General features: G+C 64.4%; 32 protein-coding genes and 2 pseudogenes (1 of these 34 running past the window's edge). 10 read left to right on the plus strand and 24 right to left on the minus strand.

Features of this window, described 5'->3' with window-relative positions; genetic code table 11:
• On the plus strand, positions 1 to 101 hold the 3' portion of the coding sequence (ku, locus tag ACWEBX_RS06230; RefSeq protein WP_451883734.1) for a non-homologous end joining protein Ku. Its footprint begins 1018 nt before the window's first position; 101 of the gene's 1119 nt are visible here — the last part of the coding sequence; its start codon lies beyond the left edge, outside the window; its stop codon occupies positions 99 to 101.
• A 42-nt stretch (positions 102 to 143) separates the two neighbouring features.
• Here ku and ACWEBX_RS06235 read toward each other — a convergent pair whose 3' ends face one another.
• Positions 144 to 608, minus strand: coding sequence for a hypothetical protein (locus ACWEBX_RS06235; RefSeq protein ID WP_451883735.1), 465 nt, complete (start codon positions 606 to 608; stop codon positions 144 to 146).
• 288 nt (positions 609 to 896) lie between these two features.
• Here ACWEBX_RS06235 and ACWEBX_RS06240 point away from each other — a divergent pair, with 288 nt between their 5' ends.
• The 5 genes and pseudogenes from ACWEBX_RS06240 to ACWEBX_RS06260 form a co-directional block, all read left to right on the plus strand.
• Positions 897 to 1268 (plus strand): hypothetical protein, encoded by a 372-nt coding sequence (locus ACWEBX_RS06240; RefSeq protein WP_451883736.1) that lies wholly within the window; start codon positions 897 to 899, stop codon positions 1266 to 1268.
• A 101-nt stretch (positions 1269 to 1369) separates the two neighbouring features.
• Positions 1370 to 2110, plus strand: a complete 741-nt coding sequence (locus tag ACWEBX_RS06245) for an ISAs1 family transposase (protein ID WP_451883737.1) — start codon at positions 1370 to 1372, stop codon at positions 2108 to 2110.
• Positions 2107 to 2514: a hypothetical protein gene (locus ACWEBX_RS06250; protein ID WP_451883738.1), complete on the plus strand. Its 408-nt coding sequence runs from the start codon at positions 2107 to 2109 to the stop codon at positions 2512 to 2514. The genes ACWEBX_RS06245 and ACWEBX_RS06250 overlap by 4 nt, the downstream gene beginning before the upstream one ends.
• A 161-nt stretch (positions 2515 to 2675) precedes the next feature.
• On the plus strand, positions 2676 to 3083 hold the full coding sequence (locus ACWEBX_RS06255) for a hypothetical protein (RefSeq protein ID WP_451883739.1): 408 nt from the start codon (positions 2676 to 2678) through the stop codon (positions 3081 to 3083).
• A 501-nt stretch (positions 3084 to 3584) separates the two neighbouring features.
• Positions 3585 to 3928 (plus strand): annotated as a pseudogene (locus ACWEBX_RS06260) (metalloregulator ArsR/SmtB family transcription factor); the annotation flags it as partial.
• A gap of 415 nt (positions 3929 to 4343) precedes the next feature.
• On the opposite strand, the gene ACWEBX_RS06265 reads toward ACWEBX_RS06260, so the two are convergent.
• The 6 genes from ACWEBX_RS06265 to ACWEBX_RS06290 all read right to left on the minus strand — a co-directional run bounded on the left by ACWEBX_RS06265 (position 4344) and on the right by ACWEBX_RS06290 (position 8580).
• Positions 4344 to 4913, minus strand: coding sequence for a hypothetical protein (locus ACWEBX_RS06265; protein WP_451883740.1), 570 nt, complete (start codon positions 4911 to 4913; stop codon positions 4344 to 4346).
• Between the two features lie 188 nt (positions 4914 to 5101).
• Positions 5102 to 5332: an e9imm peptide gene (locus ACWEBX_RS06270; RefSeq protein WP_451883741.1), complete on the minus strand. Its 231-nt coding sequence runs from the start codon at positions 5330 to 5332 to the stop codon at positions 5102 to 5104.
• Positions 5333 to 5944: 612 nt separating this feature from the next.
• Positions 5945 to 6661, minus strand: a complete 717-nt coding sequence (locus ACWEBX_RS06275) for a tetratricopeptide repeat protein (RefSeq protein ID WP_451883742.1) — start codon at positions 6659 to 6661, stop codon at positions 5945 to 5947.
• Between the two features lie 304 nt (positions 6662 to 6965).
• Complete coding sequence (locus ACWEBX_RS06280) at positions 6966 to 7148, minus strand: hypothetical protein (RefSeq protein WP_336113056.1); 183 nt, start codon at positions 7146 to 7148, stop codon at positions 6966 to 6968.
• Positions 7149 to 7639: 491 nt separating this feature from the next.
• Positions 7640 to 7777, minus strand: a complete 138-nt coding sequence (locus tag ACWEBX_RS06285) for a hypothetical protein (protein ID WP_451883743.1) — start codon at positions 7775 to 7777, stop codon at positions 7640 to 7642.
• A 104-nt stretch (positions 7778 to 7881) separates the two neighbouring features.
• On the minus strand, positions 7882 to 8580 hold the full coding sequence (locus tag ACWEBX_RS06290) for a transposase (protein ID WP_451883764.1): 699 nt from the start codon (positions 8578 to 8580) through the stop codon (positions 7882 to 7884).
• A gap of 447 nt (positions 8581 to 9027) precedes the next feature.
• Between ACWEBX_RS06290 and ACWEBX_RS06295 the strand changes: the two genes are divergently transcribed.
• Both ACWEBX_RS06295 and ACWEBX_RS06300 read left to right on the plus strand, forming a co-directional pair.
• Complete coding sequence (locus tag ACWEBX_RS06295) at positions 9028 to 10125, plus strand: NAD(P)/FAD-dependent oxidoreductase (RefSeq protein ID WP_355985442.1); 1098 nt, start codon at positions 9028 to 9030, stop codon at positions 10123 to 10125.
• Entirely contained in the window at positions 10122 to 11012 is an 891-nt protein-coding gene (locus tag ACWEBX_RS06300) for an RNA polymerase sigma-70 factor (RefSeq protein ID WP_451883744.1), read from the plus strand. The genes ACWEBX_RS06295 and ACWEBX_RS06300 overlap by 4 nt, the downstream gene beginning before the upstream one ends.
• 442 nt (positions 11013 to 11454) lie before the next feature.
• Here ACWEBX_RS06300 and ACWEBX_RS06305 read toward each other — a convergent pair whose 3' ends face one another.
• From ACWEBX_RS06305 to ACWEBX_RS06340, 8 genes are all read right to left on the minus strand, one after another.
• Positions 11455 to 16722: an FtsK/SpoIIIE domain-containing protein gene (locus tag ACWEBX_RS06305; RefSeq protein WP_451883745.1), complete on the minus strand. Its 5268-nt coding sequence runs from the start codon at positions 16720 to 16722 to the stop codon at positions 11455 to 11457.
• Positions 16703 to 18403, minus strand: coding sequence for a hypothetical protein (locus tag ACWEBX_RS06310; RefSeq protein WP_451883746.1), 1701 nt, complete (start codon positions 18401 to 18403; stop codon positions 16703 to 16705). Before ACWEBX_RS06310 ends, ACWEBX_RS06305 begins: the two co-directional genes overlap by 20 nt.
• Position 18404: 1 nt before the next feature.
• On the minus strand, positions 18405 to 20081 hold the full coding sequence (locus ACWEBX_RS06315; protein WP_451883747.1) for a hypothetical protein: 1677 nt from the start codon (positions 20079 to 20081) through the stop codon (positions 18405 to 18407).
• A gap of 91 nt (positions 20082 to 20172) precedes the next feature.
• A complete protein-coding gene (locus ACWEBX_RS06320; RefSeq protein WP_451883748.1) occupies positions 20173 to 21315 on the minus strand; it encodes a helix-turn-helix domain-containing protein in 1143 nt (380 codons plus the stop codon).
• Between the two features lie 432 nt (positions 21316 to 21747).
• On the minus strand, positions 21748 to 21909 hold the full coding sequence (locus ACWEBX_RS06325) for a hypothetical protein (RefSeq protein WP_451883766.1): 162 nt from the start codon (positions 21907 to 21909) through the stop codon (positions 21748 to 21750).
• A gap of 19 nt (positions 21910 to 21928) precedes the next feature.
• Positions 21929 to 23091, minus strand: a protein-coding gene (locus ACWEBX_RS06330; protein WP_451883749.1) for an IS3 family transposase whose coding sequence is annotated in 2 segments (ribosomal slippage) — positions 21929 to 22804 and positions 22807 to 23091 — 1161 coding nt in all. Because the reading frame shifts where the segments join, the coding sequence is not laid out codon by codon here.
• A 356-nt stretch (positions 23092 to 23447) separates the two neighbouring features.
• Positions 23448 to 24731 (minus strand): hypothetical protein, encoded by a 1284-nt coding sequence (locus ACWEBX_RS06335; protein ID WP_451883750.1) that lies wholly within the window; start codon positions 24729 to 24731, stop codon positions 23448 to 23450.
• Positions 24728 to 26998 (minus strand): sensor histidine kinase, encoded by a 2271-nt coding sequence (locus tag ACWEBX_RS06340; RefSeq protein WP_451883751.1) that lies wholly within the window; start codon positions 26996 to 26998, stop codon positions 24728 to 24730. Before ACWEBX_RS06340 ends, ACWEBX_RS06335 begins: the two co-directional genes overlap by 4 nt.
• 447 nt (positions 26999 to 27445) lie before the next feature.
• On the opposite strand from ACWEBX_RS06340, the gene dcm reads away from it, so the two are divergent.
• The gene (dcm, locus tag ACWEBX_RS06345) at positions 27446 to 29410 is read left to right on the plus strand and encodes a DNA (cytosine-5-)-methyltransferase (protein ID WP_451883752.1); all 1965 of its coding nucleotides are present in this window, start codon (positions 27446 to 27448) and stop codon (positions 29408 to 29410) included.
• Between the two features lie 64 nt (positions 29411 to 29474).
• Here dcm and ACWEBX_RS06350 read toward each other — a convergent pair whose 3' ends face one another.
• The 9 genes and pseudogenes from ACWEBX_RS06350 to ACWEBX_RS06390 form a co-directional block, all read right to left on the minus strand.
• Positions 29475 to 30107, minus strand: a complete 633-nt coding sequence (locus ACWEBX_RS06350) for a hypothetical protein (protein WP_451883753.1) — start codon at positions 30105 to 30107, stop codon at positions 29475 to 29477.
• 65 nt (positions 30108 to 30172) lie between these two features.
• Positions 30173 to 32182 (minus strand): AIPR family protein, encoded by a 2010-nt coding sequence (locus ACWEBX_RS06355; RefSeq protein ID WP_451883754.1) that lies wholly within the window; start codon positions 32180 to 32182, stop codon positions 30173 to 30175.
• Positions 32175 to 33185, minus strand: coding sequence for a PD-(D/E)XK motif protein (locus ACWEBX_RS06360; protein WP_451883755.1), 1011 nt, complete (start codon positions 33183 to 33185; stop codon positions 32175 to 32177). The genes ACWEBX_RS06355 and ACWEBX_RS06360 overlap by 8 nt, the downstream gene beginning before the upstream one ends.
• On the minus strand, positions 33182 to 35953 hold the full coding sequence (locus ACWEBX_RS06365) for a Z1 domain-containing protein (protein ID WP_451883756.1): 2772 nt from the start codon (positions 35951 to 35953) through the stop codon (positions 33182 to 33184). Before ACWEBX_RS06365 ends, ACWEBX_RS06360 begins: the two co-directional genes overlap by 4 nt.
• 68 nt (positions 35954 to 36021) lie before the next feature.
• Positions 36022 to 37500, minus strand: a complete 1479-nt coding sequence (locus ACWEBX_RS06370; RefSeq protein WP_451883757.1) for an ATP-binding protein — start codon at positions 37498 to 37500, stop codon at positions 36022 to 36024.
• Positions 37501 to 38233: 733 nt separating this feature from the next.
• Positions 38234 to 38599 (minus strand): transposase, encoded by a 366-nt coding sequence (locus ACWEBX_RS06375; protein ID WP_451883765.1) that lies wholly within the window; start codon positions 38597 to 38599, stop codon positions 38234 to 38236.
• On the minus strand, positions 38600 to 38929 hold the full coding sequence (locus tag ACWEBX_RS06380) for a hypothetical protein (protein ID WP_451883758.1): 330 nt from the start codon (positions 38927 to 38929) through the stop codon (positions 38600 to 38602).
• A 564-nt stretch (positions 38930 to 39493) separates the two neighbouring features.
• Positions 39494 to 40408: a DUF2971 domain-containing protein gene (locus ACWEBX_RS06385; protein WP_451883759.1), complete on the minus strand. Its 915-nt coding sequence runs from the start codon at positions 40406 to 40408 to the stop codon at positions 39494 to 39496.
• Positions 40409 to 40874: 466 nt separating this feature from the next.
• A pseudogene (locus ACWEBX_RS06390) lies at positions 40875 to 41695 on the minus strand (IS256 family transposase); the annotation flags it as partial.
• A gap of 80 nt (positions 41696 to 41775) precedes the next feature.
• On the opposite strand from ACWEBX_RS06390, the gene ACWEBX_RS06395 reads away from it, so the two are divergent.
• Positions 41776 to 43983, plus strand: coding sequence for a hypothetical protein (locus ACWEBX_RS06395; protein ID WP_451883760.1), 2208 nt, complete (start codon positions 41776 to 41778; stop codon positions 43981 to 43983).
• Positions 43984 to 44255 lie beyond the last annotated feature (272 nt).

Genomic DNA, 44255 nt, shown 5'->3' on the forward strand with positions numbered 1-44255 from the left:
ATTCGGCCTCCCGGACGACGGCCAAGAAGACAGCCACGAAGACAGCCACGAAGAAGACGCCGGCGAAGAAGGCGACACCGCGCAAGCGAACGTCGGCGTGAGAACGGCAGGCCCCGGGTCCCGAAGAGTGCCGGAGGCCGCCGCTACCACCCCGGCAGGTGCACGAGAACGCCGCATACCAGAAGAAGCGAGGCGATCTGAGCGATCCCCCACGAGAGGCGGTAGCTGAGCGTCCGGTGATTACGGACCTCCAGCAGCCGGGGGAAGATCTCCTGGGGGTGTTCCAGGTCGTACGTGTCGGTCCAGTGCACGGAGACGACCATCAGGCTCAGCGCCCCGGACAGACCACTCGCGACGAGGGCGGCGACCAGGAGCGCTGTGGAACCGGCACCTCCGGGAAGAATGGTCAGGACGACGGTGGCGGCGGACACGAGGAATCCGTCATAGCCCAGCAGCACCTGAGCCTTGGAGTCCAGCACGCTCAGGCACCCGTAGAGGTAGTCGTGGGCGTACATGTCCTGCGGTTCCGGCTGGAGCCTCTTGAGCGCCTCCAGATGGGTCCGGGACTGCGGCCCCTGGAAGATCCCTTGTCGCAACCAGGACCGCATCCCGCCTCAACTCCCCACCACTCGCCGCCACTTCCCCCGGACGAGCATGCCCACCGCACCGCGGGTTGCCCGCACACCGCAGCACGCGTGCGCCCTGACTACGGCCACGTCGGTAGATCGCACTCCTGCATGCGGAGGACCCGACGACGGCGGGGCGAAGGACCCGAGGACGGCGGGGCGGAGAACCCGACGACGGCCGGGCGAAGGGCGAGCGGCGCGTGCACGCCGCCACCCGCCCCATCGGCAGATAGCCACCCGAGACGGAAGGACCGGGGGCAGGATGACCTCATGACAAAGCAGCCCGTACGGCAGGCCGGTCGCCCCTCCCATGGTTCGGTGCTCTCGTTGTGGTCGAAGGACTCGGTCCTGTCGATCGGCTCGGTAGGTTCGGTCCTGTCCGTGGGCTCCGTGGGGTCGGCCCTGTCGGTGGGCTCGATCGGAAGCGCGCTGTCGATCGGCTCGATCGGCTCCTCCCTGTCCCTGATCTCGGCCGGCTCCTGGCTGAGCACAGGCTCGGTGCTCTCCGCCCAGTCGAGCTGGTCGGTCCTCTCCTGGCGCTCGTCCCGCGCCTTCCTGACCGCGGGAGCGCTGGGCGCCGCGACGGCGGGCGTGGTGCTCCTGCCGCGCCTGCTCCACAGAGCCCGCCCGACCACGGCGTAGCCGAACGCGCGCGGCCCGGTCCGAGACAGCGCGACACTCCAACGGCCGTACTGCCGATCTGAGTGCCCGATCCACGCGGCCTGCGGGGACGGCGCTATCCCATGCTCCCGCTGTTTTGTGCGTCCGCCGCCGCAGTCCTGACCGGCACCCGCTCCCTCGTCGCGATCGGCGAATGGATAACGGATGCCTCGCAGTCCGCCCTGAGGCTCCTCGACTTCCCGGCCGACCCGCTCACCGGCATCCGGCCGGTGCCGCACGCGGCCACAGTCCGCCGCCTGCTCCAGCGCGTCGACGGCGACGCCCTCGACGCGGCCATCGGCGCATACGTGAAGGCCCGAACGCCGTCGTCGCAACTGTCCGAGCCACCGCCGAAGCCGTCGTTGCGGGCGATCGCGGTCGACGGCAAGACCGTGCGCGGCTCCCGCACCACCACGGCCACCGCGATCCAACTGCTGGCCGCGAAGGACCACCACGGTGTGGTCCTGGCCCAGCGGCAGATCACCTCCAAGAGCAACGAAATCCCCGCCTTCCAGCCCTTGTCGGACACCACCGACCTGGAAAACACCGTGCTGACCACAGACGCCCTGCACACCCAGCACGCCCACGGCGCGTATCTCCGCACGCGCGGCGCCCACTACCTGGCCGTCGTCAAGAGAAATCATCCCGGTCTGTATGCACAGGTCAGGAAGCTGCCGTGGGCCGAGATCCCGCTGGAGCACCGCAGCCGCGACAAAGCCCACCACCGCGTGGAGATCCGCCGGCTCAGTTCGCAGCCTTCGGCCACCTCGACTATTCCGGCGCCCGCCTGGTCATCCAAGTCGTCTGATGGCGAAGGGAATTGAGCACCGGCAAGCTCACCATCGCGCGGGTCTACGTGATCACCGTCCTGGACATTTACGATGCCACCCCGGCCCAGCTCGCCGCCTGGATCAGAAGCCACTGGGGCATCGAGAAACTCCTGCACCACGTCCGTGACCGCACCTTCCGCGAGGACGACTCCAAGGTCCGCACCGGCCACCCGCCCCGCACCATGGCCGGCCTGCGCAACCTCGCGATCAGCCTGTCCCGCCAGAACGGCGAGACCAACATCGCCGTCGCCCTCCCCACGCCAGCCGCGTCTACCACCGCCCGCTGTCAGCCCTCGGCCTCACATGATCAACCCGGACAGATCGCGATCATGCGATGCCCCTGTATACGGCGGTCCCGAATCCAGACCGCTGTCCGCCATATGCACAGCGTGGGTTGACCGGGTGACGTGAAGTTGAATTCTTCGGCCATTCTTGCCCTTTGGAATCATGGAATCCGCCCCCACGGAGAGCCGAAAATCGCTCTTGTGGCATTTGCTTTCACTTCCGTAACGTGCGGTCCAGAAAAACTGGGCATTACCGGACCAATAGAGGAGAGCTCGTGAAGTCTCGTTTACGGCTGTCGGCCACTCTCGCCGCCCTGTCTCTGACCGCCGCAGGTGCGGTCGGGCTGGCCGCTACACCCGCAGCAGCGACGTCCGCCACCTGTCTCGGCGTCACGGGGAACCTCAACGAGTACGGCGCGCACCTGGTCGCCTGGCAATACGGGCCGTCCGAGTGTTTCGGCGTGGCACCTTCGGGGAGCATTTGGCATACCTGGTCGGGCGCGGGCAGTTGGAAGGAGATGCCCGGCAATGGCAAAGCCCTTGGCTTCGTCGCCTTCTTCGAGACCTCTGCCGGCAAGGCCGTCAAGGTTGTGACGGAGACCGGAAACTACTATTGCAATTATGACGACTACGCCACCAATACATGGGGCGGTTGGTACGGTACGTCCACTGACCACTGCTGAACTGCGGCCAGGCCCGAACTCGATTGATCCGACTTCCCACCCCGAACCTCCCCCGGGCGAGGCCCGCTGCCCGAGGACGTCCGGGCCGACGCCTGGCAACGCCTTCACTCCGATCGCCCGCTCCTACGAGCGTTACGGCAGGGCATGGCGCGTTCTTCGATCTCGCCGGCACCCCCTCATCATCCGTAGCCCCATCCAGCGCGCGTGCTCCACCCACTGGTGGCACGACCAACCCCGACACCGCCCATGAGGACCATCGAGTGGTGGGCTCGTCCGGGTTTGCAGGCTGTCCGCCGTCGGCGGCCTGTGCTGTACGGACGTGGACTCGGTGCAAGATGAGTGGCCCGGTGAGGTTCGACTGCCGGAACCTCTGCGCTCCAGACCTGCCCCGGCGCGTGCCTGGCTGAATGGGCGGATGAACGAACGGGCGTGACCATGACCGGTACCGAGCCCAACTTCGTTCCCACTCCTGAAGGTCCCGCTGCTGGGTGGCGGCTGCGAGTGGCGGTCCACGCGCCCGGGTGGCACCCGGTGGTGCAGTACCCCGTGGCCGAGCCGAGTCCCTCAGAGCTGGTATCACTGGAAACGGCCTCACTGCGGCTGGAGGCGCTCGCACATCCGGTACGGCTGCGACTGCTACGCACCCTGGCCCGTGGCCCGCACACCACCCGTGAGCTGGCCCACGCCTGGGAACTTTCGCCCCCGAGGTTTCCCGCCACCTCGCTGTCCTGCGCCGCGCGGGCCTGCTCACCACCCGGCGGCACCGTTGCTACGTGCGCTACACCCTCAACGTCCCCGAGCTGGCGGCGTCGGGCGCCGACCTGCTGGCGGCCGTGCTGCGCTGAGCGGCTTCGCGCTGCCAGAACCCGGGCGGCCGCCGCCTTCGCGGCATCGTCCGACCCTTCAGGCTACCGGGCAGATCGGGATGTCGGACCGGTGCGTGTGGCGACGCTGCTGCGGCTAAAAGCATTGGTCGGGGTGGGCGATGCCGTGACGCAGGCTCAGCCCGACGTCATGGGCGTCTGGGGCGAATGCGGTGCGCTGGGGGTTGTCGCGGTCGGTGCAGGTGCGCCGGCGTGGGCGGCGCTGCACCATGAGGTGTATGCCGCTCGGCGACGGGGGATCTCCCGCTGCCGGCTGTCACCTGCGCAGCCGGCCCGCCGAGTGATGCAAACATGGACGTGGTGCTACGCACCGCTCCACGCTCTCGCGAGGAGGGATCGTATGGCCAAACTGCGGTCCTGTTCTCTCTGCTGAGGGTTACAGAGGCGCCAACTCCACCCTGCCTGTGAACCGGCCACCCACTTGATCAGCGAGCCAATGGACGCGGGCGGTCTGGTCGCCGTTCCGGTTCCGGACGTGCACGTGGACGGTGTGGTCCTGCGACAGCTCGTCCTGGTAGAGGTCCCGGGAATTCACGGTGAGCGTGAGGTACGCGAACTTCTGCGAGATCGCTTCCAGTCCCGCTTCGGGAACCGAGGGCCATGCGTCCAGATCCCACCGAACAGCTGCGGGATCGGGCCCCAGAGCGGCGATGAAGGGCTCGGCGCGGTCCAGCGGACGACACCAGTCGAAAACTCGGATCGGCAGACGGTCCGCAGGGTTGTCGCCGGCCTTCGACGAACCGTGCTCTTCGCCTGCCACCGCCCACCATTTGAGGTCGGGCAGTACGCGACGTACTTGCGTCAGGACATCCGGCGACCTGATCACGGCTTCGAAGTCGACCTCTGCCTGACCGGTGTCTGCGATGTCCAGCAACGTACGCACCGCACGTATCGCATCAGGCAGGTGGGCGGTTGTGAGGACAGCAGCCGCAGCAGAGTTGCTCATCCCGGAACCGTAAGGCAGCACTCACAGACCCGTCGATCGGCTTCTGGCCTGCCTTGTGTTCGCCAGAACCGGAGCCATATTGCAAGCGACGCCGCGGTGACGATGCCGGGAAAGACGTAACCGCGTTTGTCGTACCGCGTGGCCACCGCTCGGGACTGCTCATCTGGCTTCGGAGCTGAGACCCGACTTCACAAATCAATCGGTTGATACGACAGAGCCTGATCGACTACCTCATCAGCCGAGAGGTCCCGCTCCGGCGGCCAGAAAATCAAGTCGCTGACATAACCGGACGGGCACGCCAGGGCTCTGTCGAGTCTGTCCAACCAGCCGCCCATCTCGTCGTCTGAGGCGTAGTCCGCTTGCACGATCTGCTGCACGAGCGCGACTGCCTTCGCGCGACTCATCTCCACAGCACTCACCAGGTCCCTTCGCTGAGTCACCCTAACGAGACGCGTGATCGCCCGAGCAGGTCATAATCGGGGTTACTCCTGTCGGGGGCCGATGACGGCCTGGCCGATCTGCTCCGCCAGCCAGGAGGCGTGTCGTTCCTCAGACTCCCTGTCGTGGGTCCTGCGGAGCACGTGGACGAGCTCGGTATGGTCATCGGCGCGCTCGTCGAGATAGGTAGTACGGCAGTTGAAAAGCGCTGAAACCCGGGCGTTGTTGGCTTCGCCGTAGACGTTGCTGTAGTGAGAGAAAACGAGAAAGAGCGGGAGCCAGTGAGACTGACTCCCGCTCTCTCGTCTAGGCATCCGCCCAGCTCAGTGGGTTCCTTGATCTCCGGAGGCGTCTGGTGCCCTCGTGTATCGCAGATAGTGCGAAGTCGGAAGTCGCCTCCGGCTCCTGCGCCTATTGAAGAATTCGGCTTCGCCGACGGGCTGTAACACCCGAGGGAGTGTTACAGCCGCCTGTGACCGGACAGCCCGGACACCGCAACCTTGAGCTGTCCGGGCTGTTTGTGTAGATGAGGGCCATAACCGGACAGTCGGACACCTGGGACACCCCTGTCCGGAGTCGCGGTGCGCGTCCGATCAAGCGCCGTCTATTCGGTCGAGCAGAGCCTGAGCCTCGACTGTGCGGCGATGGTCCGGGCCGAATGAGGCCAGATAGGCCTCGTGAGCAGCTGCGGCCTGAAGGCGAGCTTCGGTGCCGCGGCGTAGTCCCAGGAGGGCGGTGGCCACGATCAGCTCGATGGCGCCCGTCTCTGGGCGGATCTCTTCCGCGGGCAGGCTGCGGCACAGCTCACGGGCGCCCTCCGCCTCGACGAGGGCCTCCTCGTGGCGGGCTTGGCCGTTGAGGCTGCGTGCCAGGCCGAGCCGCAATGCCAGAGTCAGTCGGTCCGGTTCAGGATAGGCGGCCAGGATCTCGCGGGCGCGTGCCTCGGCCTCCGGGTGGCGCTCCTGCGCGCTGAGAGCGAAGACCAGCCCGTTGCTGGCGGCCCTTTCTACGTTTTGCTGTTCCCCTGTACCGCGGCTCGCGGTCTGGGCGACGGCCGCACACTCTGCCTCACACTCGGCGTACCGACCGAGCTTGGCCAGCGTCTGGGCGCGGTCGGAGCGCAGTTTCAGGGTCTGCCAGTGATCAGCTCCGAAAGTCTTTCCGACGGCCGGCAGCACTTCGTCGTATATGGCGAGAGCGTCGGCGTCGCGGCCCTGGGCGCCCGTCGCGTTTGCGACGATGCTCAGTGCCAGCGGGGCGTACGTGTCATCGTGTGGCAGTGACCGGGCCACGGCACGGGCCTCGGTCACCGCCTCTGCGTAGCGCCCGGCCCTGTACAGAGCCATGGCCCGCGACACAGGGGGTTCAGTCGTCCGCTTGGCGCGCGATCGGAAGAGTCTCATGGCCGGAGGATATGGATATTGCGCGTGGTGTTCGGCCAAGGGGCGGGAATGCTCGGCAGCACCGGATGGGCCAACTGACAGATCGCCACGGACCGGGCCTCACACGAGAACGCTGAGGGCCTGCCGGTCGGATATCCACCATCGGACTCCAGCGGGGTTCTGCGTCGAACCTGGCCTCACGGACTCGCTGCCCAGGGCTCCGACACCCGTGTCAGCACCCCAGCTCCGCCGCGCGCTCGCACATCACCTCCACAGCATCGGGCAGTCGAGGAAGCGGCCCGGGGTGGGCCTCCCGGATGAGCTTCACCGCGAGAAGCCGCCGACCCCCCCTGATCAGCTCGTCCACCTCTTCCCGAACCACCGGCAGCAACGCATCCCAGATCGAGTTCTCCATGCGCCGATCCAAGCAACTCACCCTCTCCCACCACCACCAAATTGAACGGTACGACCGCGCGAAGACCCGCTCAGTGAGCCCGGGATATCAGCGGGCGATAGCCCCACCGCGGGGCCCTCACATCGGCACCCAGGAAAGCCCATTCCTGCTCTGTATACGGACCGTCGCCAGCACATATCAGGGCAACTCGCTCAAGTCACGACTATGCCGAAGCCCTGCTCCGTGCCCAAGAGTTGGAGCAGGTGCTTAGAAGGCGCTTGGTGGGATGGCTGGCGAATCCGGGCTGACCTGCGCCTCTTTTCTTGCTCTGCGTTTCACGGACTGGCCTTCGACATGTATTCGAAAGACAGCTTCCGCCGGGTTGGTTGTCAGTCGGCGGAGCATCCTTCCCGGTCAGTACGTGTGAGAATCGAACCCAGCGGAGCCACGTCATTGGCTTCCCTGACGGTGCATGGGAGTAGAACCTCCTTCAGCCTGCCCTCATGCAGCATTCAGAGCCCGAAGCAGTCGTCGTCCTGGTCCCGAAGCAGGACTTGGACCGAGTTCGGGAAGGGCCAGAGCATCTGCTCCAAGTGAGGCAGAAGCCCTGTCCAGTTGAGTCGCCAGAAGTCGATGGCCCATGCGTCCATGCCGGGGATCGGTTCAAAGCACTGGTGCCACGCGCGATGTTCGTCGGGCTGGGTAAGGGGCTTCATCACCTCTCGGGCTCCGAAAGCGATAACAATGAGCGTTTTCAGCGTTGCCTCTCCAGGGTGAGGACGGCTTTGGCGATTGACGTCATGCGGTTGGGGCTGATCCGGGACCTTCGGAAGATTCGCCAGGACTTCAGCAGTGCCATGCCGCGTTCGACCGGTGCCCGGGATGCGGCCAGTGCCCGGTTGATCGTGCGCTGTGTCGGGGACAACTGGCCGCCGGGCGGTCGTCTGCGCCCGGTGGTGACCCAGGGGCCGGCGCCCTGGTAGGCGCGGTCGGCCAGGACCGGGACGCCTTGGCGTTCGCAGATCCGGATGATCCGGTGGGTGCGGGCCGCGGTCAGGTCGTGGCATCGGCCCGGCAAGGCGGGCGAGATCCACAGCACCTGCCCGGTCGGGTCCGTCACGACCTGCACGTTCACGCCGTGGCGACGGTGCTTGTGCGAGTAGTGGGCCCGGCCGTCGCCCACGCGGTCGCACTCGGCGAGTGTCCCGTCGAGCAGTACGTACTCCGGTTCGTGCTCGCGCAGGACCTTGAACAGGCCGGGCGCCCGAGCGGCCAGGAGGTCGATCTCCGCCGTGGTGTAGGCGTGGGCGGTGCCGACCGAGATGTCGAAGCCGGCGGCGAGCTGGGCCAGGGTGTCGTGCTTGCGCAGGTACACCAGAGCGACCAGCACGCGTTGATGCGGCGGGAGCCCGCTCGCCCGCTCGTAACCGCCCACGTACGTGAGCGCGGTCAGGAGCTCCCGAGCCTGCCGGGGATTGACGACCACCCGGCGGTCGACCTCCTGCACCGCCCGCTTGCCCCGCTTGCGTCGCACCCGGCTCAGCGGATTGGAGGTGAGGTGTTCCAACTCCACCGCGTATTCAAGGGCGTTGAAGACTACGGCCCGACGCCGCCGGTAGGTCTGAGTGGGTGACCGTGTGTGATCGCTGGAGGCGTGCAGCTCGCAGGCGAGCTTCAGCCTTCTCCTACTCGGAGCTCAGCCCGTCCGTCCCGGCGCACCGATCATCGCGACGACGAGCTCTCAGCCTGATCACCGACCTCCCTGCAGTGGAACTACATCCCTGCCGCCTGCCGGTTCGGCATTCAGTGATGCAGTGATGCAGATCACTCGGCTCGTCCGTCACAGGCGCGAGGTGGGCTGCATCCCGTGTCTGACCTGATTCCAAAACAGGAGGCACACATGAGGGTCGTTGTGGTGGGCGCCGGCTACGCGGGGACGATCGCGGCGAATCGGCTGGCCAAGAAGGTGAAGGCAGCGGAGATTACGGTGATCAACCCCCGTCCGGACTTCGTCGAGCGGGTGCGGCTGCACGAGCAGATCGCCGGGACCGGTGCCGCGACGACCCCGCTGACGTCGATGCTGCGCGAAGGGGTCGCAACGCGGTTGGACACCGTCGACAAGATCAGCGACGGAGAGGTCGCTCTCGGCGACGGGTCGAGTCTCGATTTCGCCTACCTGTTCCTCGCGGTGGGCAGCACGGTCGCACCGCTGCCGGGCACCGTCCCGGTGGGTACCTGGGAGGGCGCGGAGCGGGCACGGGCTGCCCTGGCCGGGCTGCCCGGCGGGAGGACGGTCACCGTCATCGGCGGCGGGCTGACGGGCATCGAGACGGCAGCCGAAGTCGCCTTCGGCCGACCCGACCTCCACGTGCGGATCGTGGGACGAACGATCGCCGCGAGCCTGTCGGCGGGGGCGCAGAAGCGTGTGCGCACCGGCCTGGACCGCTTGAACGTGGAGGTCGTGGAGGACTCCGTCGCGCAGATCGACCCCGGCGCCGGGGAGGGAGGAGGCGACACGGTGCGTCTCCACTCGCGCCTGCAGTTCACCTCCGACCTCACGCTGTGGGCGATGATCGGGGGCGTGCCCGACCTGGCCGCCCGCAGTGGGCTGGAGGTGGATGCCGACGGCCGTGCGGTGGTCGACGAGCATCTGCGCAGCGTGACCGACCCGCGGATCTTCGTCGTCGGTGACTGCGCGGCGGTTCCCGGTGCGCGGGCGGCCTGTGCGACGGCCATGCCTCAAGGCGCGCACGCAGCGGATACGCTGGCGCGGATGATCGAAGGCCGTAAGCCCAAGCCCTACTCCATGGGATACACCGGGCAGGCGCTGAGCCTGGGCCGGCGCGACGGGCTGCTGCAGGTCGGCCGCAGGGACGACACCGTGTGGCGGCTGTTCTTCGCCGGGCGCACTGCGGCCATGGGCAAGGAACGAGTCTGCCGCTACGCGAAGTTCGGCGCCCGCACCGCCACCTACGCCTGGCTGCGGGGCCCGAAGTGACCGAACAGCCGGACCCCGCGGACGAGTTCACCGCGCACAGGGCCCTGCTGTTCTCGATCGCCTACGAGATCCTCGGATCGGTGGCCGACGCCGAAGACGTCCTGCAGGACAGTTACCTGCGGTGGCGGTCGGTGAGCCACACCTCGGTGGAGAACGCGCGGGCCTATCTCGCGCAGGTCGTCACCCGGCAGGCGCTCGGCGTACTGCGGTCGGCCGTCCGTCGTCGGGAGCGGTACGTGGGGCCGTGGCTGCCCGAGCCGCTGGTGACCGACGTTGTCGGCGACGGACCCGACGGCATCGACCATGTGCTCACCGGTGAGGCCGTGACCACCGCGATGCTGCTGGTACTGGAGGCCCTTACCCCAGCCCAGCGCGCGGTGTTCGTGTTGCGCGAGGTGTTCGCCTTCGACTACCCGGAGATCGCCGCCGCGGTGGGCAAGTCCGAGGCCGCGGTGCGGCAGCTGAACCAGCGCGCCCGCAACAGTGTGCGCGCGAAACGGCACACTGCGGTCGCCACCCCTGCGGAGGCACAGCCGATTGCCGAACGGTTTCTGACGGCGGCCGCTACCGGCGACGTCCAAGGTCTGATGGACCTGCTCGCACCCGACGTGGTGTTCCTGGCCGACGGCGGCGGGGTCGTGAACGCGGTGCGGCGCCCCGTGGTCGGGCCCGACAAGGTGGCCAGGCTGCTCCTCGGCCTCCTGGCCAAGGGCGCCCGCATGGGCGAACTCGACATCCGCATCGGCACCTACAACGGGATGCACTCCGTCGCGGTGCTCATCGACGGCGTACTCGATCAGGTGACCTCGGTCGAGGTTCGCGGCAGTGCCGTGACGGCCGTCTACTGCGTCCGCAACCCGGAGAAGCTCACCGCCGTCAAGATCTGAACCGCCCGTCTTCCAAGGGGTGTGACCCAGATAGGCCTCTACGAATGGTCCACGAAGCAACGCTTAGGGTTCGACGAAACGCCGTCTGACCTGCCGCGAAGCCCTCCAAGATCAACACGCCATTACAACGTGATCACTGGCAAATGGCTGCATTCGGCGGCATCTGCCTGCGCACGACTGTAGATACGCGAAGACCCCGGCCTCAGCGTTTCCGCTGGTGACGGGGTCTTTGGGCACCTCATAAGGGGTGCCCCCGGCAGGATTCGAACCTGCGCACACGGCTCCGGAGGGCCCTTTACTAGATGGCGAAAGCGCTGGTCAGGGCTTTGGGTGCATCGCCTTCCGACTTACCCGTCCACAGGCAGTCCAAGTCTGTGGACGATGTCAGGTCGCCGTGGCCGACTAGAAAGAAGCACGCCGGCGTCCCGAGAGTACGACTTGGTCATTGAGAGCCGGTGGGCCACCGCCTCACGGATAGGGAGACATCCTTTGGTTGGCAGTAGAAGCCTTGAAGTCGCTCTGTGCGGCCACCGGCATCGAACAGTAGGTCACCTCGACCTCGGAGTGCTTCAGCGCCTGCGCGCCCGAGGATCGTCATCGAGTCTTGAGTGGCCTGGACCTTGAGAGCAACACGGGCTGTCAGGTTTGCCTTGATGTCACCTGTGATGACCTGAACGCTTGGTCGTTGCGTCGCCAGCACTAGGTAGATGCCGAGCGCCCGAGCCATCTGGGCGAAACGTTTGATGTTCTGGAGAAACTGCTGGCGCTCATTCCGAGGGAGAGAGTCGGCGAGGTCTGCGAACTCGTCGATGAGGACGACCATCTGCTGCAGATCCTGGGACCGACCTCCCGCTGCATAGAAGTCGAGAGCGTTGAACACCTCGGCTTCACGGAGGATGGCGCGGCGCTGTTGCAGTTCCTCTTCCAATGTGGATGTGAGGATCTCGACTGCCTCGTGGGGGTCAGTGATGATGCGCTTGTTCAGCAGGTGCGGCAGATGCTGAAAGGGTTCGAAATCCACGTGCTTTGGATCAATGATCAGCAGACTCAAGTCCTGGGGTGCACGGACGTGAATCAGGGAGCACAAGAGTGCCTGCAGCAGCACGCTCTTGCCGCTGCCGGTTGCTCCCGCGACCAGCAGGTGCGGCAGCCGTGCGAGGTCTGCCACGCGGACCTCACCGTCCGGGGCCACTCCCACCAAGAATGGCAGCGCTCCTGGCTGAGCAGGCACGTCCAAGGCATGCTCGTAGTCGGCATAGCGAACGGTTTCAGGCTTGGACCTCGGGACGTCAAGAGTCACGTAGTAGGGCTCTTGGTCGATGAGTACGCCCTCGGCTACACCTGCTTCCCTGCCTAGGTCGAGGGCGCGACCTTGGAGGGCTGCGAGGGTCTGCTTGCCCAACAGGCGGGTGCGCAGCCGGATTACTCCAGGTCCGACCTGAGCGAGATTAGGGCGGAAAGGTTCAACGGCCAAGCCGTACTTAGCAGCGGCAGTGTCCATCTCCCCTGCTACGCGCGCGATTTCCTCGGCTGCGGCAGAATCGGGTGTGAATCGCGGTGTGGCATAGTCGGCTGACAATCGTCGTGTTGGTTCGATGCGGGCCTCGTTGACGGGGGTGCTGGCTTCGCCCAGGGAGTTGGGCTCAGTATTTGAGGCCTTTCTTTCCTCGATAGGCGCAGGGAGCTCAGGGCCGCTGGGTGGTGCCGGTGGTTGCGGGCCCGTCTGTTCCCCGGGTGGGGGCGGATCGGAGGGCGGCCATGAGGGGCGCGTCCAGTTGTCGGGGACGTTGATGCCGTGTCCTCGGGCGAGGGCCGCGACCGCAGGCCGGCCGAGTCGGAAGTAGTCGAGGGGAAGCCCAGCTCCTGGGAGGGTGCCCTGCCATGTTGCAGAGGTGTTCTGCCCTTCGACGCTGATGAGAGCGCCCCTACGGGGCGAGTCCCGCATCGTGTAGCTGAGGTCGAGCGAGAAATCTCCGTCGTACAGTGCGAGCAGGGCCAGCTCTACTTCCGAAGTGGGGATGGGTTCGCCGAGGCCGAATGCATTGGCTCGCGCGGTGGCAGACCGCAGCAGGTCGCTGAGATCGCGCGCTCGAAAGGAGCGGCCTGGGCCATCCGTATTGAATATGCGCTCAAGCCATTCGACAGTTCGTTCCAGCTGAGTACGGGCTTCGTCAAGGCCGGGGACGCCGTTGGAACGGTACTTGACCTCGATCAAGCGGGCGCTGATGCGCAGGCGGCCTGGTTTGCCCAGGGGCAACCAGAGCTGCAGGAGATCGTCACAGGCTGGTGCCGGCGGGCGGGGAAGACCTCTCTTGGGCAGTGCGGCGAACAGCTCATCGAGAGGGATGAGTAGCCCTGCGGCGCGCGCCCCTTCGTCGTCCAGCAGTCCGAGGGTTTTGTCGCCGCTGTCGAGGAGCGATACAGCAGCGACGGTGCCGACTCGCTCAGCTACGTTGGCCGCACTGGCTCTGAGCAGGTCCAGGGACCACCTGCCGCTGGCTCCGTTCAGTAGTCTGAGGAACTCGTCCAGGGCTGCCCCGGGCGGCTCTCCTATCCCGGTCAGCGCGCGGGCTACAGCTTGGCGGTACGGCTCGGTGCGTTTGGTCGCGGTGATGGCGTCGAGGCCAGGAGTGCCGGGGTCGGGTTCATCGTGGTGGACGAGGTATTTTGCGCTGGGACTTCCCATGGGGCCGTTGAATGCTTCCAGGCCCAAGAGTTGGTCTAGGTGCACAACCCAGACGCTGCGGTCGTAGACGGCGGCCATGAAGTCGCGCTCGACGCGGGTCGTGGGCATGCTGGTCACCCCGGGCCGCATTAGGCCGCCAGACATGCCGCCCACCAATTCCAACCCGCGCTGCATGAGGTTGAGTAGCAATTCGGTCGGCTTCGGACTGCTGGGCATCTCTACCGGGGCGGCGAAAGTCCCCCAGGAGAAGCTGCTCTCATTCGCCCCTGGATGAGCTAGCCGTGCGGGACTCGTAGCGATGCCCCGGCTCCACGTCGAAGGGGCGCGGTGATTCATATCTACCTGGGTGGGCGTGCGCTGCAGGTTGCTGCGCATCACGAAAGTCAGATGCGTGAAATCTTCCGCCTTGCCAGGCTTGGCCAGGGTGATGCGGACACGCGTGCGGATGTATGCATCGAGTTCACTTCCATTGGCCAGCAACGACTCCAGTCCCGGGTGCTGGACGGACTCGTCCGAGACTAGGATGATTTCCAAGTCAGGCTTGAGGTCAGCTGCTTCTTGCGGCGCGAGCTGCCCCTTGAAGAATTCACGCAGAGCTCGGTGGACTTGCCGTCCGTCACCCGCTTCGATGAAGGTGACAGAGATGCGCTGACCTGGGTGCCTGTAGTCGGGATACACCGTAAGGAAGTGCTCAAGCCGACGACTGATGTGACGGTAGTCCGGGTCAGGCTGTACACCGCCCGCTGGTGCTGCCTTGTAGCGGCGCCACAGCAAAGGCGCCTCGGTGGAGCATTCGTACCAGCCTCGGTCAACCGCTAGGACGGGCATCAAATGCCGCTGCGTTACTGCGCGGAGGTCATCTGCCAGTACTTCACTTGCTCTCGGCTGCCATGCTTCTAGCGTGTCCGACAGCGCCAGCGCAAATGCCACGGTGACGGGGTTGGTAGGGGCGAGGAGAATTTCATCTGGCGCAGCCCCGAAGACCGCGTCACATAGGGCAAGTCTGCTGTACTCAGGCTGGATTTGTGAATCGCGCGGGAGCTGATTCAATATTGCAGCGAAAGCCTTGGTGTAGGCTTCCGCGCTTCGGCGGTGACATCCTGCCACGACAGCATGGACGCTCTCCTCGCGACGCAGAGCTTCGAAGAATTCACGCCGGGCAACAAGGAAGTCGCGGTAAGCCTCCGCAGGCAGGGCTGACGTGTCCAGGCGTTCCAAGCGCGCGGGAGAAAGCGCGACGGAGCCGTCAGTCAATACCGTATCAATGTTGTAGGAAAGAAATTCAGGCTGGTTAAGGATGGCGGATTCGAGGGCTAGGCCCTCCAAAGTGGGCGTGAGCCGTTGCGGCATCAGGGGGTAGTGGTCGGTTCCCACCTTCAGACGGCCGACACCATAGCCAATGGCACCCACGGTGGCCGTTCCCGCTGTCTTGGCTGCATGGAGCGCCGCATGCGCGACGCTGGGCTGCGCGGGCAGTGAGACCCCGGTCCCCGATGTACCGCCGGGCTGGTGGTCGGTGTCCTCGTCCTCATCCTCTGGCTGGTCACCAGCCTGACCCTCGTTGCCGCTCTCGGGCACGTCTGCAGGCCACTTGTCGTCCACTTCGCCAGGCACGCCGACGTTCTCGCTGTACAGCGGAATCGGATGCTTGTCGGCGTAGAGGGAGCACTGCGCGATCCAGGAGCCTTCAGGGTCTGGCTCCTCCAAGTCGCATGTACCGACAGGTGTTCCTCCTGGGCGGACAGCGAGAACGGCTGGGACGCCCTCATATCGGAAAGCGGCGCTCGTCGGCTCGATCTGGAGGCCTGCCTCGACAGGGAACCAGTCGCCGTGGCCGGTGTACACGGCCACGGGTAGTTGGTCGCCGCCCGGTACGTGCACGACACCGAACGCCCAAGCGGCGCCGGACTGCACGGTAACGTGCACTAGCCGCTGCTCATAGTCCACTGGACACGCTGAGTTGGCGCCGTTGTGCCACTCCACCCGACTTCGCGCTGTGGGGCCCGGCTCACCAACCAGCCTCACAGAGAACGTACCTCCGCCCGGCAGCCATACGACAGCCGTGCTGCTGCTGGTGACTACTGCGCGGCCTCCGTCGATGCGGAGGGGGCGGGCGATCCCGAGCGGTGTCCGGGAGGGTCTGCGCTCCGGAAGCTGAGTGAGTAGGATCTTGGACCAGTCCAGCCCTCCATAGGCATCCCTGGCGGCGAGGACGACTTGGATGGCAGGGTGTTCTACGTTCCTGGCCCATCGGCCCATCTCGGTGCGGAGGTCCTTGTCTGGAGCGGTCCACTCCTCCAGGCGCATCCGCCAGTCGATGTTCAGCTTGAGTCTGTCGGTATCCGCCGCGTCCTGGTGCGGGTCGGGCAGGTAGCAGCCGAACTGGTACAGGGCGGCGCCGGCAGCGATTGTGTCGTCGTACCTCGCCAGCAGCACAGCTGCCCCAGCTGTCTCCGGGACGGAGGGCAGGACGCGTTTGTCCTCGGCCGCCTTCACGGCCTGGCGGATAAGGCGCTCCGCAGAGGCTCCGCGGGCCGCTAGCTTGCACAAGTCGGCCGGCAACAGAGCTTCCTCAGTGGCCAGGTCCCTGCTCGCGGTGGTGACGGTATCGATGGGGGTATCCGACAAGATCAGAAGTACGCGCGTCCGCTCCTGTGTATCCAGCTGTACGTACTCGTCACGCAACCAGGCGGCGAATCCATCGCTGCCTGCATTCTCTGATTCAGCACCTACCAGGTATGGGATGATCAAGGGCAGGTGGGAAGATCCTGCGGCTCCTGGTGCCGGCAGTGCCTCAATACTTCTGACGGTTACGGATACCGGGGCCGGGAATGTGAGCGCTGGCCCACTTGAGCTATGCCGCATCAAAGCTTGGTGCAGCTCGTGGGGGCTGATTCCCGCTGTAGTGCTCACGTGCCATCGCGTGTCCTGGGTTTGCTTGGCAGCAAGCTCTCTCACGGCCTGGGCTGCGATATCAGCCGCCAGGTCCCGGATGTTGTGGGGTTCAGCGGTTGTAGCGGACATACGTTGCCTCCCCGGCGTCGCTGTAGCGGACAAGCAGGCCAAGTCGTTCCAGGGACTGGGTGAGCCGTTCGTGTTCCGAGGCATCCTGCGGCTGCAGCCCGTACTCTGCCAGGCCGGACAGGAACGACTCGAAGGCCAGAGGTTCGTCCTGGCAGATTAGGCGAACCAGCAGTGTGAGCAAGTCCTCGTCGACCTCGTAGAAAGTCATGGACGTGCCGTTGCGACTCAGCAAGCCACCCACCTGATGGAGCATCAACTGATTTACTACGTCCCGGGACTGCTTGCGCAGGTCCGAGCGCCGCGATCGGGTGACGTCCTCCCTCAGCGCGAGTAGGCCACTGCGACCACCACCGACGTCGGCGGCCTGCAGGAGCTCATCCAGTGTCGGGGACGGCATGCCTTTGGTTCGCCTACTTGTTTGTGCCCAATGGGCGTGATGGTGCAGCACAGTGACTGCGGCGACACCGGCATTGAAGCGTCGACGCAGGTCAGCGTCGCATGCCAGTCTGTCTGTAAGCCCGTCCAGGTCGGGTCTGTGCCCTCCCGGTCCACCGAGGGACTCCCACACCCGTGCCGCAAGGTTTGCGGTGATGAGAGTGGCTGGAAGGGAGAGCAACTGCTTGCCGTCGACCTTCTGCCACGACGTATGGCAGGCATCGCGGCGTGAGACCGGTCGGTAGCCGCCAGTCCCAGTCCGGAACTTCAGTTGACCGGCCAGAGGGCAGTCCTTGAGCCCTTCACACGTGTAGGCCGCACCAGGGGTGGGCAGTTCGTGGGCAGCAGCGACAGCACGGTCGAGACGCGCACTCTGCACGACGGCGACACGGTACATAAGGACGCTGGCGTGGAGGCTGATGAGTACGGTTACCCAGCGGACAAAGTCAGGACGTGGCAGTTTTGTCGCCAGGAGTGTTCTGAGGTCCCGTTGGAACCGATCGAGTTGGGGCTGGCAGAACGAACCGTATGCAAAGTCTTCCGCGAGGCGCTGCCGGTTCCGCTCGATGAGTACGCTGGCCAGAGCCTTCTGCCCGCGTACACCGCTCAGCTGGCGAGCGGCTTGGAGCAGCACACTGTCCAGCCGGGTCACTTTTGAGTCGTCATTCAGCTTGTCCAAGAGTTTCTGCAGCAGTGCCTCGCCGGGCTCCCTCCCGTTCCAGCACAGGAACGGCAAGAGGTCGCCGGCAAACATCCGGTATCCGGTGGACGCGGTCGGCTTGGGTACGCCTCTCACTTTGGATGTCTTGGTGTGATTGAACCCGAATGGAAGATCCGTCTGCAGCGGTAGGAGGAACGGCGCCTTGTCGCGGGTGTAGTAGCGCTCCCGCAAGGCTCCAGCGAGCGCCTCCTGGCCGTCGGGGTCATTCACTTGCAGGAGGTCTGGTAGCTGCTCGTACAGCTCAGCGTCCAGTTCTTGTGGTTGCTGTCCCGTTGGCCGGGTCTCCTGCAGAATTCGCCAGAGAAGGCGATCTCGGGAGTCACCGCGGGGAACGCTGGGCAACATGCCGGAGATACCGAATAGAGCGCTGTCCTCACCGACTAGCTTGTCCGGCAGGCGCACGGGGCGTCCGTCAATGCGCAGAACCCCTCCATCCCAGGACAGCGGGACACCGGTGTCCCGGGACACGGCCTCAAGTGCCTCCAAGACACGGCCGGGATAGGCGTGCAAGGGTGCCATCGTCATGTCAGCTGACCTCGTAGACGTTGAGTAGATCGCCGCCCCGGGTGCGGACGTTTGCTGCATGCCAATGCCGTCCGGTACCTGTATCACTGATGAGCAGGGCGTTTGCAGGATTCAGCGACAGCTCGAGAACGGCAGACTCGACAGCACGGCGTAGGCCGTGGAAGCGCTCAAGGTCGTCCGTGCCGGGCAGTGTGCCTGCGGCGGCGGCCTGCAGGAGCCGCCAGATGGGCAGGGTGATCTCCAGGTGGTGTCTGCCCAGGCGCACCGGCAAGGCGAGCGGTACGTAGCGCAGGAGATTCGCACCAATGAGGTTGCTTTCTTGATGCGGGTCAGGTGTGATCTCCAGCAGATCTTGGGAGCTCAAGTTGGCCCCAACCAGTACGCCGTATTTGCGGTTTTGGCCCGGCTTGTCAACGGGGAGAAATGTATCGGCCCCGACTTTGCGTCCGAAGCCCCGGGCGAGTCCGATGGCGAGAAGCTCCATGATTCTCATATCGGCCGCAGGATCTGCGGGGCCGTCGAAGGACGACAGCGCCGCGCGGAACCCCTCGTCCGGTCCGGGGCCGGGTGTCAGCTGGCCCGCGAGCCACCGGGCACGAGCCCGGTACCTTCCGGTGAGCCCTGGACCTGCGGCAGCATGCGCGGCAATCGTCCGCACCGCTTGACGCTTTGCGGGGTCTGCGCCTCCGAGGAGAGCGAGCAGCCGATCCGCGTCATCCGCGGGGTCGATACCAGCAGACGCTATCTCCTCGTGTGCTTCGGCGTTCGGCTGCAGGGTCGGGTCCATCGCTAGCAGGCTTGCTGCCAGCGGCTCATTGCGAGCCAGAGTTTCCAGGGCAGCGCCAGGCAGGAGACCGTCGCGCAAGCGCGAGCTATCGCCTGCGGCAAAGGCGTCCGCCACGTCTTCGCAGGGGTCTACGCCGTGGGCGCCTCCCAATACCAGCGCTGCTGAGAGAGCCCATAGTTCACGGGGAGGGATGTTCCGGCCACGCTCAAGTGCGGCGAGTGCGACCGCGCTGTCGAGGACGGCCCCGGTCGCTTCAGCGGAGACGAGTTCCGCATTGGTGCGAGGCCAGCACCACTCGCGCACCCGGCAGGAGCCACACCTTGCTGCACCTGCTAGTACGCCGGAAGAGTCACGCGGGTCCAAGGCTTTGAGCATGCCCAGGAAGAGGGCCTCGGGGCCGCCGGCAGTACGGCGCAGGTCGAGATTGAGCACGAGTACCGCATCGCCCAGCCACGCCATCGCGTCGCCAGTCGACATGGCACGAGGCACTCCAAGCCGACTCAGCAGGATGTTCTCCAACGTCGTCAGACTCAGGGCTTCCTCGTCTTGGCGGACTTTGTGGAAGAAACGCAACGCCATTCCGGTATTGAGCGCGATCATGCGGGTGAGCCCGGTGGCTGGAGCGGCACCGTCTGCGAAGGGGGAGAAAAAGGAGGCGAGGCGAGATACCTGCTCTTCGCCAGGAGACTCAGTATGCGTCGCATCGGCAATGATTTCACCGAACAACTCCGGTGCGACCTGGCGGAGGCGGGCCATAATTGCTGTTTTGCCCGTCCCCGCGCTGCCGCCGAACACGATGAGAGCGGGCGCTTGGCCGCTTCGGAGTATCTGGAGCAGATTCCGTTCCAGATCGTGGTCTGGTACATGGCTGCGGAGCTGGACTCCGTCCATGCCTTGATCACGCACGACGCTGCCGGTCGAAGAGCGAAGCAGAGCCGCAACTGGAGCAAGCGGACTGGGGGAGCTAGGATTCCAAGGCGGGTCAGTCAGAGTAGTCACAATTCTCCTCGGCAATGGTTTCTAGATAGCCCTCTTCAGCGAGGCGGCGGACGGTCAGCCAGCCTGGGGCGCCGAGTCGGCTCGCAATGGCCTCGGCCAGAGCAGACGCTCCCCCGACGGACCACATTCCGTCTCCGTGATAGCGATTCCTCAAGTCCTCTGTGGCCCGATGCAGTAGTTCAGAGGGGGCAAGCAGGTAACAGGCAGTTGCCGTGGCCGCTTCTTCTTTGGTGTTAGTCCGCGGGTATGTGCAAGACGCGTGTCTGTACAGGATGTGTGCAAGGGCGTGCGCGGTGAGGAACCTTTCGAGTGGCAGCCGCTGAGGGGAAGCCGGTTGGACCGGGATGGTGATCAGGGCTCGGCCCTCCGCGAGCTCGACGGCGAGGCTCCGCCCGTCCGCTACATCCACCTGCAACCCGGCAGCACGGCAGAGCGGAGCCAGCTGTACGCGGTCGTGCCGAGCTGAGCCGGCCCGTTCCCAGAGCTGCTCACCGAAAGCCGAGTGATGTACGGCGGCGACGGCGCGAGCGGTCCGGTCGACTAGGCGTCGCCCATTCAGCGCGAAATGAAGCGGGCTCAGCAGGGATGCAGCGGGGGGTGGTACGACGTGCGCCGCAGCTAGAACCCTCCCTTCCGCCGAGAGTTCTGTATCCAGTGCGATCAACACGTCGATCGAGACACCGGTGCGTCGGCCTCGCTCAAGGCGAGACAACTGCGAGGCGCTGATGCCTGCAGCGGCCGCGAGATCCACCTGCAGCTGCCTCGCGTCACGGCGAAGTCTCCGTATCAGCGTCCCAAGTTCCTCGTCCGGGCAAGCCGACGATGGGCGTCGACGCCGACGTTGCTCTCTCGACATGCCGAACAACGTCCCACAGGTACGGTGGTGAGTCGAGGTCAACGGTTGCCCTAAGGCGCAACTTGCCAGTAAGGGCAAGGCGCTGCAGGGAGGCTGACGTGTGGTCGATCGGGCTCGTGAGGATGTGCGACGGGGAACCGCTGGGTGGTCGGCCGAAGCGCGATCGCTCGTGAAGGTGGCTCGGCTCGTCGCCGAGCGGCGCAACTCGCCAACCCGTCCGTGCAGATCCCTCGGGAGTACGCCTCGCTCATGCAGGAGGCGAACCAGCATCGCCCAAGAGAAGTACGGGACCGAATCATCCCTGCCCACATGGAGCGAGTCCTCGGAGGGCTCCCTCCTCGGAAATCTTGGGTGTCGATCTTGAGCGAAGCCAGTCGGCGCATGCCGTCAGCGCCGACGTCAGTCTCTTGCACATTCTTCCGGAGGAGGTTTCGGTCCCAAACGTGCGTGCAGGTCACGATCGCCCAGTCGGCCGATTGGCTATCACTCGTCCGCGAATAGTCCCACGGGGCGCCAGCGGATCTAGGTTGCGCCTAGCGTGGCCCAAGCCGTGGCATTTGCTGTGGGGATGGCGCTCGACGAGTGGCGCCAGGGGCGAGCTAAATCGTGCTCGAAAGCCCTTGCCATCGAACACGCATGGGTCTGCCGCACGATCGGGTGACATCTTGACCTGCCCCACCATTTGGGCTCCAGGCTCGGTGGCTAACCGGCAGCCGGGACGGTGTCGTTCTTGGAGAGTAGTTCGTACTCGATGGGGGTGCGGTAGCCCAGTGCTGTCTGTCTGGCCTGTTTGCCGGCGTGGATCAGCGCGATGGCACGCGCCCGGAACTCCGGAGGATAGGGACGAGGCAGGGTCTGATGCACGGTTGGGTGACAGGTGTGGTCACGCGGCCCGGAGGGCCGGTGTGGTCATGACGGTTTCGAACTCGACGGGTGTGAGCCGGCCGAGGGAGGCTTGTCTGCGGCGTCGGTGGTAGGTCCGCTCGATCCAGGTCACGATCGCGATCCGCAGTTCCTCACGGGTAGCCCACTGCCGGCGGTCGAGGACGTCCTTCTGCAGCAGGCTGAAGAAGGACTCCATGGCCGCGTTGTCGCCGACCGCCCCGACCCTCCCTATCGAGCCGGTGATCCGGTGCCGGTCGAGCGCCTGGACGTATTTCCGGGACCGGAACTGCGATCCGCGGTCGCTGTGCAGAATGCACCCGGCGACGTGTCCGCGCCGGGCCACGGCGTTGTTCAGGGCCGCGACGGCCAGGCGGGACTTCATCCGCGTGTCGATGGAGTAGCCGACGATCCGCTTGCTGAAGACGTCCTTGACCGCGCACAGATACAACTTGCCTTCGCCGGTGGCGTGCTCGGTGATGTCGGTGAGCCACAGCCGGTTCGGTCCGTCGGTCGTGAAGTCGCGGCGGACGAGGTCGTCGTGGACCGGCGGGCCGGCCTTCCTGCCTCTGCCGCGCTTCTTGCCGAACACGCTCCACCAACGGTTGTCCCGGCAGATCCGCCACGCGGTCCGGTCGGCCATGCCGGCTCCCGCACCGCGGGCTTCGTCGGCCAGGAACCGGTAGCCGAACTCCGGGTCCTCGCGGTGAGCGTCGAACAACGCGTTCGCGCGATTGGCCTGCTCGTACTCGGCATCGCTCACCGGCCGGTTCAGCCAGCGGTAGTAGGGCTGTCTGGCGAGCTTGAGTACCCGGCACGTGACGGTGACCGGAATTCCGCCCGTGGCCAGCTCTTTCACGAGCGGGTAGATCCTTTTCCCGGCAGATGTGCCTGCGACAGGTAGGCGGCGGCCCGGCGAAGGACCTCGTTCTCCTGCTCCAGCAGCTTGATCCGCCGACGCGCTTCCCGTAGTTCCACGTTGTCTTGGCTGGTCGTTCCCGGCTTGGTCCCGTCGTCGATGTCCGCGCGGCGCATCCATTTCCACAGCGTCATCGCGTGGACTCCGAAGTCGGCAGCCACCTGCTCGACCGTCACACCCGGGCCGCGGTTCCTCGCGACCCGCACGACGTCCTCGCGGAACTCTTCGGGATAAGGCTTGGGCACAGCGACATCCTTCCCACCCACCCCACAGGGCAAGCCAGTTCAGATGTCACCCGATCGTGCGGCAGACCCAACAGTGCTGCAGCGCACGGTGGCCATGACCCAAGCGATCGGCATCTTCACTGAGGCTGCAGCGCGCTTGCGCTGCACACCGTGGGAGCTGGATCACGCGATCTGGGAGAACCAGCGGAAGGTCTGACTGCGTCGAACACGAATGCACCCCAGTACGCCACTCGACAGCGATTCGCACCGGGTCCGGAGGGCCCGTCAGGCCCCGACGTAATTGCAGGTCACGCACCCTGAGTCGGACAAGTGGCGCTTCCTTGTCCACAGCTGGTCCACGGACTGATGACCCCTCATCACACCTCGTGTCCGTCCCGCTCCATCGGGGCGGGACTTGGCGAGGGAATCTGTTCCTTCAGAGGGTCTCGGGCAGCTCCAAAAGCCGATGGCACTGCGGGCTGAGTGTCCGTCTGCTTCTTTCCCTTGCTGATTCCGAGTTCTTCGTGCAGTCCCTGCCAGTTGATGTCCGGGGTGCCGATACGGCCAACGGCACGACTGTGCCCTGTCAGCATTGCCTCGGCGAACGGACTGTCGAGCGTCGCGACCCTGGTCCAGCCGCCTTCCTCGCTGAGCCAGATCCTGAGGTCCTTGAGCTGGACAGACGTGACGTTCTCGAAGTCGACCATCAGGTCCGGGATGTCAAGGTATTTGGGAAGGGCTCGAAACCTGTTGTGGTCAGGGCCGAAGGCGGCTTTGAAAGCGTCCCTGTCCTTACTCAGACCACTCGCCTGCGAGGCGATGGCGAGGGGGGACTCGGTCACGCGGTCGGCCTTGGCCAGCCGCACATATCCAGCTTTTGCCGTCCTTGGCTTGGCGGCGTTCGGCGGATCCTCATACAGGTCACAGGCAGGAGTGAGCACGAGCCACCACTGTCCGTCTGGGTCACGAAGCAGGTCTGCGGCAGTGAGATGACGCGTCACGGGCGGTTTGAGATACACCCGAGCGGCTGACGAGTGACCGACCGCAATGCCTCCGGAAGTCGCGAGAACGCCATCCAGCTCCTGGATCGCGTTCTCCTTGAGCCATGCGGCGAGTCGGTGGACCAAGACGGGTGCGATCTCCCTCTGGTCGGTTTCCGCCATCTGCTCCCACTGAGGCGCGATGACGTCTCGAAGGAACGAGCGCATCTGCTGGTCGACGAGTTCGCCGAGGCGACGGGTCAGGGACGGAACACCTGAGTTCAGGCCGGCACGGACGGCTTCGGTGATCTGTTCGAGCCTGTTCTTGGCAACAACCTCGACGAGCGGGGGTGCCGTGAGATGTCGTACCTGCTCTGGTACGCCCGTAAAGAAGATGACTGGAATCCAACGGGTCTTCTTGATCCGCTCGTACAGCTCCCGTCCGCGTCCCTCGATAGCATCTGTCGCGCCGCCTCGTGACGAGTCTCTGACATCGAGGATGACCAGGTCGAACTGCTCGTTCTCGAGCCTCCGTTCGGCCTCGTCGAAGTCCTGCTCGATCTCGAAGGTGAAGGCTCCGAGGTCGACGAGGTCCTCCCCCAGCATCGACTCGAGCCTCTCCGCTATCTCCTGCTCGTCATCGACGATGAGCAGGCGGAACGCCCCCGCCCCTGTGGTCACCCGACTCTCCTTCGCAGACGCGCCTTGAAACATGCTCCGGGCAGCCGTCCCGGAGGCACCAGGTACAGGTCGCCGTCGTAGAAGTCCTTGACGACGCTTCCGGCGATACTCAGCCCGAGACCGATCCCGTCGGGCTTGTCGCTGAAGTACGTGTCGAAGATCAGGTCCTTGATCTCCTCACGGACCCCCGGTCCGCTGTCACTCACGCTGATGTCGACTTCGCCCTCGGCGGTGCGCTCGGTCTCGATGTGGATGGAGCGCTCGGCGGCCTCGGGAACTGTGGACAGCCAGTAGACGGAGTTGCCGACGAGGTTGATGATCACCTGGGTGATGTCACCTGGCTCAGCCGTCACCCTCACGTCGTCTCCACCGATCGTGACGGTGATGCCCTGTCGTCTGATGTCCGCCTCATGGACGGACACCGCCTCCGCGATGGTCTCGTGCAGTGAGATCTCCCGTGGCCGCCCACGGCGCCTCCCGCTCAGCGGTTCGATACGGGTGAACAACCGGTCGAGGGCCTTCTCCTGCGCGCTGAAGTCGGTGTGGGTCTTCTCGAGCGCCGCGGAGAGGGTCCCGTCCTGGTCCCGTGTCCTCACCGCTAATTTGTTCAGGCTTCTCAGCACGAAGGCGATATGAGACAGGGCAGTGCGGCCGTCATGTAGGACCACGTCCACGAGAGTGCCGAGCGTTGCAAGCCGGGAGAACTGGGAGAGAATCTCCTGGACCTTCCGTACGCCCTCGTTGATCGTCTCCGTGGCCTCGTCGAGGGCGCGGCCGAGGACAACGTCGTCGGGATGGCGCAGGGCGACGACGTCACGGAGTGGGCCGAGGTTGAAGGTCTCGAAGACGCCGTGTCCACGCCCCCCGGCCGACACCACGAACGGCTCGTCGATCGGACCGGCAGGGGGCGCGGGGCGGCGGAGTTTATACCGCCAGGTCTCCATCTCGTTCACGGCGTGGTGTATGAGGGCCTTTAGTTCCTCGTACTCCGGTGTGTCGATCAGTCCCTCACGGTGGGAACGGTCCTGAAGGTGCGGATTCTCGTCTGCTGTGATGTAGACGAAGCCGGCGACCTGGTTGTTAGACAGGCGGAGGGTGGGATTATTGACCCGTCGTTGGTCAAACCCCAACCAGTCGAACTCGGGCTCTCCGAAGGGCTGGACCCGGAATCCGTCGCGGTACAGGGTTACTCCGCTGTTGGCTCGGATGAGGCTTCGGATCTCCGAGATGTTGCGGGCGCCGAGGTCCAGTTTGAGGAGCTGGCGAAGTGATCCGCTGTCCAGGTCCCATGCACGGATGTCGAGTTTGACGGGGCCGCAGCTAGGACGCTTGGGGTCTTGGCGGAGGCTCCGTTCGACGGTGACCTCAGGAACGTTTTCTGCCGCACGCATAGTAAGGCGGGCGAAACCGTCCTCGTCGACGGTCCCGATCAGTCTGTAGTGGGGATGGGCCAGAGCCTCGCTCGCGCTGACGAATCCTGAGAGGTGCCGCAGCTCGCCTGGCGGAGTCTCCACGTAGATCGCGAACTCTGGCTGGTCTGATACGTGAAGTTCGGTGGGAGGAGGGGGAGGGAGCAGCCTCGAGAGTGTCCTCTTCAGGGACTGGATGGACTCGACACCCCAGTTCTGCCGCAGCCCTTCAAGACGTATGACAGTTCCGTGCGGATCGTCGCTGATCTCAGGATCCGAGTTAGAGGACGTGACGGGTGACGTGCTGATACTGCTCTCGTGGAACTCCCGCATGACACCGTTGAACAGCTTCTGCCACTCACCGTCGACAGTGAAGACTTCAGGGAACTTCACCGCGCACTCGATGGGCACCTGGTCGAGGTATGCGTCCTCTTGGGCGAAGTCGCCCCAGTCGATTCGAAGGGCCACCTCCTCCCCGCCGCTGCGTCGCGTGGTGACTGAGGTCACGTGCGCCAGCCTGGCGGCGGAGAATCGTCCGATGCCCTTGGCCCCTAGGACCCGGCGCCCCAGCACTTCGCTGCGGGGGGTCCGGTGCCGGTGGGGAGTTGCGATGTCCATCCAGGTTCCGCGGACTGTCGTCGGGGACATGCCATGGCCGTCGTCCCAGACCTCGACGGAACCCGCACCCTCCTCGAGGGGAGCCTGGAAACGGATCACCACGAGGCTTGCATCGGCGTCGTAGGCGTTCTTCACGAGTTCGGTGAGGGCGACTCGTTCGTTGCTGATCAGTTCTTCGCCCAGGGTGCTCATGAGTCGCGCCCGTGGCCGGAGATACGCCTTCGCGTCCTCGGACTCCACCTGTGCTCCCGCTCCTGGTGATCGTCAGCCGGCCCCACCAGCAAGTGGGTGAGCAGAGATTCTATCCGTGGGTGAAGTGATTTACGGCACAACCTTGTTGGAGCTGGCCGGGATCAATGAGGTGGTCGAGGGAGGCGAACACCTGAGCGTGTCTTCCCGGAGGGCTCTGTCGTTGAATCCTCGGGATGTGACGCGTAGGAGGACAGGAGCCCCATCGTGATCTTGTCGGTGTCATCCCTTATGATTGACCGTCTTGGAGTGCACTAGGACACCGCTTTGAGGCCAGGGTCTGGGAGCCTCGCGGATCGGCACAGGCACCTGGGAGAACGCGTTAGGTGATCACCGGTTTCTTCGGTGTTCACATGGCCGGAATCCTTGCCTCCACCAGCACGTCCGTGATCTCCTGGTGCTCGTTCTTGTCGTCTCGTTGGTGTGGAGGTTCGTGCTGTGGCGAAGCAGTACTACGGCGTGCCTCTCGAGCGGAGCGACTATCTGAAGCTCAAGCCGAACAGGAACAGCTGCAAGCCCGAGGGGTTCACCGAGTGGCTCGAAGGGTTCGGTGGTGGAAAACGGCTCGCGGTCGACCTCTTCTCTGGAGCAGGGGGCCTGAGTCTTGGGCTCCAACGGGCCGGTTGGACCGTTGCGGCCTCGGTCGATTTCGACGAGCGAGCTCTGGAGACGCACGCCGCGAACTTCCCTGGTATGAGCCTTCACATGGACCTTGGGAATCCCGACGAGCGGGACAGGCTCGTGGACCTGCTGGCGCCGGCCAAGATCGACCTCGTAGCGGGAGGGCCGCCTTGTCAGCCGTTCAGCAGGGCAGGGCGGAGCAAGATCCGAAGCCTTGTCGAGCATCATGGGCGTGACGCCCATGATCGCCGCAAGGAACTGTGGAGCGCCTACCTCGACGTCGTCAAGCGGATACGGCCGCGCGTCGTGCTCATGGAGAACGTGCCCGACATGGGGCTTGGTGACGACTTCTTCGTGGTTCGCACGATCGAGCAGCAGCTTGAGGAGCTCGGCTACGCGACACAGGTCCGGCTCGTTGACGCGTGGCGCTACGGCGTGCCACAGCATCGGAAGCGACTGATCCTTCTGGCGCGGAACGATGTGGAGAGGTTCCAGTGGCGTCCCGAGGCGAAAGAACGCACCACTCTGCGAGATGCCATCGGTGACCTGCCGGAACTGCCTGTCGTGGCCACGGAACGTGTCGGGCAGCGTGAGTGGCCCTACAGCGAGCCTGAGGAGCTGCCTGCCTTCGCTGCGGAGATGCGGAAGCGGGCGCCGAAGGACCACGTCTGGGACCACATGACCCGTCGGGTCAGGGAGGACGACTGGGAGATCTTCTCCGAGATGGACTCCAAGACGCTGTACTCGGACATCGACCCAAAGCTCCAGCGGTACAGCGCCGAACAGTTCACGGACAAGTACAAGAAGCTTGACTGGGGCGATCTGAGCAGGTCGATCACCGCGCACATCGCCAAGGACGGCTATTGGTACATCCACCCGGAGCAGAACCGCACTCTGACCGTCCGCGAGGCGGCACGAGTGCAGACGTTCCCTGACCGGTTCCGGTTCGCCGGGACGCGCAGTGACGCTTTCCGGCAGATCGGCAACGCCGTACCGCCCCTGCTCGGCCAAGCTGCCGCGGAAGCGCTGCTGCCCTCGGACGAGGAACAGCCTGACGGAGTCGGGCTCAAGCCACACTGGCGCATGGTGCGCAGACACCTGACCGCCTGGGCGGAGCAACAGCGTGACACGGGCGCCTGGTACCAGCTGCCAGGGGACGGGATGTCCCCGCTCTCCGCGGCGGTCGTGGCCATACTCTCTGGCGCGAAGCTGAGGTCCGACCAGATCGAGGCGATGGTCGAGGTCGTCAAGGAATGCAGGATCCTGACCAAGACTGCCTTCCTGTCCCTCATCGACGCGGCTCCGAGCACGGCTGCGCGTGCTCGGATCGACCGTCTGGCTGCGGTGGTGGGCAAGTCGGCTGTGTGGAGGAACCCGGAAGACGTTCCCACACAGCTGGAGATGAAGCCGGCTGAACGGACCCTCTACCGGCTTCTGACTGGTGAAGATCTTCTCTGGGTGGGACAGGGGGCGCTGAGGGTTGCTGCTCGTCTGAACGACAGCGACTCGGACCGGACGAACAGGCTCAGCGACGGCCGGGTGAACCTTGTGAAGCTGGTCGGAGCCGGAGAGGACGCACCTTTGCGCATGGCGGCACTGCGTGTGATCGGGACCACTCTGTGCCGTGCTAAGGAGCCGCTCTGTGACGAGTGCCCCCTGAGCAGGTTCTGCGCCGGAAGGGACGAGGCCTCGGGTGACCTATTCACCCACGCGCTGAGCGAGACGCAAGGGCAGACCCTGGCGCCCGCTCAGGCTCGTAAGTCTGAGCGGCGCACACCCTGACCAGGCTGAGCGCCGTCCGCTCGAGGTCGGTGCGGATCGCGGACTCCCAGATCTATCAGCGGCTCTACTCTTCTGCGAGCTCCTCGAGCAACTGAGCGAGCCCTTCGGTCCAAGATGGCTGGGGTAGTGCATCGAAGGCATCGCGCGCAACGAGGACCGCCCTGCCGAGACTGTGCATGTCCTTGACGGACCGCCCATAGATGTACCATCGCCCGTATTTCTGTTCGACGCCGCAGCTGTGTTCCTCAGCCAGCCGGGCGAGGAGACGGGCGCGCTCAGGATCGGGCACAGCACCCACCATTGGACTCTCGGCGTGATGATGTCCGTCGAGCCCGCCCGAGCAGGAGTAAAAGGTGGCGATCCTGGCGGCGCTGAGCGCCAAACTGAGCCCCGCCACCCCCACGTCGTTCCAGCGGAACGTGTACGCCATCAGTTCGGCGTAGCCGACGTCGTCGGCGTCCCGCAACTCGTCAAGGATCGCCTCCACCCCTTCTGGGGCGTCAGACCTACCCGCCCGTGCCAGGAAGGTGGCCTCCTGCGTCAGACACTCTGCGGCCTGTTCCCAGCTCGGGAGCCCCAGGCATTCGTACTCATGGTGATCCGTGAAGCCCCTGGCCACGTCTTCTGCGCTCAGGCCCGTACGTAGCGTCTCCACGTCGTAGTCGCGACGGATGTCCACATCGAACTCGGGAATCATGCGTCCATCTTGGCGAACTGCACTCTGACATGTGGGTGGTTCGCGCCCAAGGTGCGAACCACCGACTACGGGTGAGGGCTGAATCCCAGCCGCAATGCCTCGGTGCGGGCGTGCAGGGCTTGGACGGCCTGGGTCTCCGGAACCTCCTGCTCCAGTTCGAGGCGCCTTCCGACGAACTGGGCCAGCTGCCGCTGCCAGGGTTCGAGGTTGCGGGTTTCCTTGGCCCAGCGCTCGATCGCGTACCACTCGTCGGCAGCGATCAGAGCTGCCTCTTCACCTGCTCCCTCCTCAGCACCGGTACCGCCGGCGAGTGCCGCCTCGTCGAGCGAGTGGTCGAGTAGCTCTGCCGTTAGGGCTCGGGGGGTTGTCCAGAGCACCCTGGACACGGCGTCCCAGCACGCCGCCTTCTTGGCCCACTCGCCTACGTGGTTGCCCTCAAGTGGACTGGTCACCGCGCGCATGACGCGGGGGCACAGATCGTGGATCGCGGCCTCCAGCACTGGTGAGAGGCCCTGCTCTCGCCAGATCCGGTCGAGATCGATCCGGCGGTCCGTTGCTGAGGACAGGCGAGCCACGGTGTACGTGGTGATCACGCTTTTGTGGCTGCCTGCTCCGTGGATGGCGGCGATCCGGTCCACCGCCTTGAACAGGATTGCCATTGCGATCACCCGCTGGCAGTACTGGATGTCGACGTGGGGCGGTGCTTTGTCGACGTTGAACATGAACTCGACGAAGTTCTTCTGTGCCCCGCGGCTCACGTGGTACGGGAGTTGGTTCCACGAGTGGACGAACTTGGCGAGGTCCGCCTTGGTGAACTTCTTCTTCGTCGGGTTCAGCATCTTGAACTGCCGCTGCCTGGCGGGGGTGCGGGCCTTGGCCAGTTCGTCCGTGTACTGGCCGCGCGCACGCTCGTAGAACCAGTGGGTCTCCTGACCACTGCCGTCCGTCGCGGGGGCCCACAGGGAGCGTGTGATCCGCTGCATGTCCACGTGGTAGTCGTGGTTGGAGCTGAAGTCGACCTGGGTCACCCGGTTCTGCGTGTTGGAGTACTCCGAGATCTTGGGAACGATCTCCGCGAGCCGCTCGGGCGCCACCTCCGTCAGCTTCATCTGGACCCGGACGTGGGACAGATCGGCCTTGTCGCGGCTCATCGCGTAGTGGAGCGAGGCAGTCGTCTGGCCGCCGTTCACGATCTGGAGGCCGTGCACTCCGGAGATGTGGGTGGGCTCGCCGTCCGGGCCCCTCACGAAGTCGACCTGCGACGCGGTCGCGGTGATCCCGTTGTTGTATGCCAGGAACCTGCCCGGTGCGTTCAGCAGGGTCTCCCGGATACCTCGGTTGACCGCGCCGCGGGTCTGGAGGAACGAGCGAACGTTGAGTTCGAGGAGCCGGGTGCCGTACTCGGCGTACAGCTCGGCGAGCATCTCCCCTGGTATGACGGCCAGGACCACGGAGTGGTCCTCTTCCGAGCTCGGGGCGGAGACACAGGGCAGCGGTGGGCTGAAGGGCACCATGATGGGCTCGCCGAGGGCGCCTGACGTCGCATGGCGGTGCTGCCGTGCCAGGTCCCACACTTCGTGGGTCACCGGGAGGCCGTCGAATTCCGCCGCTGGCAACTCGGTTGCGGTGCCCAACCTGTTGCTGAGGAGGAAGAGCCTGATCCGCTGCGCCTCAGTGAGGGCCTTCTCGACCGCAGCACACATGTCGTATACGTCGAACGACTCGTCGATGTGCTGCTGTAGCCCGTCCCGGCAACGCTGTGCGAACGCCAGAAGCCGTCTGAAGGACGTCTCGGTCTGTGCCTTCGTGAGCTTGGACTCCATTGGTTCCAGCTGGAAGTCCGTCACGAACAGGTCCAGGGACTCGCCCGACTCTCCGATGCCGTAACCGTGCACCTCGTGGCCGTGCATCTTGTGGTAGGCGGTGAATGTGTTGGACACGACGCCGGCCTGCTCCAGGTCCTCGAAGACCCGGCGCGTGAACGCCTCCGGAGTGGTTGTCCCCTCGGCGTCAGCGGTTGCTTGGACGTCGGCGACGAGGCTCCGCGAGAACTCGGCCAGGTCGAGCTCAGCCATGTGACCCCCCGATCAGTTCCTTTACCTCGTCGGCCGTGGCGCGGTAGGCGTCCAGCCCCGAGGTGCTCACGTGGTAAATGCAGTCACCGACGCCCTCGGGCAGGTCCGACTCGACCAGCCTGGGAAAGCCTTCCCGTACATGCCAGAACCGAAGCTCGCGGAGGGTGTACCGGGGTTCTTCGTAGAGGTCATTTTGCCCGGGAAGGTAACCGACCTGGACGAGCAGACCGTCGAACCGGGCCCGAACGGCGGGACTCACGAGCTGCTGTCGTATGCCCTCCACCCTCCTGTTCAGGCTCTCTCCCGATCCACCCCGCCGCTCGTCGAGATTCGCGAGCGCGAGGAGCAGCGCGGGCGTCCCAGTTCCGTCCAGCTGTCTCTCGCTGGCGATCCGTATGCTCCGGGGCCGCTTCGCGACGCTGGCCTTGGTCTCGATTGCCAGCCCGGACAGCTGGAAGTCCTGGTTGGTTCCGGTGGGACCGGTCCACGCCTCGATTGCCTCAGCTTGGCCCAGGGAGGTCAGGAGGACGTCTCCCAGTACCAGGAGTTCGCCGTAGAGCCCACGGCGCGCCTCGGCGCTCAGCCCGTCCCTGCTGACAGCGCGCAGGAGGTCCTGCCACCTCTCGAACCTGTCCACGGCGGCTGCCAGGGCCTCAGCGGCCGCCGGAGCGGACTTGGCGGTCTCGGCGACGTCGGTGACGAGCGGGTTGAACACCTCGCGAAGCCCGTCCGCCGTCAGGATCACCTGAAGCTCGTACTCAACCCGGGACACGGCACTCAGGTTCATCTCGATCCCGGCTGCCTTGGGGAGCCTGCCTACCGACCGCACGATCGGGTCTGCGGAGCGAGCGTCTGCCCGGAACACCAGCATGCGCTGGCGGCCAGGGTGGGAGACGGAGAGGAAGATGTCGAGCGGGGACTCCGGGTACAGACGGAGGCTGGACCGCCCCGGTGTGTCCTGGGGACTCTCCAGTTCACGCCACTCGTCCTCGGTGACGGTCACGCCTCGTCCTCCTCGGCGATGGTGTAGATGTCCTCCTGGAGCCAGACGGTGTTGGCGATGTACTCGGTCTTGGACTGGTAGTCGGAGTGCGGGAAGCTCACCTGGAAGCCCACGAGGGGTGTCGTCTCCTCACCGTCGGCGGCCTGTGGCAGCTCGATGGGGTAGATCAGCAGGAGGCCTTGGTCGGTCCGCCGCTGCCGCCGGATGTGCGGTCCCGCCGGCGTCTTCGGAGCCGACGCCTTCTCCTTCTGCTCCGCTTCCTTCTTCGCGGCCTTTCGTGCCGCGTCCTCCTGTGCCTCGTCGAGGCCGATCAGTTCGTCCGGCGGGCTGAGTACTCGGCGAATCGTGTACCTTCCCTCGGCCCTGAAGCCGTCGTTGAGCGCCTTGCGGGTCACGAGGCCGACAGTGTGCCCCGCGATGTCTCGAGGCGATTGCGACGTCGTGCTACTGACCAGGCATACGGTCCAGTTGCCCAGCTCACCCACCCTGGCACACTGCTCCACGTACTTGGCGATGAGCCTCGGACGAACCCGCTGAGCCATGCGGTCGGTCTCATAGGCGGTGAGGAACTCGGAGACGACCTCAGGGGTAACCGCTCCCCACCGCACGTTGGTCCCTGAGCTCCCAGGTACGAGTTCCGCGACGTCGTCCAGCCGGCGGACAAGGGTTTCGAGGGCTTTGAAGTTGTTTTCGACGGTCCTGTCGGCGAGCTTGAAGATCACTGTCTCCGGCCCCTCCCCTGAGTAGCTGAGAAGGATCTTCGCGCTCTGGCGCATCTTGTTTGCCGCGGTCACGGTGAGCCCCAGAGAAGAGGAACGGACCTTCAGCCCGAACTCCTTCGGAGTGAGGCTGAGTGCCGCCATCTCCTCGACCTCCCTGCGGAGTTCGTCGGTCGCAGCGGTGACCTCCACGTAGGCGTCCTCAAGCGCGGGCGTGGTGTACAGACGGCACACGTCCTCGTATCCGGGCCGGTATCCGAACCACCGGCCCATCTGGAGGAGGGTGTCGTACGTCTTCGACACGCGCAGGTAGTAGCTGACGGTCAGACCGTCCAGGGTGAGGCCGCGGGAGAGCTTCTGTCCCCCGATGGCGATCACGGAAAGGCCGTTTCTCCGGTTCTCGTAGTAGTCGAGCGCATCCTTGGAGGTGCCGTTCACCGTCTTGACCTGGATCTTCCTGAGGGCAGGAAGGAGCTGTTCGGAGACCTGCTCCCAGGTCAGGCGTTGCACCTCGTCAGCGGGGAACTCGTCCGTGGTGGGAACGAAGTCCCGTTCCCAGAGCGCCCGGAGCTCGGCGCGGAGCTCAGGGCCCTTTCCATATCGGTCTCGGATCATGTCAACGATGAGCCGGAGGTGGTCGTCGACCTGGTCGCGAACGAGGCTCTGCACCGCGGTGAAGCGGGTGACGTGCACCAGCATCGAGTTGTGGACCTTCGTCTGCCCTCGCGCCCGGCGGACCGCACAGGCGAGTACGAAGGAGAAGATCGCGTCGCGCAGGGACTGGGGGAGCCGGTCGCCAGGGATATCACCGGACTTGTGCCTGGTGGGGAGCCAGGTGTCCGCGTCGTCCACGTGGCGCACGAGCGGCAGCGGTTGCACGTCCTCCTCGTCCTCGTCGTCGACTTGGAGGCCGAAGACCCGCTCAGGACCCAGGTAGTTCGACGGCGAGGGAAGACTACGGATGAAGCTGTACGGGAAGAGGTCCTCCCCGGCGACGTCGTGGTCCGCGTCCGGGTCGATGTAGATGTTGGCGAAGGGGGTGGCCGTGTACCCGACGTACGCGGCCTTGTCGAAGCTCTTCATGAGCCTTCGGATTGCGGCGTTGGTCTTGGTCGGGTCTGCCTCGGGGTCACGGACCGTGTTGATCGAGGCGTTGTCGGCCTCGTCGTCGATGACGAACAGAGGGAGGTCCTTCACCACCTTCTCGCCGTTCTCGTCCTCGGTGCCGTGGACGTCTATCACCCAGTTACGCAAGTGCTCGAGGATCTTGTAGTGCTTCTTGACGACGAGGACGACGGGGAAGCTACCGAGGGGGAAGTTGATGGCCTTGGCGGTGGCGAGGCCGAAGTCCCCCTTCTCGGCGCTGCTCGTCGGCGACGCGATGTCGAGCTTCTTGGCGAGGGGCATGGCTCCCGCGCCGATCGCGCGTGAACGGCCGTCTTCGTTCGACCGATTCTGATGCTGGGTGTCGAACCCAAGGAGCCCTTCGTCGATCCGCAGCTGTGTCTGGCTCCGCAGGTCGTTGTGAATGCCGGCGAGGACCACGATGAACCGGTATCCCGCGTCCACGGCCTTCGAGGCGAGCCCGATGTACTGGCCGGTCTTGCCCGACTGCACTTGGCCGATCACCAGACCCTGCCGACGCCAGGGGCCGGAGCGGCGGGGATCCTCCAGCTGACTCAGCACCTCGTCCGAGCTCTGGTCCAGCCGCCTCACGACCCACGGCGGAAGGTGCACGACGTCTTCGAGATACCGTCGGTAACGCTCCCAGAAATCCCAGGCACGGTCGTTCCTCGCCTCGGGCAGCCACGGTTCGTGGCCCTTGGGGTCGACGAGTGCCAGGGACCGCTCCTGGAACACGGCGGTCATGGCCTCGATCTCTTTGGCCAGTTGATCCCGGTCGAGATCCTCCCCCTGCGCGGCCAGCATCCCGAAGATGGCGGTGACCGCGTTCTGTACCTCTTCCGGCTTCGGCTGACGGTCCTGTGGCAGGAATCCGAGAACCAGGCGCGTGGCCTTGGCCATGGGTTCGTCGGGAACGGCGCTCACGTGGGACCTCCAGCGGGACGTAGACGGTATCGAGCAGAGTAGGGGCGATCACCGCAACAGCTCGGGGCTCATCCGCTCCAGAACCCCTGCAGTTGGTCGAAGGGAGGCATGGTCCGCAATCTCTCGCGCGCTGTGGCGGGCGAGCGACCGCCCGAGACGAGCGACTCGTATATGCGCTGTGCGACCTCGGTTGCCGCCTCGTCGGCGGGCCCCGGGCCACCGAACGGTTCCGGGTCGTCGCTTGTGTCCGTCTCGTGCATCACGCGGAGAGCCGCGACGGGCACTGTCTCCTCTAGAAGCCGGATCAACGCGCGTACGTCTGCGCTGCTGTTACCGCCAGGCCTCAGAGCAGCCTGGACCAGTGGGTGACTGCGATTGATCCTGCAGGTGACTCTGCCGTCCGGTCGGCGCACGTTCCAGGCGTACGACAGAGGATCACCGTGGGTACGCGCAGCGACCTGTCCACGGTGCCGTAGCACGTCCGCGGCCCTTGCCCGAGCCTGCCGTGCGATGCGGTTAAGGTGCGGACGCAGACCGACGGGCGGGACGACGCTCGACTTCCTCACATCGACGCTCCACTCAGCGTCCGTCTCGGCTGGGATGTCGACGGCGATGCGCGCCAGGTTGTATTTCTCCTCGCGGCGCATGCCTCTCTGCCCCAGCCAGTCGCCGGCCAGGATCAGGCGGTTCCGACGGTAGACGTAGAACCCTTGCTGATCGAGCCAGCCTTGCGGGCCGCCGGCTCTGCCGTACTCCTCTGGCGAGAGCCGGTGATTGCTGGGGAGGATGAACGCCTCGACTCGCACGGAAGCGCCACCGAGTGGCAACTCCTCAGTTGGGAGTCGCTGTACCGAGGGGTGGTTGGCCATGAACGGATCCCACGGTTCCACCGGCGTCCCGGACACCCGAAGGTTGCGACGTCGGCTTCCGGAGAGGAACCGGTTGAAGACCATTCCGAGGTGTGCCTCAGCGCGGGTTGCCTCGGCGTAGAACTGCTTTTGGGTGCGTTCGTCGTCCTTGCTGATGTCGCTGACGTGGTAGCCGTTGAGCCTTCGCCAGAGGACGACCGTGCCATGGCCTTTGGTACTCCGGAGCCTGTCCAACACGGCCATCGTGTCCTGATCGGCTCCGTGGAGCAGGCGCCACTCGCCGGACTCCTCGACCACGTCGAGGTCCCAGGTGCGTGTGTGCCATCCGCCACCGGCGATGGCTGTGGCCACGGTGAGCTGCCTGGACTGGGAGAAGGAAGCCGACTTCAAGCCAACGCCGAAACGCCCCAAATCCGTTGACGCACGGGCTGCCATTGGCCCTCGTGCGGCCACGGTCATGGCCGTGCGCAGTCCATCGGGCGTCATTCCCTCACCGTCGTCGACCACGGCGATCCAGGAGTCCCGCCCTGCCCAGGTGAACTCGACATCGATGTTCTGTGCGTTGACGGAGATGCTGTTGTCTACCAAGTCCGCGACAGCGGCGGGCAGGGAGTATCCGAGGGAGCTGAGCGAGGCCACCATGCCGGCAGGCTCGGGGGCTGCTATGTCATACGTCATGTTTGCTACAAGCCCCGCTTCCCCCACCCCGGGCCGGAGTTGCTGCGCGTCTGTCCCGGAGTAGCCAGAGGCACCAGGCGAGGCAGGCAACTACGCAGGAAACAGCAGCCCGCTGGGACACCCAGTCGTGAAAAAGTCACCCCACCCGTCACCAATGTTACTGGAGCCGGAGGATCCGAACGTTGCGAAGCTGATTTCGTGGCGGAGGACTGGAATCGGAATTCCCCGGCCTCCCAGCCGACGTAGATGTGCAAGGGGGACGGCCTGGTACGCCTCAGCATCATCCGGCCCGAAGAGGCTCTGAACACTGGCTGAGCTGATCGGGTCGGGCCTTGCGACGGAGGTGCCGACTCAGACCGAGACGCTGCCGAATGAGGCGAGGCGCGCTCGCCCCAACACGTGGTCTGCCTGACCACTTCGTCTCAGAGACCTGGACCGCTCGCGGTCCCGAGCAGGCTCCCGCGAGTTGCCGGCACGGCTCGACTGACTGTCGGCCCCTTCGATGCGACTCGTCTGAACCTCAGCCGACGACAGTCAGCCACGGCGGCGGCCCGGCTGGCCGACCAGGCGCCGTATGCCTCGCTGCACCCCCACCGGCTTAGGAGCAACGCCGTTGCTTTACGGGTCTGGGGGTTGGGGTCGTTTGATGCGGATGGCTTGGGTGCCGGTGTGGGTGGGCTGGGCCATGTGTAGTGCTCAGCCCGCTTGAGCCAGTAGTTGGACATCTTGCGCTTCACGACACGAGGCTGACTGCGGAGCCGTCTGGTCGGCAGGAGTCTTTCCAGGAGATCCTCTTGGAGACGTGCAGTGCTCTGACCAGGAGCTCAGGGGGAATACTGCCCGGGGTAACGGTCACACCGCGCCGGGCGGAGCGCAGAGTTTCGGTGAAAGAGACTCGGTCCGGGTCGAGTTGGCGGGTGGCCGCGGCTCTCAGCATCAGCTCCCGCAATGCGTGGTGGACCAGAAGGTGTGCCCAGATCTGTTGGAGGACACCGTCGGGTGTTTTGCTGCTGAGGACCACCTTCGTGCCGCGTTGGAAGGTCTTGATCTCGGCGAAGACGGATTCGATTTCCCAGCGTTCACGGTAGAGCGCGGCCAGTTACCGGGCGGGATAGCGGCGGGCGTCGAGGAGCGTGGTGACCAGGCGGTAGTCGACCGCGGCAGCGGCGCCGCCGGCGTCTTTGAGCTGGTAGGCCAGGACGCGGACCTGCACTGGGTCACGTTTCGCCGGGTCGGTGCCGGCGTGGATGTCGGAGAGCCATGATCCGTCACGCAGTAGCTTGCGGACGGGCAGGACGCGGTTGGCCGGCACCCGCCACAGCAGGTCAGCACCGGTGGCAGTGAAGGCTCGCCACAGCGGAACGCCGAGGAACCCCCGGTCGGCCAAGACCAGTTGGCCCGTGCCACCTGCCGGGGAAGGCTGGGGCACGCTCACGTTGTCGGAGACACGCCCCGTCTCAGGCAAACACTGGACCGACTCTGAGGAGCGTCACGACCGGCGAGGCCTGAAAGCGCGCCAGGCGTCCACCGGCCGGCCGGTCCCATTCCGCCTGCCCTGGTCGCCATCATCCAGATGCACCTGAAGGAGTTCGGGACAGCCAGGGAAGGGCGTGTGTTCGGGAACGAGCGCGGGGGTATGCACTTCTGCCAGAGCGCATCGGTTCGCCGTTGGCTGGGCGCCCGTACGATCTGCGGCACGCGTGCATCACGCGGTGGCTCAACGCAGGGGTGCCCATCGCTCAAGTTGCTCGCCGGCTTGGTAACTCACCAGAAGTAATTCACCGTCGCTACCACGGCCGCATCGATGGCCACGAGGAAGCGGCTAACGCGAAAATCGCGAAAAGCCTGGAAGAAGAGGGTGATGTGATTTAGGCGTGTACGAGTGCGCGGAGTCCCGAAGCGCGTCGTAGGTACTCCATCCACGGTCACCGACCCTGTAGCTGTGGCTGCAGTCCTCTCCCGGTTCGCCAGGCACCCTCTCTGGTCCGGGCGCCTAGAGACGCAGTGATGTATTCGAGCGCTCAACTGGTACCTCGGTAATTCCGCGGCGATCTAGTAGCTGACGGATTCCCTTGATGCGCTCCGTTTGGTACGGTCCGGGGCCCACGATGATCTCGGCTACCGCGTTGGCTGGAAATGGCACTTGCAGGTAGGGAACGATTCCGACGGAGCTACTCCGGAAAGCGAGATTTTTGACGGTGCCGCGCTCCAAGATTGCGAGGCGCCACTCCTTTTCCTCTTCGAAGGCAGGGTCCTTGACCATGATCAGCGCCTTCAGATAGGCATCCAGGCCGAGGTCTGGGTGTAGGTGTTCCGGCATCCAGCCCCGCTCGAAGACGCCGGGGAATCCGTAGCAGACCCTGTCGAAATCTCTCATCGAGAACTTTTTATGGAGTGTTTTTAGGGATTCTGTGCGGAATCCGATTGCGTAGCCGCCCGTGCCTCCATAGCCGCGCCACTGGCTCAGTAGGTCCCCGTTCTCGCAGAAGCAGGTCACATAGACATGGAGCGGAAGTAGGCGGGTCGGACTGTCAAAATCTTCAAGCTCGTCGATGACCCTTTTCAGTGCCTCGGACACCCCCCTTCTGTCCGTGGCAATAGTCACTTTGCGGAATTGCCGGAATTGGTGGATTGCATCGCGAGCTCTAGCCTCGGTTCCTTCCCAGTGCGAGTTTCCATCCTGCCCTTCTGTTGACGGGGCAGCACTATCGGCATCGTAGCGAAGGAAATACTCCAGGTACTTGCGTGCATAGGTGAGCTCTTGGGCATCGTTTAGAAATTCGACATCCGAAGCCCACAGTGCGCGAGACCAGAGAATCCCGCGAAGGCCCTCGACGTTGGTGTAATGGTAAACGACGTCCGGATCTTTTTCCGAGTCGCGCTTCAGCCCTTGAGGTACGTTTGTCACACTTAGCTTCCTTCCTCTGGGTGAGTGTGCGATGCGACTCCTGCTGTCCGGTAAGAGTGATGGTGGTTCACCCTTGCATTTGCGCATTGCAACCCCGTCTAGCGGCAATGTCGTACCGATGGTGTCCAGCAATCACCCGGAAGGGCTAAAGATGTCAAGCCGATCTGCATGAGGGCCCGTCAGTAAGCTGATGGCCCCTCACTGCTCGTTTAGACCTACGTGGTGAGTTGGAAAGTCGTTTGTAGCAGCAGAGGGCGGCGGCGAGTCCGAGGAAGGCCCCGACATGGCGGTCCGTTGGCGCACGGCCGCAGCGAAGACGCGTGAGGGACTGGCTGACAGCTTCGCCACCGTGGCTCTCGGCATGCTGGGGGAGAGCCGCGGCGTTCCCGAACTGCAAGATGTCAGACAGGCCGCGCGCTGGGCCGTCGTTCCAGCACACAAGGGTGAAGAGCCCCCACCGGAGCTGGAGAAAGCGTGCGCGTGGTTTGCCGCTCACTCCCACCTGGCTCAGCAGATTGCGGGCGTAGTGGGTGTGGCATCGATGCCATGATGCGCCCGGCAGGACCGCGCCGATCGCGTTCACCAGGCCGGTGTGGGCGTCGGAGACGACCAGCTGGACGCCGGACAGGCCGCGCGGTCAGTGAGCGCAGGAAGGCGAGCCAGCCGGCGCCGTCCTCGGCCGTGGCGACGTCGATGCCGAGGATCTCGCGGTGCCCGTCCCCGTTCACGCCGACCGCGATCAGCGCGTGGACGTTGATGATGCGGCCGCCCTCACGGACCTTCTGGGTCAGTGCGTCGCCCCAGACGAACGCGTAAGGGCCTTGGTCCAGTGGGCGGTTGCGGAACGCGGCGACCTGCCCATCCAGGTGCTTGGCAATCACGCTGAACTGGGACTTTGACAGCTGGGTCAGGCCGAGGGACTGGGCGAGCTTCTCGACTCTGCGGGTGGAGACGCCGAGCAGGTAGACGGTGGCGACGACCGAGATCGGGGCCTGCTCGGCCCGCCGACGGCGTTCGAGAAGCCAGTGCGGGAAGTAACTGCCCTGCCTCAGCTTGGGGAGGCCAGTTCGATGTCCCGGTCCGGGTGTCCCACTCGCGCGGGCGGTAGCCGTTGCGATGGTTGACGCGTTCGTCGCTGACCTGCCCGTAATCGGCGTTGCAAAGGGCATCCGCCTCGGCGGACATGAGCGCGTCGGCGAATGTCTTGACTATCTCACCCGTAGCTCCAAGCTCGGTTGGCGTCTCTCGCGATCTGGGTGTGCAATGGAAGAGACGTTTGCAACGCAAGCCTCATTCTGCGGCCCAAGTGCAGCTTCTGATGCACTGGCGCCTACGTCACTACAGCTAACTCCAGGCTGGGGGCAGCCATGGCTAATGCATGTCATGGAGTGTGCGTATTCGGAGACCAAACAATCGATTGGGCCCTAAAAGCGCGCACCCTGGAAGAGATTCGCTATTCCCATGAACGTCTGCATGTGCGAGTAGATCTTCACTGGCAAAAGGGCGGCATATTTCTGCTACAAAATATGATGGATGAGGCACTTGCCGACAATGACGTACTGCGACATTACCCTGATCCGGTGCACAGGGAACTCTCGCAGTACATGACGGACTATAACCACTCTTACGCAGTGTTGGGTAAATACCAAGCACGCGATGGCGTTCAGTCGGAAGGTGGGGCCGGCGAGGCAAAGAACGTGACCAGGGTAGAGCGCTACCTTGGATTCCGCCAGGGCGATCATTCCAAGACGAAGAAGCTAGAGGCTCCTTTCCATGATAAGCATGAGCCTCAGGTCATAGTAATTGATGACGCAAATCTAGGTTACAGAGATCTCTTTAAAAGCCAGGCCGACCTAGCCGCCGTAATCCCTCAGGCATCCTCGGATCGGAAACCCTGGGTGCTTCTTAAAATGAGCGATGCGGTCGCCCAAGGCGGACTGTGGAAGAGAATTAGGTCTCGACTTAAGGATCCAAAAGACTGGCTCAGAAATAATCTAATCGTGCAGACGTCTGCCGCACGGTTGCGGGAAGAGCGAGCCGAGATAAGCAGGGATCTCTCATGGGAGCGATCCGCCAATGACGTGCTAGCTGAAATCAAGAATTGCCAATCCCTCAAAGATTTGTCGCTGTGTCGATATCTGGTCGTGTCTTTCGGCCCTACGGGTGCCCTACTTCTCGAGCGTGATAGAGATCCTCGACTAACCCTTGTCTACGATGCAGAGTCAATGGAGGGAGATTGGGCAGACAAGCACAATCGGCTGGGCATGATGTTCGGTTATGGCAGCTGCCTGTGTACATGTCTAACTGCAATCCTGATAGGAAATCCGAATGCCGAGCATGAGCGCTTGGTCGACGGAATCAGAAACGGATTGATATCCATGCAGCGACTCTACGAAGCCGGGTTCCGGGATCTCGCCCATGATGAGTTCGGTGTTCCAGGTCGTATTTTCAATATCAAAGACCGCAGGTACAGGGAGGGCCGCCGCATCTTCAAAGTTTCTGATGTCCCGGTTGAGGGCGGAGCTGATGAGCGACTTTACTTGCCCATAATGAAGGAACCTGAATGCGATCTCGACAACCCTCAAAGCAAACTTTTTCGCGTCTCCAAGGAAGGCGTTAAAGGACTAGGATATGAGATACCGATCGGAAAATTTGGTGATTTGATAACAGTTGATAGAGCGGAGATTGAAAGCCTGCGAGCGATCCGAAACCTGATATCCAACTACTGCGATAATGCGGAATTCGACGCTAAGCCCCTAGCGGTTGCAGTATTTGGGGGACCCGGCTCTGGGAAGAGTTATGCTATTAAGCAACTGGTGAAACCATGGAGCGCGAGCGGCCGTATAGCCGCGATTGAACCGTTCAATCTGTCTCAGTTTAATTCTTCTTCTGACCTCGTTGGTGCACTTCATCAAATCCGAGATGTGGGACTGAAAGGACCGATACCTCTAGCGTTCTGGGATGAATTTGACACGCCGTTGGGTGGTGAGTTCGGCTGGCTGCGATACTTCCTTGCGCCAATGCAGGATGGGCAATTCCAGCAGGGAGATCAAGCCCACCTGATCGGACCGTCGGTGTTTGTATTCGCTGGGGGTACATTCCGAAGGTTCGATTCATTCAATGACAAGGCTAATCGTGCGTCTGCCGAAACGAAGGCGGCCGACTTTGTAAGTAGGCTTCAGGGGTATATCGACATCGCAGATGTGAATATGTCGGACGGGAAATCACCTAACGGATTGAGTATCATGGACGATATGGTTCAACTCGACGCGGCGCCACCAACGGGTTACCTGATGCTGCGGCGAGCCATGATACTGAACTCTCTGTTCAAGAAGAACAAAATTGCACAGGGCAAGAATGGATCCTTCGCTGTAGATGATGGAATACTGCATGCTTTCCTTGGAATTTCTAAATATGAGCACGGGGTGCGCTCCATGGAGGCCATCATCAAGATGAGCAGGCGCGGTAATGGCGAGTCATTCGACCGCTCGTCCCTTCCCAGTGAAGAGCAGCTCAATGTGCATGTTGCTGGTGAGGAATTTCTAAAGCTAATGAGGAAGCATCAAGTGCAGTAGTGCTTGGATCAAAGGAAATGGCTGATTGCCGTACGCGCGGCACGGGCACCGGCCGGGCTGGAGCGGGGCGGAGACAGGAGCGCAGGCCCGGCCGGGGGTCGGGCCGCGCGCGCGGGGAGCGGAGCGAGCCGCCTTGAACCAGTAGAGAAGGTTGTTACTCAGGCTTCGGCTGGGGCTTTGTCTTGTCTCGGTTGATGCTTGACGTTGTGGCCTCACTTGATGCTTGACACCGCTTGCCTCGGCTTGGCTGTGCGCGTCGTATCGGCGTGTGC

Source organism: Streptomyces sp. NPDC005070, assembly GCF_053600395.1.

What these genes read in the sequence shown, in the direction of transcription:
- ACWEBX_RS06235 (WP_451883735.1), bottom strand. Translation starts at nt 608, where the DNA reads ATGCGGTCCTGGTTGCGACAAGGGATCTTCCAGGGGCCGCAGTCCCGG.
- ACWEBX_RS06245 (WP_451883737.1), top strand. Translation starts at nt 1,370, where the DNA reads ATGCTCCCGCTGTTTTGTGCGTCCGCCGCCGCAGTCCTGACCGGCACC.
- ACWEBX_RS06315 (WP_451883747.1), bottom strand. Translation starts at nt 20,081, where the DNA reads ATGGACGGAGTCCAGCTCCGCAGCCATGTACCAGACCACGATCTGGAA.
- ACWEBX_RS06395 (WP_451883760.1), top strand. Translation starts at nt 41,776, where the DNA reads ATGGCTAATGCATGTCATGGAGTGTGCGTATTCGGAGACCAAACAATC.
- ACWEBX_RS06370 (WP_451883757.1), bottom strand. Translation starts at nt 37,500, where the DNA reads ATGACGTATGACATAGCAGCCCCCGAGCCTGCCGGCATGGTGGCCTCG.
- ACWEBX_RS06355 (WP_451883754.1), bottom strand. Translation starts at nt 32,182, where the DNA reads ATGGCTGAGCTCGACCTGGCCGAGTTCTCGCGGAGCCTCGTCGCCGAC.
- ACWEBX_RS06240 (WP_451883736.1), top strand. Translation starts at nt 897, where the DNA reads ATGACAAAGCAGCCCGTACGGCAGGCCGGTCGCCCCTCCCATGGTTCG.
- ACWEBX_RS06295 (WP_355985442.1), top strand. Translation starts at nt 9,028, where the DNA reads ATGAGGGTCGTTGTGGTGGGCGCCGGCTACGCGGGGACGATCGCGGCG.
- ACWEBX_RS06305 (WP_451883745.1), bottom strand. Translation starts at nt 16,722, where the DNA reads ATGTCCGCTACAACCGCTGAACCCCACAACATCCGGGACCTGGCGGCT.
- ACWEBX_RS06265 (WP_451883740.1), bottom strand. Translation starts at nt 4,913, where the DNA reads ATGAGCAACTCTGCTGCGGCTGCTGTCCTCACAACCGCCCACCTGCCT.
- ACWEBX_RS06280 (WP_336113056.1), bottom strand. Translation starts at nt 7,148, where the DNA reads ATGGAGAACTCGATCTGGGATGCGTTGCTGCCGGTGGTTCGGGAAGAG.
- ACWEBX_RS06285 (WP_451883743.1), bottom strand. Translation starts at nt 7,777, where the DNA reads ATGGACGCATGGGCCATCGACTTCTGGCGACTCAACTGGACAGGGCTT.
- ACWEBX_RS06310 (WP_451883746.1), bottom strand. Translation starts at nt 18,403, where the DNA reads ATGACGATGGCACCCTTGCACGCCTATCCCGGCCGTGTCTTGGAGGCA.
- ACWEBX_RS06320 (WP_451883748.1), bottom strand. Translation starts at nt 21,315, where the DNA reads ATGCTGGTTCGCCTCCTGCATGAGCGAGGCGTACTCCCGAGGGATCTG.
- ACWEBX_RS06350 (WP_451883753.1), bottom strand. Translation starts at nt 30,107, where the DNA reads ATGATTCCCGAGTTCGATGTGGACATCCGTCGCGACTACGACGTGGAG.